Here is a 44,255-nt window from a genome sequence, read left to right on the forward strand (position 1 = left end):
AGTTACAGTAATTGCTGTAAATCCAGGTTCATTATTAAATACACGAATGGTTGCCGAAGCTTATGGACAACATTGGTCTCCAGCAACTAAAGGTTCTGATATATTATATGATTTAGCTGTTTCTGATGAATATAAAGATGAAACAGGAAAATATTTTGATAATGATAAAGGGAGTTCTAAAGGAGTATTTGGTCCAGCACATCAAGATGCCTATAATCAAGATAAAATATTAGCATTGATTCATAAAACAGAAGAAATAATAAACTTAATCATATAAAATGAATTTAACAGAAGTATTAAACTGGCGTTACACAACAAAAGAGTTTGACCCAACTAAAAAAATTTCGGAAGAAGATTTTGAACAATTAAAAACGTTACTTCAAATGAGTCCTTCGAGTACTAATTTACAGCCTTGGCATTTCATTATTGCAAAAACAGAAGAAGGAAAAAAACGTTTTACTAAAGGTACACAAGGTTTTTATATTTTTAATGAACCAAAAGTACTAAACGCATCGCACGTTGTAGCATTTTGCTCTCGTACTTCAGTAGATGAAACTTATATGCGTCATTTAGCGGATAAAGAAGATGAAGATGGTCGTTACCATAAGCCAGAGTTTAAGGAGCAAACATATGGAGCAAGAAATATTTTTGCAGATATTCATCGCTATGATACCAAAGATTTTCAACATTGGATGGAAAAACAAGTCTATCTAAATATTGGTGGTTTCTTATTGGGTGCTGCAACTTTAGGCATTGACGCAACACCAATGGAAGGTTTTGATTTAAAGGCTTTTGATGAAGAATTCGACTTGCGTAAGAAAGGATTTACAGCAGTAACTATCGTTTCATTGGGGTACCGTAAAGATTCTGATTTTAATGCAAAATTACCAAAATCGCGCTTGTCACAAGATGAAATTTTGACGATTGTATAAAGTTTTTGAGCCCCCAGAAAACTTTGATTAAACTAGGACATAGCGTTAAGAATTAGTTTAGTAATTAAGAATTGAACGCTATCAATTTTTAATTAACTTAATAATTTCTTTATATGAGGCACCAATTGGAATTTCCATACCGCCTAGTAAGACAACGTCCTTTGAGGATAAAGCAGCAATTTTCTTGGTATTAATAATATAAGAACGATGTACCCTCAAAAAAGAAGAAGGTAGCCTTAGCACAAAAGCACTTATTTTATCTTTTGTAATTATGATGTCGTTTGCAGTATGTATTCTTATATAGTCCTTAATACTATCAATAAACAGAATGTTGTTAAACTCTATTCTAATCATCCTTTTGTTTGAATTAACAAAGATGTGATCTAATGTGTTATCCATTTCTAATAATGTCCGAGAGATGGGTTGGGTTGCTGCTTTTAATGCCTTGTATTTATTGATAGATTTATAAAATCGAATAAAGGATATTGGCTTCAATAAATAATCAATGATATCTAATTCATAACCTTCCAAAGCATATTCTCTGTAGGCTGTTGTTAATATGATTTTTGGTTCTATAATCGTATTTTTTATAAAATCGATACCTGTAACTTCAGGCATTTGGATATCTAAAAACAATAAGTCAATACTAGAATTTTGAAGAAAATGTCCCGCAGATATGGGATCATCAAATGTTGATACAAGTTGAAGATCTGGTACTTTCATTATGTACTTTTCAAGTACTTTAATGGCTAGTGGCTCATCATCTACGACCATACATTTTATTTCCATATTACTTTAAATTTATATTTAATACTACCTGAAAATCATTGTCTGTTTTGGTGCTTTTCAGGTCATACTTATTTTTATAGTTTAACTCCAATTGTCTTTGCGAATTGGAAAATCCAATTCCAGAATGTGATTCATTTTCTGTATCGCCTTCTTTTTTCGCAGGCAGCGTATTAAAAACTTTAAAGCAAAGTTGATCTTGGTTTGTAGATAATTCAATTTGAATTGTCGATTTCTTGCGATTATTACTTGCACCGTGTTTAAAAGCGTTTTCTACAAAGGATATCAGTATTAAGGGAGCTATCATTATGTTGGGGTTATGAAGATGATGTGTAAAGTTCAATGTTAACTTATTGCCATAACGTAGCGATTCTAAATCTATGTAATCCTGTATTAAGACAATTTCATTTTTTAATGGAACTTCAGGATCTTTGCACTGATAGAGCATATAATCTAGCATGCCTGACAGTTTTAAAACAACTTCGGGTGCTTTTTCAGATTGTTCTAATGTTAATGAATACAAATTATTTAGCGTATTGAACAAAAAATGGGGATTTGTTTGTGCTTTTAAAAACTTAAGTTCAGTATTCGCTTTTTCTTTTTGTAAAACTTCAAATTGATGACGTTCTTCAAAACGGTCCTTAAATGCCTTGGTCATAAGCATTAAAAAAACGAATACATAAACTGATGGAAAATAAACGACAGCCAAATGAAATGGGTCTGTTACTATTTCTGTCAAACTTTTATACTCGAAGTATTTAGGAACAAAAAGTTTGGTCAAGTGCATACTTAAAAGCTTTGAGAAAACTAAAAACACATATACAGATATCAAAAAAGAGAACCCAAATTTGAAGTATTTCTTTTTAAATAAAAGTTTTGGAACCTGATAATAGACTAAAAAATAACTTGCTAATAATTGGGCAGGTAAAAAACTTAAACCACTGATTACAGTCTTTTTAACACTACCTTCATTTAATGCAGCCAATATGGGTAAACTTATAAACAATAAAAACCAAAATATGAGGTGCGAAACGACTCTGTTCTGAATGATCCAATCGATCAAGTTTTTTCTTTTGACCATAGTCCATAAATATATAAAATATGAACCTAGCATCTCTTTAAAAAAGACGAATCTTGATAATCTATTGCCCAAATCCCACTTTCTACGGATTAAGGATATTTTCTGTTACTAATAGGTTTATATCTGCTATAAAATATCGTTCATCTATTTTACAATTTTTTATGTATTCTATTCGATACGTTTGTGTAGGATATTAAATCAATTACTATGTTAAAATAAGAATATATGAAATACATAAAAGCTATATGCTTTTTTTTCACTTTCTTTTTTGTCCAGATTACTTCTTGTCAGAAAAGTGAAAAATCTGAATTAACATCCTATACAATTGGGTATTCCTCAAAAGAATCAGGTGATGGAGAAATTTATCTAACTGATATTGAAGCTACATCAAAAATTAGAGTCACCAACCGTCCAGGGAACGATGGCTATATAGCTTGGTCTCCTGATGGAGAACGTATCGCTTCTTATGCGTATCATGATGGAAGAAAAACTTGGTCTATTCATACCATGAATATTGATGGTACAAATAGGAAGCGGTTAACCCACGCAAAAAACAAATGGGATAGTTCACCTACATGGTCTCGTGATGGAAAAAAAATTGCTTTTGCTAGAGGTTATAAAGGCACTGAAGGAGTATGGCAGGAAGAAATTTGGATAATGAATTCAGACGGTAGTGAACAGGCTCAAGTAAAACCGCTGAATGGAGGAGGACCTTATTTTACTGTAAATGGAAGAATACTCTTTCACTCCAAAACGAACTCAAGTGAAATTTGCTTAGCAAATATTGATGGCAGTAATATTATTCAATTAACAAATAATAATGCCGAGGACTGGCATCCTGAGGTGTCTCCAGATGGCAAGCAAATAGCTTTTATGTCTAATAGAGATGGAAATCACGAAATTTATGTGATGAGTATAGATGGATCCAATCAAAAACGATTAACTTTTAATGATGTTCGTGACTCTATACCAACATGGTCACCAGATGGCTTTCAAATAATGTACACATCGCATGACGTGGATGGGAATGCCCATATTTATATTATGAATAAAGATGGTTCTTCAGTAAAAAAAATCATAAATAATGCCTCAGGCGCTGTATGGTTAAAAATACGTAAATAAGAGTGGTTGAGTAAGGTTATATGATGTAAGGTTTTAAAAACAAAAGTAAAAACACTATGAAAAACAAAACAGAACTACTAGTTTTAATGCTGATTATAATAACAAATAGTAGCTTTGCCCAACAAAGTGATAGCCTCGCACCGGAGGCTACAGCCGCAGAAGCCACACTTTCATTCAGGGATATTCCTGATCTCGAAGAAGCCTTTATCGATACAGCGCCAACTGATAGAAAAGATGGTATATCGGTTGGCAATTTGGTAGTTAATGGCAGCAATCGAAATTCAATCATTCAATTCTCTCGGGATATTTTTGGTGATAAGCATGGTAATTACGACGGCTTGCTTATTTCGCACAAAAACAAACTGGTTTTTGAATCCTATTACAGAAAAGGACGTATCAATCTTCCCCATTTTCAAGCCTCAGTGACCAAGGCTTACATATCTTTAGCCATCGGGCGAGCAATTCAATTGGGATATCTCAAAATGGATGATTTAAACAAACCCATCACTAATTTCTTAAAGGATGTAGCAATTAAAAAACTGCAGGTTGGAATAGAAAACATCACGCTTCATCATTTAATGAGTATGCGTTCAGGGGTTCGTGTGAATGCTGACACGCTTGAATCAATAGTAGCAAATGGTTCTAATACCGCTCAGAAATTTTTGCAACATAGTGCAGTTATTTCATCCGAGACACAAACATTTAAATATCAAGGAATAGATCCAAGAATTACATGGCTGGTTCTTGATAGTGTTGTACCTCGATCTGCCGAAGATTTTATTAAGAATGAGGTCCTAGCAAAAATTGGGATCACTGTTTACGGCTGGAAGAATAATGTCGAGGGCTCAAGCATGACTTCACGCGATATGCTCAAGTTGGGAACGCTGGTCATCAATAAAGGAAAATGGAATGATGAGCAACTTATTTCGGCAGAATTTTTAGCTAATGCCACCAGTAAAATCACTAAACCTACTGAAGATTGGATACCTGATAGCTTTTCTTATGGCTATTTTTGGTATCAAACTGATATGACAGTTGGAGATAAAAGCTATAATGTCAAATTTGCTTGGGGTGGTGGTGGACAATATATTATCACCGTTGATGAACTTGACTTAATTGTTGTAATCACGGGGCATGATCGTGAAGATAAAATAATAACTCAGATTTCAAAAAACATCCTACCTGAGTTTGTTAAATAAGGAACAACTATGAAAAAAACATGTTTTATTTTAATACTCGTATGGGTACTATTATTACAAGCCTGTAATACTAAAAAACAAAACCAAAGGGATAGTCATTCATCAACTATAGAGAGTTCCTATCTTGGTCAAAAACCACCTGGTTTAACGCCTGAACCATTTGCTCCCGGAATTGTTACTACAGAGCATTGGCAATATGGCGGTGTATTCACACCAGACCTAAAAGAATTTTATTTTATCAGAGAAGTTGGAGAGGTTGAGAAAGATAAAAAAATGGAATTTGTTGTTATTCAAAATAAAAATAATCAATGGCAGGAGTCAGTGATATCGCCTAGAGTGGGACAACCCTTTATCGCTCCTGATGGTAAGACCATGCATTTGGGCAGAAGATATAAAAAACGCACAGAGACTGGAGACTGGTCAGAAATAAAAAAACTAGGTTCTCCTTTTGAGGAGATAAAGATCATGCGTCTTACGGTCTCATTAAAAGGGACCTATGCTTTTGATGAGATAGGTATGCCAGACGGAGATGGTGTTATTCGCTATTCGCGATTAATAGACGGAAAACGTGAAGAACCGAGGCCATTTGGCAAAGAGATCAACACTGGAAGAATGAATGCTCACCCTTTTATCGCTCCTGATGAATCCTATTTGATATGGGATGGTAGAAGAGACAGTGGATATGGTAATTCTGATCTCTACATTAGTTTTAAACAGCCAGATGGTTCATGGGGTGAAGCTATTAACTTGGGAGACAAAGTAAATACTGAAGCTTGGGAAGCAGGCGCCAGCGTAACACCAGATGGTAAATATATTTTCTTTAATAGGAATATGGGTAAGCATACGGAATCAGACAAATATGACGATGTAGATATCTTCTGGGTAGATGCCCGGATTATTGAAACACTAAGGCCAAAAAAATAATCCACCGTATCAACTCGATCAATAATTATAAAGATTCTTAATTTTTAATATCTATATAACATATTGGATTTGCACGATGCGTCCTCTAAGCTGTCACATTGATCATCTTCACACCGTGAGCTGTCCAAATATATAACTGATAGATAGAAAAGTAAGAATGTGGAATGGGATAGATTCGAAAGTTAATCTCTTTCACAAAGTAATCCATTAATATATTTACAATAGAAAGAATTTATCCATATTATATTACTCAAAACAAGTCTTCTCTTCAATTTTTGATTGATTAATTTTTCTTATATTTAAGTACTCCAATCGTCGTTGTAAAATCCCCAAAGTTGCGAAATTTATTAAGGTATACTGGTGATAGTAAATCACATAATACTTTATGCATATTTAAAATACAAATATTATAAGATTTTATGAGCAATAGGGAGATAAAGCAGCTGACTTCGTGGAAAAAAGTAGCAGATTTACATCGAACTCTTCTCCGTAATGAAAAAGTCTATATTATCAAATCATAAAAACTGTGATGATTTTACCCTTTAAAGGGTATGTTTCCGTGTTGTTTTTTTGGTTTTATTGGACAATCTTAAAGGATAAAAGATTAAGACTTACTTTGTTGTTAAGTACTATGATATTAAACGAGTTAAATAATAATTTAATTATTGTAAAATGTATTTAAGCCAATTTATCGATACTATTCAACCTAGAAATGTAGTAATCCCAACATTTTCTATGCTCAGTACAAAAACGAGCCATCGTTTTCAAAACTTTTTTAATAATGAATCGAGAACAGCTTCTAATCTAGCTACTGTATTATGGCATATTATTAGTTATTGCCCAAAATACACATCAATACTAGTAAACTCCAGAAATTATAAAAGAAATCCATTTCCTAAAAAAGAACAATATATCATTAATAATAAAGGCAAGTACAACCTTTTGGTGTTTGACAGTAAATTTAAACAAGAAACACCGCTACTTATTCCTGTAGAATTGACTAGAAATGAAGCGAAACAAGGTTATATCAAATGGAAAAAAGCCACACAAAAAATAGTAAAGAGTACAAATTTAAAAACAAGAAGTACTTCAGAAATTTATGGACGACTTGCTAACCAGGTTGATGAGAACTTTGCTTATGATATGCTTAAAAACTATCCCTTGGATATTATTATTGCATCCAAAGAAAGTCAGCTAAATCTAACTGCTGGATATACGTCATCCAGTCCAATGGGAATAAGCTTAACTGCTAACGGAAAGCAAACGTCTACAGCTGGAGCCATAGCCACAGATGTTAATGGCGATTTGGGAGTAACGGTTAGTTATCACAGTATTGAAGACAGTCAAGGTCAAATCCCCATTGGTAAAAACATATGGGTGGATGGGAAAAAAGCGACTATTACTTCGGTAGATATTATTAGTGATAGTTGTTTCGCTACCTACAATAATCAAAACATACAAATTCCTAATGTGATTATTGGATTAAAAGGCCCTTTATCTGGTCAATCCCCAAGACAATATGATTCAGTAGATTTTTATGGATTGAAATCGGGGTCTAAAAATAGTATAGTTCAGGGTTGGTCCATGGAAATTCCATTTGTACAACCTTATACTCAATTAAAAGTAATAACAGACCCGGATACCAATCCTGGAGATTCAGGAGCAGCTCTTATTGATAGTGATGATCATATCATAGGGTTTGCTTTTTATCGTACAGGCGTAGGTGCACGAGTACGATACTCTACCTGGATATGGGCTGATTCTGTTTTTAAGGCACACAATATTATCTAATTTAAAAATAGTACTAATTATGAGTTTTTGGAACAATTTGTTTAAAAAGAGAGCGGAAGATTGGTTTTATTGCCACGTTCCCCCTGATCAAACCCCAAATGACATTACTATTAAAGAGTTACAACCTGATGTAGACTATCTCAATGTTTTTCTTAAAAAGATGCGAGTCGTAAGCGTAAGAAAAGGACTTTCTAAGTTTTATGGAGCTGTACATTCGTATTGTAACCTATACCATCCAAGTGGTGTCAATGCTGAATTTAATGTAGTGACTACAGCAAGTAAACTTATGGAATTGGATGCCAAAAACATTGATAGAGTAGTATCGATGGATCAACGTATGGTAGGGCCAACAGCGTACAAAGGAGGAGATTTTGATATGGAAATAGGATTGTTTTCTATCAAATCAGCGGATTTAGCTAAACCATACTTAGGATTGTTACAAGAAGCTTCAACTATGGCTGGTGTATCTTTTATTGGAACAGCTTTACCCTATGCAGGTATTATTAAAAAAGGAGTAGACTTAATTACAGGTAGTCAGGCTGATACAATATTAGAAATTGGACTTTCAAAAACCTTTGCTACGATCAAAACAGGATATTATGTTGTTATGCGTATCGATAAGGATAAAGTAAATCAAAAAGATATATTTATTGATAAAGATTCGAGGTTGGTCGATAGGAATGGAAAGGCAATAAAGGATTATCCATATATAGTAATTCAGATATCAGGAACAAATGAAAAAGATGACTGGGCCAGAATACCAGAATTACAAGAAGCTTATAAAAAGCTAATGGATGACGTGCGAAAATTAGATTTCACCTCTTCAGAAGACTCTTTAACTGTCTTTAGACGGACAGTTTTGACTTCTAATGATTTAAATTTTAACGATGCTAAGCGTATCGTTAAGCAGGTACAGGATAAGGTGAAAGAAATTTTGGATACAACTCAGGTTGCGCATAATACTTCTGCAGAGCTACCTTCTTTAGAGAGTTATAATATATATGCATAAATATATGAAATGTTATTATATCTGACATTATATTAATACGCCTTTACATCCAATTTACCTATGTCAGTACTCCAGCTAGTCCGATAGTAAATAGCACAAGACATTAACTATTTGTCACGTTTACTGTAATAAACTATAAAGAATAATAGTTAAAATATATAATCAATAACTCTCAAAGCAAGAGTAGAGAGTTATTGATTGATTACTTCATATTTTTAATAATTGAATTGAATCTAATTTTGCTTTAGCAGCTTCATACGTTTTTTTCAAGCTTTCACTGTTTTCAAAGTACTTCCCATAGGTCTTTGCCTTTTCAATAGACTCCATTGTTTTTTCGTAAAGACCATTTTTGTAATAAGCTATGTGCTCGTATTCTGCAAAATAAATATCATTTTTAGTTTTTGCGCCATGTTTTTTGGCCAATTCTAGATATGCTAATGCCTTTTTATATTGTTTCTTTTGATAATACATAACCGATATAAATTCATATCCTTTTGGTAAATTAGGAATTAATTCTGTACTCTTTTGGTAACATTCTAAAGCTTTATCATATTCATCATTATAATAATATGCCATCCCTAAAGACCAAATAGCAGCCGCGCTATCAGGATACATATCTACTACTTTTTGAAAATATTTTTGAGCTTTTAGGTAATCTTCTTCTACCAAAAGTGAATACTCTGCTTGTATAAGATCTCGTTCAGATTTTAATGTAGATTTTTTAGAAAGATTGTAGGCTTTAGTAACCAGTTTTTTATATTCTTCTGGATCCTGTACATAAAAACCGCTCATTAAAACACCACTTGGGTAGTTAGGATCTAATTCAATAATTCTAGTTGATTTTTTTTGATACTCTTGTTTATTACCATAAAAATAAAAGTTTAATTCTAGGTCATTTAAGAGTTGATGTACTTCTGGAACTTTAGAATCTACTGCTAATGTAAATCCATAGGTATTTAAATCTGAAGGAGCATATTTTTTCACGAATTCATCTTCTATTTCACGTTCTGTTTTTTGTGCTTGACAAGAGCATAGGCTAATGACTAATAATATCGTGCTTAATTGTTTTAACATAATTATTTTTTTAATTAATTTATGTCAAAAATAGATGCATCATACATAGCATTTTTAAAAAATAGAGAATGGTGGATTAAGTAATGATAAAAACGGAAAAAGGGTATAGCAATTGCTTAGATTAAGACATTTTTAGTACTGAAGAGACCTTCTTAATATAACTTGATCCTACTGGGATCTCTAAGTCTTCTATTTCTACATCTTTTTGAGTATAAGCAGTTACTTTGTTTATAGCTATAATATAAGAACGATGTGTGCGAATAAATAGATGTGAAGGAAGCTGTTTTTCTACTTTGCCAATATTACCTTTTACTACGATTCTTTGATCTTTGGTATGAATCCTAACATAATCTTTCAAGCTTTCAATATATAGAACATCATCAAATACAATTTTAATATGTTTCTTATTTACATTAACATAGAAAAATGTGCTACTTTCTTTTTGGTACTTTACTGATTGGTTTGCTACTTGAGTTCTTTCATAATAGCGATCAACAGCTTTTACAAATCGATCAAAAGAAATAGGCTTTAATATATAATCTACAATGTCTAAATCATATCCCTCTATAGCATATTCTCTATAAGCCGTTGTAATAATTACTTTTGGAGGGTTTTGGAGGGTTTTTAGAAAATCTAATCCTTTTAAAACGGGCATTTCGATATCTAAAAAGAGTAAATCTATTTCCTCTTTTTTTAGTACTTCGAAAGCTTCAACAGCACTGTAACAACTAGCTATAACATCTAAATCATTAAGCGATTTTATATGATTTTTCAGTAAATCTATTGCAGGAGATTCATCATCAACTAATAAGCATCGTACCATATTAATGTATGTTTAAAGTTAGTTTTAAACTAAAAGACATATCAGATTCTTCAATTTTAAAGGTATGTTGCTTGGGGTATATTAAATCTAATTGTCGTTGAATATTGGTAAGACCAATTCCGTTTTTATAAGTTTCTGTCTGATTACTGAATTTAGTATTTGATTTTGTATTCCAAACACTAAATTCTATATGAGTGTCTAACTGCAATAACTCTATTTTTATTTTTGGTTTTTCTACACTATCCCTAACGCCATGTTTAAAAGCATTTTCTACTATAGATAACAGCAATAATGGTGTGATTGATAATGCATTTTTAGAAAGCTTTTTTTCAAATTTCACTTGTAATCGTTTACCATATTTAATTTGCTCTAAAGCTATATAATTATCTATAGTATGTACCTCTTCTGTTAAAAGAACTGATTGATGTTGACTTTTGTATAGAATATAATCTAATATTTCAGATAGTTGTAATACCATATCTGGTGCTTTAGGAGATTTGGCTATCACATAAGAATATAAATTATTTAATGTATTAAATAAAAAATGTGGGTTTAGCTGTGCCTTTAGATATTTAAGTTCGGTAGCTATTTTTTCTTTTTCTAACTGAAGTATTTTCTCCCTTTCTAATTCTTGCTCTTTATTAGTTTTTAAAAAAAACATAATCAACGCCGGAAAATGAAACGAAAACATATAAAAAGGAAAATCTACAAAGCTAATTAATGGGTAAGGGCCTTCAGAACAATACTTATCCAAATGATAATATCCTATTAACCGAAATAAAAATACGGATAGTATGATCATAAAAACCATAGACCCTCCAAAGGCAAGATATTTTTTTTTCTTTAGATAATACGGAACCTGCCAATTATTAAAAGCGTAAGCAGCCAAGATTAATAAAGGGAACTTAAATAATGTTGTTTCTAAAGATTGTTCGAACAACTCAGAACTACTAGAGGCAAAGACATAAAAGAGAAAAATTATAATCCAAAAAACGATGTGCATTTGGATAATTTTTTTATTAAAATTCATATTTTGAAATATAGATAAATTATAATTTTAATACTTATAAAGTATATGTTTATTTACCCTAAGTCTACGAAGAGTAGATAACTGTATAAAAACACAAAAATAAGAAGGTATTCACTATACTTAGTCAGTTATTACCATTTCGTCTATTTCATGAAATAAGGCAACTGTTGTTTTTTATATTGGCAATTCTTATAAAAATTAAACCTACTATGTTAAGATTAAAAATAATAATTGCAACGATGTTTATTGCTGGAATATTGTCTAGTTGTTCATCTATAAAAAGATTAAACGACACACCAATTGGCTTAATAAATAACGTCTCTTACAAAGACTCATCATTTGATAATCCAAACGCATCTAATGGATTTTTGGTAGAATATGAAAATCGCACCTATGGAGTTACCGCTAAACATATTCTCATCATGGCAAAAACAGACAAGATGAAGTTTGTTGATTTTGAAGGAGAATTAAAACAATGGCGAATGCATCCTAAAAATGACAGTAAGAACTATGTTATTTTAGATAAACTCTTAAGTACAAATAAAAAAGATTCACTTACCTGGAGTTATTTGGATACCAATTGGGACACTTTTAATGATTGGTTAGTATTTTCAGTTAAAGAAAATAAAACAAAGTATAAGCCTTTGAAATTTAGAAAAGAGCCACTTAAAAAAGACGAAAATGTGTATGTAATTGGCTGGTCATATAAAGACAGTATTGGCCCACAGCGTGTATATACCTATAAGTTTAATGAGATAGCGGGTAATTACTATAATTTAAAGCAGATAGAAGGGCCTAAAAGTTTAGGAGGATTAAGTGGTTCGCCTGTAGTAGATAAAAAAGGAAGAGTAGTGGCTTTAGTAAGTTCTGGTTGGGAAGATGAAAAAACTAAAGAGGTTTTTATACAAGCTACCAGTATGAAAAATACCTTTGAATTTATTTCTCAATTAGATTGATCATAAACCTTCAATAACGACAAATCTATATCAAAAAGATTAATGAAAAGAATATTGGTTATTATAATCATACAAGTTTTGTTTTCAAATTTAGCAATTGGGCAATCAGAGATGACTATTAATTTAGATAAAGGTCAAGTACTTGATGTGCTACTCAGAATCAATGCTGATAATGTTTCTGAGAAAACGGAAAATAGGTTTTTTGAAAAACTCGTGCCAAGAGCTTTTGAATTAGGTTATCATGGGATTCCTTATGAAATACATATTGACTATCCAGCTTTACAAGGAAATCATACACCAGATCACATATTGTTTGGGCGTTGGGATTCGTTAAAAAACAGAGAAGAGGCTATGGAAAAGTTAGTAAAGGAATTTCCAGATTTTCATGAGTTAAGAAGGGAAATCTGGACTAGTTTATATGCTGTATTTTTTAAAGTGCCAAGAGATCTGTCCTTCTCATTTCAAAAAGGAAAATATTATGTCATTACATTTTATTGGAGCGATGAAAAGAAAACGTTTAAGAAATTCGAGAATAATTGGCTAGGCCTCATACAGAAATATAAAGGCAAAACAATATTGGACTTATATGATGGCATATCGCCAATAACCAATTACTATTCGCCAGATTATATGAATATATCACAATGGAATAATGAAGAAAAGTATAGAGAATTTTATCGAGAGAGTCTTAAAGTGAACAATCCCGGAATTAAAAATGTACATCAGTTTGGGTTATTACCAAAGTTCAAAAAATGAATATGTGACTTTCTGGATATTGTCACATGTACTATAATCCTCCTTCATTTCATTTCGGCGGACACGTGTACTTGCCAGCCAGCCAGTCTTGAGGCTTAATCCTGAGTCTATCGAAGTGTCCAAGTATTGCCAAAGGTATAGGAGGGAAACATAATGTGTATGTAATGGGAAAGCAACTAAATATTCCTTCTAATCAAGTGTTTCATAACCAATCTTAATTCAAAATTTTATTCTTGAAGATTAGATCAAAGCCACTTTGCTTTTAGATCTTTGTACTTGGTTCTTCCGATAGGGATGGAAAGGTAATAAAGGATTATCCATATATAGTAATTCAGATATCAGGAACAAATGAAAAAGATAATTGGGCCAGAAGACTAGAATTACAAGAAACTTATAAAAAGCTAATGGATGAGATGCGAAAATTAGATTTCACCTCTTCAGAAGACTCTCTAACTGTCTTTAGGCGGACAGTGTTGACTTCTAATAATTTAAATTTTAACGATGCCAAGCGTATCGTTAAGCAGGTACCAGGATGCCTGTCCTGAACTGTCACACTGAGTTTATCGAATTGCAGAATGGTTTAGAGTGTAAATACAGTTCGTCGATTATTTAATACAGTCTACCTATTATTGTTATACACACGGCTATTAATTTTGAGTCTTAATTCCTTTTATAATTATTTTACTCAAAATTTAAATCGAATAATAATGAGAATTAACTATATGCTATTTTTATTTATATGTTTAAGCTTTTCTTGTGATGCTCAAAAAAATGGAGTTAATAATTCTAAAAATCTAGTTATACAGTTCATCAACGGTAATTGGTTTAATGGACAGACTTTTGAAAAGAAAACCGTTTGGCTAAAAAAAAGCTTAATCAATTATACAAACAAAGAAGAAGTAGATACAATTATTGATTTATCAGCTAAATATGTAATATCTCCATTTGCCGAAGCTCATAACCATAATCTTGAAAGTGATTACAAATTAGATGAAAGAATCAATTCATATTTAGACAATGGTATTTTTTATGTAAAACTTTTATCGTCAATTAAAAAAAGAATTACTCCTTTAATGCATCATTATAACAAATTCGATGGTTTAGACATTAGTATGGCACATGCACCTTTAACAGCTACAGATGGACATCCAATTGCCCTTCGAAAAAAGTTTCTTGAATATGGTCGTTTTGAAGGGCTCTTTAATTCTATTGAAGAAATTGAATATCACGGATATGTTATTATAGATGATTTAGAGGACTTAAATAAAAAATGGGATAAAATTTTATCTTTTTCCCCTAATTTTATAAAAATAAATTTATTGTATTCGGAAGAGTATGAGAAGCGAAAAAACGACACTACTTTTTTTGGTAAAAAAGGATTGAATCCAAAATTAATTCCAAAAATAGTTAAAAAAGCACACGCATCTAATTTAAGGGTTAGTGCCCATGTGGCTACAGCATATGATTTTCATGTAGCTGTTAATTCAAATGTTGACGAGATTGCACACTTGCCTGAAATTCATAATGGAAAACTTATTGATATCGAAGATGCTATTTTAGCTAAAAAAAACGATATTACTGTAGTAACGACCGTATCGCTTGTTAAAAAAAATAAGGAAAAAGAAAACTATAAAGAATTGTTAGAGAATGTATGCTCCAATTTGAAATTATTAAAAAGAGTAGGTGTGAAATTAGCTATAGGTTCTGATATATATAATGATAATTCAACTCAAGAGTTTAATTTCTTATATCAATTAAACATTTTTTCTAATCAAGAGTTGCTAAAAATGTGGACAGAAAATGCAGCCAATACGATTTTCCCAAATCGTAAAATCGGAAAGCTTGAAGAAGGCTTTGAAGGCAGTTTTTTAGTATTAGACAAAAACCCTTTAATCGATATTTTAGATATTAATAAAAGTATAGTTCTTAAAGTTAAAGACGGTTTCATCTTAGAGTAAGATTACTTTTATTCTTATCTTAATCAAATGAATTTTAATTTCAGTAAAATTTCCAAACATATAATATTTTGGGTGTTATATCTTCTTTTATGGAGCGTACACGACCTTAACTATAATATTAATATATTGGAAAATTTAAAGACAAATGCCATACCTTTTTTGTCTTATGGAGCTTTAGTATATATCAATCTATATATTTTAATTCCGATATTTTTGTTAAAAAAAAGAATTGCAAGTTATATTCTGTTATTGATTTTAAGTATAGTCGGTATTACTTTAATTACGTCATATTATCTTTCTTTTTACTTTGAAAACATTAGTATATCAACATCAGATTTTTTTGTATCCATAAGAGGAAAAATAGCAATTATTACTGAAGTAATTATATCATTATGCTTATCTATGGTTTTATTTTTGATTGACGAATGGTATAAAAAAGAGCAGTTAATCAAAGACTTAGAACAAAGGCAGTTTGCATCAGAACTAAGCCTTACAAATAATCAAATAAATCCACACTTGCTTTTCAACTCCCTCAACAGTATTTATGTAATGTTAGATGAAAAAGTTAATATAGAAAATGGTCAAAGCCATATTTTCATAAAGTCGGATGGAATGGTGATCAAAGTCTTTATAGATGATATAACTTTTATAGAAACTGCTAACGATTATATTTATATCAACACAACCAATAAAGATAGATATTTAACTTTAGTTTCATTAAAGAACATAGAAAATGAGTTACCGAAGGAAAAATTCATGAGAGTACATCGATATTATCTAATTGGTATACATCATGTTAATAAACTAGAAGGTAATTTAATACACATAGGGAAAACCAAAATTAAAATTAGTAGAACGCTACGCAATCAAGTATATAAATCTATTATTGGCACTAAACTTATAGAACGTTAAAAGAAGTATTTAGGAATCAGTAATTATATAAAATATGCGGTATCCGCCGTTTTACTATATAAACATATTTGTATTATCGTGTACTTGTGTTATAAGTTGTCCTGAGCGTGTAGAAGGATCAATTTACTTTAGTTAAAAGCGAAAGTTGTTGTTACAGATTCTTGAAAAAATTTATTCTACAACTGTAATCGAATACACTTTGCCCGAAACTAACATGTCCTGAAACCTGTTGAAAGGAATAGGAGAGAAGTGGGAGTGTTTATGGAAAGGGAAAGCAACTAAATATTCCTTCTAATCAAGTGTTTCATAACTAATTTTAATTCAAAATTTTATTCTTGAAGATTAGATCAAAACCACTTTGCTTTTAGATCTTTGTACTTGGTTCTTCCGATAGGGATACGTTCTCCATTTTTAAGCTCAGCTATATATTTGCTTCCAGATTCTACAATAATTTCCTTTACCTCAGACATCTTCAGCAAATATGATTTGTGAATGCGTTCAAAAGAAAACGCTAACAACTGTTCTAATTTTTCAAGAGATTTATCATGTAACTCTTTTTTTCCATCTTTTAGAAAGAGCTCTGTATAGACTCCTGCACCTTTAATATAAAGTACATCTTCAATGGGTATTAACTGAATTCTGTGCCTTTTTTTTATGGCCAAAAATTTGGTTTCATTTGCAACTATTTTTTCATTTGTTAAGGTCTTATGTAAAGCTTTCTCCAACCGATCTCTATTAAAGGGTTTAGGTACAAAATCTAATACTCCATATTCAAAAGCAGTAATTGCTTGATCCTTGTTGGCAGAAATAATTATTGTATGAAACGATTCGGAAACTGCTGTCGTAAGCAAGTCAAAACCACTATCACCGTTAAGGTTTAAATCCAGTAACATAAGGTCCAATGAACTATTCTCAATAAATCGTAATGCCTCCGGAAGCGTGTTAATATGTTTTAGCGATTGTAATGTATTGCCAAAAATTTCTCGAGTCATTCGTTCAATTCTTTTGGCGATCCTTGATTCGTCTTCAACGATTAAAATGTTCATCTCTTTAGGAGTATATTTTTATAGTATTTTTCCAACCGTGACTTGTAGGTTCAGAAGTAAAATCCCATTGTTTTTGATAACTTTCTGTTAGTCGAGCTTTGATATATTTAAATCCAGTGCCATCATCTTTATCATTCTTTGTTTCTGTTAGTACATTAGCAAAAGTTAAAAATGTATAATATTTATAATCGGTATTCGATTCAAAAATCAACTTGAACTTAATACTGTTATCTTCTTGAGGCAAACTGTGTGTAATTCCGTTTTCCAATAATGTATGAAGAATTCCAGGAGGCACTTTTTCCTTAAGGTTTATACCTTCGTCTTGCCAAGAATAATTGATTTCTTTCCGGTATTCCATAATCTTAAGATGTGAACGGCAAAGCGCTATTTCTTGTGAAATAGGAATCAATGTTTTATTTTCAATTTGATTAAAAAGATCAAATTCTTTAGCTAAAGCTTCTATAAACAAAACACCTTTCTTAGGCGATTCTTCTATCCAATCTATCAATGAAGTTAAGGTATTCATTAGAAAATGAGGTTGGATATTTTTTTTGAGTAACGCTAGTCGCAAACGTGTGGATTGCACCAAAGAAGTTTCATAAGCAAGTCGTTGTTCTTTGATTCTGAGAGAAAGCAAATAAAACATTCCCAAAAGAATAAGGCTAAAACCTACAAAAAGACTTATGTTAAAAGGAGTGACAAAATTTATAAGTAAGGATAGGAGTAATGTCATTAATACGAGGTTAGCTCCTTTAATTTTTTTATAAGCCCCAAAGACCACAATACCAAAAGAAAACACCCACATACTTAAAGCCATGTTACGGGTTGTGAAATCAATAAAATTATGTTTGATAAAGAAAATAAACAATTGAACTCCAGCATAAATAAGTAAGAAAATTTTTCGTTTAGGAAAAGGAAATTGCATAGAGAAATAGAGCGGAATTAAAAAAGAGATTCCAAACATCAAGACACCTATGGTTTCTAAACGAATATGGTGATATGCATAATGGATAGAGGCATAGGTTGTAATAAATTCTGCCAGATTTAAGATAAAAAAGAGAAAGCAACTAATACTAAAAATAAGCATAGGATACTCTTTTTTATTTCCTAGAAATAGAAAAAGGAAATAGATAGAGGCTATTAGAAATGCACCAGCAAAAATGTGCATATAGGAAGTTTCTATAAGTCGATTGGTTAAGAGATCATCATAATTAGCTATATCTACTCGCATACCAGAATGATCTGGAAAATAATAAAGACTCGATCGTATGGCCAAAAGATGTTCACCTTCTTCAGTCAAATGAGAAGGAATGATAAAAGTAGCCAACATTTTACCTTCAGGACCAAACATTGCTTCCTGTCCAGGATTCCCATTTTTTCCAATCAAAACCCCATCCCAAAAGACTTCATACTCTCCATAAACATAGGGTCTAATAGCATATGGGTGCAAGGGTTCTGGTGCTTTTAAAATATCAATTGGAGTTCTGGACCAGTATACCCGACCAGATTCCACTATAGGTTTCCTTTGACTCCAGTCTTCATCGTTCCAGTCTTTAACAGCCCACTCCTCTTGATCACCTATTTTGGCTACTGTATTATATTCCTTGAAAACAGGAGATTCAGAACAAGCAGTCATCAATAACAGAGTAGATACAAATAGAAAATAGGTGTACGGTCTTACATTCATTTTGATGAAGTTTATTAATGTAAAGTAACTATAATAAAATATCTTCTTAGAGTTGTTCATTAATACATAGAGCAGTTGAGATAATATGGATTGGATTCATAAGAGAAAAATACATCCTTTACAATATAAAAAACTATGAAAACAAATTTAAAAAAATGAAAAGGATATATTTTATTTTAGTTCTTGTAGTAACGCTGTTTTTAAATGCTTGCAGTACTAAAAATCAGAAGTCAAAAGACACTAATTCACCCACTATAGAAACTGCCTATTTTGGAGAAAAACCACCCAGCTTAATTCCAGTAGCCTTTGCTCCTGAAATTGTTTCTCCAGAAGGGCTTTTTGAAGGTGGTACGTTTTCGCCAGATATGAAGGAATACTATTTCTCTAGGAAAAATGGAAAATATGAAAAACGCACATTTTTTGTTATTCGATATGAAAATAATCGTTGGGGAAACGAATCTGAGACTGATATAAAATGGCCGAAATTCTCTGATGATGGTAAAATGATATACGGAGGAAAGGAGTATAGAGAACGAACCGATATAGGTTGGTCGGAACCCAAAAATCAAGGAGAATTCTTAAAAGACCAGGCACATGGTATCTCGCTTTCATCTAAAGGAACCTATTATTTTGGTTTTAATGAAAAGGAAGGCAGGGGATATGGCTCTATCCGTTATTCACGCCTCATAGACGGCAAACGTGAAAATCCAGTAAAAATGAGCAAGGAGATTAACACAGGAAGATGGATTGCCCACCCCTTCATTGCTCCAGATGAATCTTATTTGATGTGGGATGCTGAAAGAGATGGGGGACATGGTGATAGCGATTGTTATATTAGTTTCAGGCAGAAAGATGGTTCATGGGGAGCAGCAATTAACATGGGAAAGATGATAAATACATCATCAAGTGAAAGTAGCCCAAGAGTGACACACGATGGAAAATATCTATTTTTTTCGAGGGGAGAGTGGAAGGTTAGAGAAGATGAAAGTACGTATTGGGTAGGAACTTCATATTGGGTAGATGCTCAGATTATTGAAACCCTTAGACCTCAAGAATAACCATATAACAAGCGTATCAATACAGATAAGTTATCTGGTTCCTACTTCTCATTACTATAAAAATAATACAGTTTTTTTTAAAAAACTTCGAAGTCTAGAATATGAAATATGTAAAAATTTTATCTGTTTTTTTAACTTTACTATCTGTCAATGTTTATTGCCAGAATAGTGAAAAATCTAAATCACCTTCCTATACAATTGCTTATTCTTCAAATGAATCAGGCAATCCAGAAATTTATCTAACCAATACTGAAGGTAAATCAAAAATTAAAATTACAAATCATGCAGGTGGTAATGGCTATTCAGCTTGGTCTCCTGATGGAAAACAGATCGCTTTTTATGCAAAGTATAATGAAAAGAAGACATGGTCCATACATACTATGAATAGTGATGGGGCGAATAGAAAGAGATTAACCCAAGCAAAAGATAAATGGGATAGTGCACCTGCATGGTCTCCTGATGGGAGCAAAATTGCTTTTGCGAGACAATATAAAAATACAGATAAAATTACACAGACAGAAATTTGGATTATGAATTCGGATGGTAGCGAACAGACTCAAATAAAATCAATAAGTGGTGGCGGTCCTTGTTTTACATCGGATGGTAGACTAGTTTTTCACTCGGAATTCAAAGATAAAAAAAGTGAGATAAGCATCTCAGATGTTGATGGAACCAACATCATTCAATTGACACATACTGAAGCTGAAGAATGGCACCCTGAAGTTTCACCAGATGGAAAGCGAATAGCTTTTATGTCTAATAGAGATGGAAATTATGAAATTTATGTGATGGATATAGATGGCTCTAATCAAAAACGATTAACATTTAATAATGTTCGTGATTCAACACCATCGTGGTCTCCCGACGGTTCTCAACTAATTTTTTATTCAAAAACGGATAATGGTGGTGACATCTATATTATGAATAGTGATGGCTCTTCAGTAAAAAAAAATATATCTAATGGGGGACAAGCTGCTTGGTTAAAAACGACTAAATAAACAGCAACAAAGAGCAGATAAAACATTAAGAATTATTCATCAAAGCAAATGGAGTACATTCTTACTTTATCAAAATTGTTACCAAACATTTATAAATAATAAAAACTATGAAAAACAAAACTGGACTACTGCTTTTAATTCTTTTTATACTATCACATAGTAGTTTCACCCAACAAAGTAATAAACTCGCTCCAGAAGTTACAGCCGTCGAAGCCAAACTCGCATTTAGGGATATTCCTTATCTAAAAGAAGTCTTTATCGATGCAGCACCAATTGATAGAAAAGATGGTATCCCGGTTGGTAAATTAGGCATCGATGGCGGCAATAAAGACATGATTCTTACCCTGGCTCAGGAAGTTTCCGATAAAAAACACAGTCCATACGACAGCTTTCTTATTGTCCACAAGGACACACTCTTATTTGAGTCATACTATAGACGTGGCCGTGTTAATCTTCCTCATTATAATTCATCTAAAGCTTACCTAAGTATGGCAATTGGTCGAGCTATTCAGCTGGGTTATTTGACTATGGCTGATTTAGACAAACCAGTAATAAGCTTTCTTAAGAAACTCGATCCAACAAAATTTGTTAAAGGGGTAGAAAAGATTACGCTACATCAAGCCTTGACTCTGCAATCAGGTTTACGTATCGATAGTGAAAAAATAAAGGAGTGGAATAAAAACCCTGAACAAATGAAAGGTCAAAAACAAGTTCAGAAATATTTGGAGCATAGCTCACCTATTACTGCAGATTCTCAGAGTTTTAAATACCAGACTCCTGATACGCAACTGATGATGCAAGTACTTGATGCAATTGTTCCTGGCACTGCAAAAGGCTTTATTAAAAATGAGCTTCTAACAAAAATAGATATCACTAACTATCGTTGGGATGATGATGTTAGTGGTTTGCCCAAAGTCATGTATGGTGTATATATAACATCTAGAGATATGCTCAAATGGGGAATGCTAGTGAAGAATAAAGGCAGGTGGAAAGGCGAGCAACTCATTCCGGAAGCATATATTGCTAAAGCAACAAATCGAATAGTCTATATAAAAGACGAATCTGAAGATTCCTTTGCCAGCAAAAATGGTACAAATACTGGTTACGGTTATTTTTGGTGGCAAATTGATATGAAAGTTGGTAACAAAAATTACTTCTGTACATCAGCTACTGGAGGAGGTGGGCCGTATATTATGTTTATCGAAGAACTTGATCTTATTGTTGTAGCTACTGGTCATGGTGGAGATGTAAAACCGTATCAATTAACGGCAGAAAGAATATTACCAGCTTTTATTAACTAATCACAAATAGCATTAAAATTTAAGCAATGAGAAAAACATATTTTATTTTTATGCTTGTAGGGGTACTATTTCTATCTGCATGCAGTTCTAAAAAACATGACGCAAAAACTAGTGATTTATCAACTATGACTATTGAAATACCCTATCTCGGCCAGAAACCACCGGGCTTAACGCCTGAAGTTTTTGCTCCCGGTATGGTTTCGACAAAGCATCGCGATCTTAGTGCTTTCTTGACACCCGACATGAAAGAATTTTATTTTACTAGAAAAGATACCGAAACGGGAAAGTGGTTCTTAATTGTTTATAAATTAGAAAACAATCAATGGCAAAAATCTGTGGTTGGTCCAAGAGTAGGTCGTCCAATCATTGCTCCGAACGGTAAGATCATGCATCTAGGCAGTAAATATATGGAGCGTACGCAGTCTGGATGGTCAGACATAAAAAGTCTTGGTGCTCCTTTCGAGGAGATACGGATCATGCGCCTTACAGCTTCCACTGAGGGAACCTATGTTTTTGATGAGATAGGCATTCCAGATGGAGATGGCGTTATTCGCTATTCGCGATTAATAGACGGGAAACGTGAAGAACCAAAGCCATTTACTAAAGAGATTAATATGGGAAAATGGAACGCTCATCCTTTTATTTCACCAGATGAATCCTACATAATCTGGGATGGTGAAAGAGATAGTGGATATGGCGATTCCGATTTGTATATCAGTTTTCGAAATCAAGATGATTCATGGGGAACTGCCATTAATATGGGGGACAAAATAAATAGTAGTTCTTGGGAATCTGGAGGATACGTAAGTCCAGATGGTAAGTATTTTTTCTTTAACAAGGGACATGGAGATGGGGATATATTTTGGGTGGATGCACAAGTTATTGAGAATCTCAGACCCAAATAATAATCGATATATAGAAATATGAATACAAAAAGAACATATGAATTATTACTTTAAGTAAATATCTTTAATTATTTAAAATAAAGGATATTGTAAAACAAAAAAATATAGAATATGAGAGTCACCAAGTTATTATTGATATATGTTATATCATTTAACACTGTTTTTGCTCAAGAAAATATTGAAAACAATGATTCATATACTGCCGAAAAGTCCTATTTAGAATTACCTAAGATAGAGGTGATCCCAATAAAGGAAACTAAGACTAATAGGCAATATGAGCTTTATATAAAACTGCCTGAAGGATATTCAGAAAATAACGACATTCAGTATCCAGTGATTTACTATACTGATGCGATGTGGCATGTCGAAACAGTATCAGGTGCTACAGAATATATAATGGAAAATACAATTTTGGTTGGAATTTCTTGGCAGAAGGATATACTAGAAGATTTAAAGAAAGAGAGGGGAGCTCATGTGAGTAGGTTCCGAGATTACTCAGTTAAAAAATCAACTAACGCAGAACGTCAAGCTAAATATCAATTTGGGCAGGCTAGTAATCATCTAGATTTTATTCGCAACGATGTAATAAAATATATAGAAAACAATTACCGAACTAATCCTGATAATCGTACTTATTTCGGTTATTCATTAGGTGGCGAATTTGGCGCATACATACTCCTTTCACAACCAGACACCTTCAAAAACTATATTCTTGGTAGTCCGTCGTTTGGAGGGGATATTCCTTATTTTTCTGAACTTGGATCTAACACATTACTAAAACGTAGTGGTTTGAATGCCAATGTTTTTATTACTTATGGCAGATTAGAGAAAGAGTTAGGTGAACATGTAGAGGAATTTATTACGATACTAAAAAATAGAAACGATAAGAGTTTATCCTTACTACCAGTAGTGATTGAGGGTAGCCATCAGACAGCATTTCCTATGACCGGAGTACGCGGTGTTACTTGGTTAGCTAGTCTGATTAAAGATGGTGTTGAAAACAATAAGAACTAAAAACCATGAAACAAGCTTATTTTATTACAATACTTGTATTATGTCTAATTTTAAATGCTTGTAATACTAAAAAATAAGCAGGCAACAGCTCTAAATAAAATAAATAATCCTAGGGATCTACCTCTAGGATTATTTACTTAATTATGTGCTTTTTTCAGTTTAGTCATCAATATATGGAGCTCCAGAAGCTTTCAACATGGCTTCTAATTTGCCCATGGAGTTTTGAATTGTTTTTAAATTATTTTCCGCTTTAGTAAGCATGGTATTGATAATTTGCATTTGCGCTTTGTTAGTTTCTGTTGGGCCATAGGTAGATCGCTCTAGACTTAAATAAATTGTGAACATCTTATCATTAACTGAAGGCGGATTCTTTTCTCCTATTTCTGCTTTGGCCTGATTACCGTAGTAATCTGATTTTAAAGTATTGATTTGATCTCTTATACTCTCTAATTGTTTTAAACCAGTTTCTGGGTTGGCCGTACTATGCATTAGTGCTTTGTGCAATGCTTTAATCTTTTTCTCAGCTTTAGCTATAGACTTATCAATGGCACTTGCAGTTATCGAAGCGGCTTCATAACCACGCCAAAAAGCAGATGTGACTTCTGGTGTTGCTCCCGGTAGCGTATTTTTATAGAGCGGTTTTACATCGAAATTTACTGGACCATCGAGTTTTTTTATAGTTCCGTTATGTGACAAGTACAAGGTTACACTATAAGTGCCTGGCGCAGCTAATAAACCTCTTGATTCATCCTCATTAGAACTCTTCAGGTCGTTTAGACCTATAGGATTATAATTAGGATATCTCAAATCCCAAGCTATTCTGTTAATTCCAGACTTTGCTTCTTTAAAGATGTTACGTATCACTTCACCAGCCTGATTCTTTATTACAAAGACAAGTTGAGGCTTTTGTTCTAACTTTTCGTCTTCTAAGACCTTCCATCCCGGAAAAGGAATGTTCTGATTTTTAATATTCTTTTCTTTTGTTTTACGTTGCTCTTTTTGCAATACGGGGGCTTCTTTAAGGTAATAGGTGAGTAGTGCACCAAAGTCCGGATTAGGTGCTACAAAATGCGAATCACCTTGACTTCCCTTATTAGCTCCAAAACTGAGTTGAGAACGCTGTATATACCACCAAGCATCACGAACTGGAAATAACTTGGCTTCCGCATTTAAATCTGTTTGGGTGATGCTTCTTAAGGCCGAATAATCATCTAGAATATAAAATCCACGACCAAAAGACGCTGCAACCAAATCATTTTCACGTTTTTGTATAGCTAAATCTCTAAACGAAATTGTTGGGACATTACCTTTTAAAGCGGTCCATTGCTTTCCTCCATCAACTGAAAAGAATAAGCCGAATTCGGTGCCTATAAATAAGAGATTAGGCGTCACATGATCTTGCACTAATCGCCACACCAAATGATTATCCGGAATGGTTTTAGTTAAAGATTCCCAAGTTTGTCCTTTGTTAGTGCTTTTATATAAATAAGGTTTAAAATCTCCATATTTATGATTATCTAAAGCTACATAAACAGTATTAGCATCATGTAAATCAGCTTTGATATCATTAACAAAAGCAGTTGATGGTACGCCAGGTAATTGATTTACTTTTATTTGTCTCCAATTTGCACCTCCATTTTCAGTAATATTAATCAATCCATCATCAGTACCTGCATAGAGAAGACCTTCTTGTTTAGGAGATTCAGCAAGTGACGTAACTGTATTGTAATTAGACATGGCATACACATCCCAAGCATTGTCCCAAGATTGCTGTCTACCCATAATTGGTAAGGTAATACGCTCTTCATCTTTTGTTAAATCTTCAGATATAGCGGTCCAAGAATCGCCTCGATTTTCTGATTTCCAAACACGTTGGGATGCAAAATAGATAGTAGACGGTTTGTGCGGGCTCACAAGTATAGGAGCATCCCAATTAAAACGTTGAATTGCATCACCTTCGGCAGGTTGTGGCTGTATGTCCACGGCTTCACCAGTTTTCATATCTAAACGCGAAAGCGTCCCTTCTTGACGTTCAGCATATACAATATTTGGATTTCCCGGTTCAGTAGCTGGTTGATGCCCATCCCAATTAAGAATCACGCGCCAATCACTATTTTGTATGCCATGAAGATTATCCGTACGTGATGGACCTCCTTCGGTACTATTATCTTGAGTGCCTCCATAGATATTATAAAAAGGTTCGGCATCATCTACTGCCAGTTTATAAAACTGAGTTACGGGTAAGTTCTCTATGTATTTCCAAGATTTGGTTAAGTCAAAGGATTCATATAAACCACCATCGGTACCAACAAGCAGGTAATTAGGGTCATTTTTCTTAAACGCTATGGCATGATTATCACCATGTTTGTTTTTTCTATTCATTCTGTAAAAGGTTTTTCCACCATCTTCAGAAATTTGCATGGTATTATCCATGAGATATAAACGATCTTTTTGATGTGGCGAAGCATATAATTCTTGATAATAATGCGGACCCGTTCCACCACTAATAGTATTTGATTGTTTAGACCAAGAGCTTCCACCGTCTTCGGAGCGATATAGAGCACCTGTTCTCCGGTCTAACTCAATCGCTGCATACAACACATTTGGATTATGTGGAGAAATCGCCAAACCTGTTTTACCCATGGACGTTTTTGGCAAACCATTGGTTAATTGCTCCCAAGTATCACCACCATCACTACTTCTGTATAATGCTGTACCAGGACCATTACCAATATAGGCAGCAACGGTTCTGTGACGTTGCCAGGTCGCCGCATACATACGGTCTGGATTTCTAGGGTCATATACTAATTCCGTAACACCTGTCCATGTGTCATCACCAAGTGTTTTTGTCCAGGTCTTGCCTCGATCTTTACTTTTGTACAAGCCACGCTGACCACCTTCACTCCAAAGAGGTCCTTGTGCCGTCACCCAAACAATATTACTGTTATCAGGATGAACTTTTACACGAGAAATATGTTGCGTTTCTTTAAGCCCCATATTTGTCCATGTTTGCCCACCATCATCACTGCGATAAACACCATCTCCAAAACCGACATGGCGTCCACCAACATCTTCGCCTGTACCCACCCAAATGGTTTCTGGATGGTTAGGATCTATTGTAACAGTTCCGATAGAGTAGGAGGTCTCCTTATCAAATATAGGTGTCCAAGTAGTCCCAGAATTAATGGTTTTCCATACACCACCAGAGCCTACGGCAACATACCAAATGTTTTCATTATTTGGATGAATAGCGATATCCGCGATTCGTCCGCTCATAAACGCTGGACCAATGCTTCTTAATTTAAGCCCATCAAAAGGATTTTCTGTAAAGACTTTCTCTTGTGCTGAAGTCGAAAATACCATTAAAAAGGTAAGCATGAGTGTGCAAAAAATGTGTGAAAGTGTCTTCATTCTTTAAAGTAGTTCGTTAGATTATAAATTTAAAGAAAATCTGATTCATATTGTTTCCTTAAAGACAATATGAACACTATTACAACAAAAGTTTAACGATCTAGGTTCTGAGTATTTTAAGCAGAGAAATGTTTCTTGGATATTTTAAAAAGCTGCGGTTCGTGTATTTGTGAATACATGATTTCATAAAATTTTACTCTATATACCTATGAATAAGTAAGTTGTATCAAGTTTTCGATGATAAGACAAAATACTATATGCAAACCATAATCTAGACTAAACACAACTAAGTTGCTTTAACAGGGATTAATATTATATTTACCACTCAAATAAAAATCCTTAATAAAATAGAAGACTAGAATTACATTCTATACCTTCAAAATAAACGAAATCATTTTAATAAGTATTATAAGAAAATGTCAATAGCAAGAATAGGTATAATAACAGTAAGTGACAGATGCCATAAAGGCGTTTACGAAGACATCAGTGGAAAAGCTATAATTGATACATTGCATGACTATTTGGTTTCTGAGTGGAAAAGCGTTTATAAAGTAGTCCCAGATGAACAAGAGGATATTGAAAAAACAATTATCGATATGGTCGATAATGAAAAATGTTGCTTGGTTGTTACAACAGGAGGGACCGGTCCAGCCGAAAGAGATGTTACACCCGAAGCCACAGAAGTCGTATGTGAACGTATGATGCCTGGTTTTGGTGAATTGATGAGAGCTGAATCTTTGAAATTTGTACCTACTGCTATTCTATCACGCCAAACTGCTGGACTTAGAAAAAACAGTTTAATTATTAATCTACCAGGAAAACCAAAATCAATTAGAAAATGTTTAGATGCCGTTTTCCCCGCAGTACCTTATTGTATAGACCTTATGAATGGCCCATATTTAGTATGTAATAACGAAATTATTAAACCATTTAGACCAAATAGTAAGTAAATTCTATTGGTATTATTTACATAACCTAATGATGTTAAAGAAAATATGGAAGCGATTATAACCGTTGTTGGATTTTTGGGTGCTGGTAAAACAACATTGCTGAAACATTTGATAGAAAATTTTTCTACTAATGGATGGAATCCTTTTGTTATTCTTAATGATTACGAAAATGCAAATATGGATGTTCAACAATTTGCTAAACAAATTGAATTAAAAAACATTAAACCTTTAAGCGGTAGTTGTATCTGTTGTAGTGGTATAGATGAACTCAGAAACATTGTAAATAGAATTCCTGAAAGAGTACAGGGAGTTACGTTGATTGAGGCTAACGGAACATCGGATGCATGCTCACTAATGGAATTTTTAGCTGTCGGTATGAATGATAGATTTTTACCACCTATTCAGGTTTCTGTAATAGACGTTAAAAATTGGCAAAAACGAGGTGAACATAATGAACTAGAAGCTAATCAAATTCAGGTTTCTTCATTATTGGTTTTAACGCATCTCGAAAAGGTAAATGAAAATAGAAAACATCAGGTGATTGATGAATTAAAAAAGCTGAACCCAATAGCCAAAATAGTAACTATGGAAAGTTTGGATGCTTTATTACTTCCTAAATTATTACCCTCTGAAAATACGGCGCAAAAGTTCGAACATCAAAAAGCACATTGGTCTTCGTGTTCTATCGATTTACCTGTTTTACCTAGTGAAAAATGTATACTCGATATTTGTCAAGCACTTCCTAAAAGTATTCTCAGAGTAAAAGGTTGTACTAAAATAGGGAATGCAAAAGCATATACTTTTTTTGAACGCACTCCTGATGGTAATGTATTTATACGTCCATTTAATGGTGTTCCGATAACTGATTCTAAACTGTTGACTATTGGACCTGGTAGTGAACCTTCTTTACTTCAAAAAACACTTAGAACCATTCTCTTAATAGATGATGAAGTCAATTATAACAACGATAAGTAAATTATACGATTAATTGTACTTTTTAGTTATCGAAGAGATAGGAGCGTAGGGGAATATGAATCAAATGGTTATTTATTAAAGTTTAAAAGAAGTAAATATTCTGTTTTTCGTAATTCTATCTATATTTATGATATGCGTCTGTAATTTCTCTTCAGCACTGCCAAATTTAGTATACAATTTGATTTTTAAAAACTTAGGTTCTTTTATGTTGGGAGTATAATCATCGGGAAGTTTAATATTTAAATACCATACTCCCTCTTCTGCATTTGCGATGATATACTCGTCCGATGTATACCTATTTGTGAGCTCATGATTTATAATTTTTTCATCTTTTTCCATCGTATGACTTAAAACAACATATTCTTTTCTCGGATTAATGTATTGCATTTCAAATTCTACAACAGGATGAGACCATTCTGTAACAACTCTTAAATCATATTTAGGCAACATAAAAAACTTTTGATCAATATTTTTTATCCTCCATTTTTGATTACGCTTGGATAACAAGTGTTTGAAATCATTTTCTATTTGATTTTGTAATCCACTAAATGATTCTATTGCTTTAACCTTGTTCTTAGCAATCTTTTTAAATAAATCAACAGATTGCTGATATTGTTTCTCATTAGAATAATTATTGGCTAAATCCAGATATATCTGTGACTGCAATGGGGAAACATCAATAATTCTTTGATACACTTTTTGCGCACGATCAAATAACTCCCTTTTTTCAAGATTGAAAGCCAACACTTTAAGAACAGAAGTGTTATTAGGAAATAATTCTATTAGATTAGAAAGAATCTGTATTCCCTTATCTTTCTGATTGTTATCAAAAAAATAATCAGAACATTCTACAAAAAAAGTGACATTATCCTTGTTAAACTCTTGTATATTAAGATACATTTCATAAGCTTTATTATAGTCTGATTCTTTTTTAAATAAAGTTATGAAATCAGATTCTGGACCATCAGATACAAGAAGTGGAGATTTAAACATTTTAACCGGAATTTTTTCGTCTTTTGATTGTTTTTCTTCAATCCTACCAGATAATTTTTTTCCTCCTTTAGTAGTAATCAATATGATTCCATTAACTCCTACAGAACCATACAGATTAGTGGCAGCCAATCCTTTTAAGACTTTGATGCTTTCAACATTATTTGATTCTATAAAATCAAAATCACCACCTATAGGTGTACCGTCCATAAATATTACAGGTTGACTTGATCCTAGAAAGGTTTTTCGTGTACGTATCAAAACATCATTTAGACTACTTTGATTCCAAAGTTTTACACCAGTAAACTTACCAGCCATGGATTGCCCTAAGTCAATTTGATCATCTATCTCAACCGTCTGAACTGCATATCCTAAAGATTTTTCATCCACTTTCCTCATTCCTACATCAACCATTTTTCGCTCTTTTCGAACTTTGGATTTGACAATTGCTGCTTCTAAACTAGTTACCTTATCAGTCATTTTGATGTCGATAAAATTGTCTTCGGGATCTATCTGCGCAATGAGTTTTTCTTTATTAGTACTACTGAACACCAGAACATCACCGGGCTCTACCACAATTTTATAATTACCACTTTGATCCGTAATTGTACCTCTATTTTTACCTTGTACTAGAACATTGATATCTGGCAAAACATCTATACCATCCGTAACCGTACCTTCTATATACTTTTTTTGTGAATCTGTGTTTTTATTAGTGATAAACTCTAAGCGAATCATTTTTTTATTTTCTGTAATAACTTTTACACCAGAATTTGTATCTAGCTCCTGAAGGTTAATATGATATCCTAAACTATAAAAGGAAGTTTCGTAAAGAAATTTTTTATTAATTTTTGGAGTGTTACTTATTGTAAATATTTTAGGGCTGTAAAGGTTTTTTTTGAATTTACCGAAATACCCCTGGCCATCAGTAAAAAAAAGTAAGAAGTCCGCTGTTATCTTTGTATTTATTAAACCAAGATCCAAGGCGCCATCATAATTTACATCGCTAAGTTTTTGTTTTAGCAAGCTCCAATCCGAGGATTTGATCTCTATGTTTTCATCAGTTAGTAATTTCGAGTTTACTATTACTAACTTTACCTTGGTATTTGGATATTCCTTAAAAAAAACATCCAAAAACTCAAGCTCCTTGGAGATGCTTTTGCTTTTTTGAGAAAGCGATGCATCCCAATAAATAGCTACGTTTTTAGAATCCTCAGTAGGTAGATTTTTTGCAGTTAGATTGGCACTAAATAAAAGTGTAACAATAATAATTATATATTTTCCCATAAGATTAAATGTACAAAAAAAGATAGAATCATTTTGTGAATATGCTTTTGACCATATTTATATAATGTACTTGCGTTATATATTACCCTGCAATTTTTTTTAAAAGCTTTCTTACCAAAAACCTCTTAAAAAAGATAATACAACACTTATCTCAGAAAAGCATAATACACCATAAATCAAGTATAACTACGCTATTTTACTTAGGTATTCTTTGGTAGATTTATTCCGAATTATAATATCATCTTTTTACAGTATTACACGAATATAACTTAGTTGGAAATAAACATCCTAATATCATATAAAGTGGAGTCCGAAAACCATACAAAAAAACGGGGCGTATTCTGAAAAGCCAAAAGAGTAAGAGTAATTAATTTAAAAATTATGTCAAAAAATAAAACTAACGCAATCGAAAGAATTTTAAGCGGAGAAGTTATAGCCACTGCTAATGTGGGAGTAAGTCCTGCAGCCATGGCAGTAACATCCGATTCTGCTAGTCTGTATGTCACGAATAGTAATAACTACGGTATAGGAGGTAGTGATACTTTGACTCTTATTGACTTAAACAGCATGATGTCCGCAAAAACAATTGCCCATGAATCATTCAATCAGCCTTATACTGTTACCTTATCAAAAGATGAAAAGAAGGCATATGTGACCAATTCTAACAGTACAACAATTAGTATTATCGATACGAAATCAAATGAAGTTATTGATGTTATGGATGGATTTAATGGACCCTCAGGGATGGTTATTTCTCCTAACGGTAAAAAGGCTTATGTAAATAATTATGGAGCAATAAGTACCAGGCCTTCTGGTGAGGGCAATACCGTCTCTGTAGTTGATTTAGAAAACGAAACAATTATTGAGCGCATACGACTTAATGAATATGGAGAATTTCCGGCAGCTCCTTCAGCAATTGCCATAACTCCAAAAGGAGACTTTGTTTATACTGCTAATTATGTAACCGGAGATCCTAATTCAGGTACGGTATCCAAGATTTCTACGAAAACAAATAAGGTGGTAGATAGAATCACAGGATTCTTTGGCCCATTTTCAATAACAATTGATGCTGAAGGGAAACATGCGTACTTAACTAATTTTGGAAGTAATAATTTTGCTCCATATGGTACAACGGTTGGTGTTTTAAATCTCAAAAACCATAAGATTACTAAGATTAATACCGGAGGAATTCAACCAGCTGGTTTTGCGATTACTACAGATGGAAAGTATGGATTCGTATCTAATTATAACACGTTATATAGATCAGGAGCACCAGATTTTACTGGATTAACAGCCGGACAAGGTACTGTAAACATTATTGATTTAAAAGCAAATGCATTAGTCGCTATGACGATTAATGTAGGTCAATCTCCGGGATCTATACTAGTTACTCCAGATGGTGAGCATGCCATTGTATCCAATTATGTCGGTAATACGGTGAGTATTATTCGTGTGTATCAAGACAACTAATATAACCCAAAACTGTATAAGCGGTCTCATGCGAATACCGCTTATACAGATATTAAAAATCTTTGTAAAATATTAATGGGACATTCTCCTTCATTTCATTTCGGCTGACAGACTTATTATGCGAACTGACGCGTTCACTGAGCTGTTACACATAGCCTGCCGAATTGTTGTCGAAGAGATAGGAGAGTAGGGAAATGTAATGTATTTGGAACGGTTTTAATACTCAAAATTCACAGAAAGAATATCCTTTTGATAAGTTACCAAAATATTCTTCCTGTGAAGTGTACTTTATGTTAGAGTTTAAAAGAAGTAAATATTCTGTTTTTCGTAATTCTATCTGTATTTATGATATGCGTCTGTAATTTCTCTTCAGCACTGCCAAATTTAGTATACAATTTGATTTTTAAAAACTTAGGTTCTTTTATGTTGGGAGTATAATCATCGGGAAGTTTAATATTTAAATACCATTCTCCCTTTTCTGCATTTGCGATGATATACTCGTCTGATGTATACTTATTGACGAGTTCATGATTTATAGTTTTCTCATCTTTTTCCATTGTATGACTTAAAACAACATATTGTTTTTTCGGATTAATGTACTGCATTTCAAATTCTACAACAGGATGAGACCATTCTGTAACGACCCTTAAATCATATTTAGGCAACATAAAAAACTTTTGGTCAATATTTTTTAACCTCCATTTTTGATTACGCTTAGATAACAAGTGTTTGAAATCATTTTCTATTTGATTTTGTAATCCACTAAATGATTCTATTGCTTTAACCTTGTTCTTAGCAATCTTTTTAAATAAATCAACAGATTGCTGATATTGTTTCTCATTAGAATAATTATTGGCTAAATCCAGATATATCTGTGACTGCAATGGGGAAACATCAATAATTCTTTGATACACTTTTTGCGCACGATCAAATAACTCCCTTTTTTCAAGATTGAAAGCCAACACTTTAAGAACAGAAGTGTTATTAGGAAATAATTCTATTAGATTAGAAAGAATCTGTATTCCCATATCTTTCTGATTGTTATCAAAAAAATAATCAGAACATTCTACAAAAAAAGTGACATTATCCTTGTTAAACTCTTGTATATTAAGATACATTTCATAAGCTTTATTATAGTCTGATTCTTTTTTAAATAAAGTTATGAAATCAGATTCCGGACCATCAGATACAAGAAGTGGAGATGTAAACATTTTAATCGGAATTTTTTCGTCTTTTGCTTGTTTTTCTTCAATCCTACCAGATAATGGTTTTCCCCCTTTAGTAGTAATCAATATTACACCATTAACCCCAAAAGTACCGTACAAATTAGTAGCTGCATATCCTTTTAACACTTTTACACTTTCAACATTATATGAATCAAGCAAATCGGCTCCGTTTAATACATCAGGATTATCAAAACCGGAAAGATTACCAGCAGTAGGTATACCATCTATATATATTGTAGGTTGATTTGATCCTAAAAACGTAGTTCGTGTCCGTATCATTATATCATTCATACTATTTCGACTATTAAGTTGTACTCCTGCGAACTTACCAGCTATTGCTTTTCCCAGGTTAATTTGATCATCTATCTCAACCGTCTGAACTGCATATCCTACGGATTTTTCATCCACTTTCCTCATTCCTACATCAACCATTATTCGCTCTTTTTGGGCTTTGGATTTGACAATTGCTGCTTCTAAACTAGTCACCTTATCAGTCATTTTGATATCGATAAAATTATCTTCAGGATCTACCTCTGCAATGACTTTTTCTTTATTAGTACTACTAAATACCAGAACATCACCAGGTTCTACCGCAATTTTATAATTACCATTTTTATCTGTAATTGTGCCTCTATTTTTACCTTGTACCAGAACATTTATATTAGGCAAAACATCTATATCATCTTTAACGATGCCTTCTATATATTTTTTTTGTGAATCTGTATTTTTATTAGTGACAAACTCTAAGCGAATCATTTTTTTATTTTCTGTAATAACTTTTACACCAGAATTCGCATCTAGCTCCTGAAGGTTAATATGATATCCTAAACTATAAAATGAAGTTTCGTAAAGAAATTTTTTATTAATTTTTGGAGTGCTACTTATTGTAAATATTCTAGGGCTATAGAGGTTTTTTTTGAATTTACCAAAGTAACCCTGGCCATCAGTAAAAAAAAGTAAGAAGTCTGCTGTTATCTTTGTATTTATTAAACCAAGATCCAAGGCGCCATCATAATTTACATCGCTAAGTTTTTGTTTTAGCGAACTCCAATCCGAGGATTTGATCTCTATCTTCTCATCAGTTAGTAATTTCGAGTTTACTATTATCAACTTTATCTTGGTATTTGGGTATTCCTTAAAAAAAACATCCAAAAACTCAAGCTCATTGGAGATATTTTTACTTTTTTGCGAAAGAGATGCATCCCAATAAATAGCTACGTTTTTAGAATCCTCAGTAGGTAGGTTTTTTGCAGTTATATTGGTACTACATAAAAGTGTAACAATAATGATTATATATTTTCCCATAATGTTAAAGTACAAAAAATGGCCGAATCAATATTTATAAAAAAAAGAAAAATACTCCTGTCAGTTGGATTTTTTCTTTTCCAAAAGTTTCTTTATGATGTGTCAGAATCATCATACGATAATAAAAAAACAACCTTCTAAAAACTAGAAGGTTGTTTGTTGTAATAGTTTGATTTGTTCTAAGAATAAGCTCTTAGTTTATTACCAGTTTTAAAGTGCGTTTGGTACCAGAACGATCTAAAATTCTCATCAAATATAATCCAGGTTTAATTCCAGAAATATCGATGGTCATATTGGTTGTACTCGTTGGTACCCTTAACGATTTTAGTTTCTTTCCATTAAGGTCAGAAATCGTAATAATACTATTCTTTAAATCTGTTGTGTTTTGTACTGAAACACTTGTAGTTGCAGGATTCGGGAATATTTCAAAAGATGTGTTTTCGATATTATTTTCTCTATTTACTACAGTTTCACAAGTAGGCGCTGTTGTAGAATTACTAAAATAAATGGAGTAATCCTTGGCGACCAGTACAAAGTTTCTTTTATCAATCGTTACATAATAATCTCCATCCAAACCAGGAATGTTCGTACCGTTTAAAGAAATTTGAGGATTCGTCTCATTGAAGTTCTGTGTAGCATTTGAAAAATCAATATACCACGGTGCTGTATTTAAATTAAATGAAAATTGATATAAACCATTATTAGCTAAACTCCAATTTAGTGTAAATAAGGTGATACTGTCCATATTTGGACCACCAGTTCCTAGTACGTAAATATAATCATAAGAAGTATTTATACTGACTAAAGCAGTTTCCATTGGTGCACCAAAAGTACAATCATCTGCAGGTGGATCAATAATAATATCATCCGTAACGGTAATCATTACCGAAGCAGTATCAGTTCCACCATTTCCATCACTAACGGTAACAGTAGCGGTATAGTTTCCTGTTGTATATGTATGTGTTGAAATAGCTCCCGTTCCAGAAGTTCCATCACCATAATCAATGCTATAGGTAAGTGTATCGTTATCTGCGTCGGTAGATCCAGAAGCATCCAAAACAACTTCTAGAGGAGTAACTCCAGCGGTTGGAGTAGCAGTGAGGACAGCCACAGGAGCGGTATTTACCGGGTCTGTATCACCAGCACATAGCGGAGCTATATCTGAATTACTACAATAAATTGTAAAATCTCCTGTAGTAGAAACTAGTACCAGATTATCTCCGTCCACGGTTACATAATAGCTTCCATCTAATCCAACAAAGCTAGAACCGGCAATGGTGATTTGTGATGCAGCAGCATTAAAGTTTTGTGTAGATACGTCAATTAAATCATTATACCAGTCTGGAATACCATTGTTAGTACTTAACGAAAATTGGTATAAACCGTTATTTCCTAAATCCCAGTTGATAGAGCAGTTGGTGATATTATCTAAATTAGGACCACGATCACCAAATACATAAATATTGGAATATGAATTATTTACAGAAGGTAATGGGGTAGCTCTTGGCGTATCAAAAGGACAAATTATTTCTTCACATGCTGTATCTACTACTAAGTCAATAGTTTGTACAAAGCCGCTGCTAAAAACGCCATCACTAACTGTTAAGGTAACTATAGCGCTATCTTGATTGGTATAGCTATGTGAAACATTAACACCCTCAGCAGTCGTGCCATCTCCAAAATCCCAGGAATAGGTCAAAGCATCTCCATTTGGATCAAAAGAACTACTGGCATCAAATTCGACATCTGGGCCTCCACATCGGCCATTATCATTTGTGAACAATGCTACAGGAGGTTTTGGTTCTGTTGTTTGGCCAAAATCAACATCACTAGTAGCGTAAAAAGCTTCTTCAGTAAGAGATCGTTGCCAAATACTATAAATAACGTGTTTGCCAGTTCTTGGAGGAAGTATAACATCTATATTGTCAATTGCGGATGCTTCTCGTGGTTCTGTTTCCACAAGAAGTTCAAGACTATCCCAAGTTAAAGGTTGATCTGGAGTCCAACTCTCTTTCGTAATGTATACTCTATAATATAATGTTTGATGCGGAGCTGTATTGGTCCAGGTTACAGTAAATGGACCAGGAGTAACCGGTGTAGTTATCCAATCATCGCGTACTTGATCGAGTCCACCGTATTTATCAGGTCTTCCTGCACTTGCTAGATTACCATCTGGGATAATTTCTCGATGCATACCATTGGCATCCATACGTGCAACTTCATTCCAATCATATAAAGCTTGAGTACCATATAAAGCAACGGCATCAATGCAAGCAGGTGAATCTGGGCTCTCAGGGTTCTCCTGAAAACAAATCCAAACTCTGCTTGGAGGACTTGTTACAGTACCATGCGAAAAAATGGTTTGAAGACTAGGAAAAATGAAAGCAACACATATCAATAGTGGAACTGACAATTTTCTTAAGTAAGATGTAATCTGACCTAAGATTGAGGTTTTAGAGTCTGTATTTTTCATGTTGTTATTGAATTGTTATTAATGAATTACTTTTCAAAAAAACAGGGTGGTTCAATAACAATTATGAAATTAGTATTTATTATCCTTGTTGTCAATGAATTAACATTTTTTAAGTTAATATTTAACATACATAAAGAATATGAAGTGTTGCCAAAAGATCACTTTACTTTGGGACGTATAATGAAAAGGATCTGCTAGCCCTTTAGAAGTAGGAGTGAGGCTGTGCAAAAACTATTCTTCTTTTTAGATTTTAATAAAAAACTGTGGTTTTTAGTTGAAGAGTTGAAGCACTAGTATTAAACATACAATATTTTGTTTCAGGTTTAAAATGGGTATTTCTACGTGTACATAAAATAACAGCAAATTTTTAGCTTTAACAAAAATATTCTTAACAGATAATTTCCCTTTTTTTTAGATAATAACAACCTAAAACTTTAACTAATGCAGAACGATACATTTACAGTAGCTGATTATTTATTAACTCGCTTAAAACAATTGGATGTTACAGAATTATTTCAAATTCCCGGAGATTACGTTAAAAACTTCACACAAGCTTTAGAAAAATTTAATGGTATTGAAACTATTGGAACTTCTAACGAATTAGACGCTTCTTATGCCGCAGATGCCTATGGAAGAACCAGAGGACTGTCTGCTGTTTCATTACAATATGGTGTCAGTACTTTTAGTGCATTAAATGCTGTTGCTGGTGCTTATGTAGAATCCAGTCCAATGGTGGTTATAAGTGCCACACCTGGTTCTAATGACCGACAAATTGGAAATATGTATAATGTTTTATACCATCACTCGACAGGTAACCTAAAAGCGGATCAAGAGATTTATAATCACGTTACAGTGGCTTCAGATACCTTAAGTACTTCAGTGGGCGCTGCAAAGAAAATTGATAAATTATTAGTTGCTGCAATTACACATAAAAAACCTGTTTATATCGCAGCTTATAGTGAAGTGTGGGGGGAGCCTTGTAAACGCCCTTCGAAAAAGAAGTTACAGCCTAAAGTTAAAAAGAGTAAACAAGATGCACTGTTAAATGCTGTAGATCAAGCTTGGACACAATTAACAGCTGCAAAACACCCCATGATTTTTGCGGGTGTGGAGGTTTTAAGACATGGCTTACCAGGTTTACTTCAAAAAATAATAGATGCAAGCGGATTTGTATACACAACCACATCGCTGGGTAAAACGGTACTGGATGAAAAAGGAGATCATTTTATTGGTACATACTCAGACGCAGCCTCTATAAACAATGTAACAAATTATGTGAAAACATCTGACTGTTTTTTAACCTTGGGAACCCTCATTACAGATGATTATTTATGGTTTGTTGAAAATAAATTTTCTGATATGGTGATGGCAACAACAACAGAAATCAGGGCTGGATATTATACATATAATGACGTTACCATGAAAGATTTTATGGAAGCCTTATTAGAGCGTTTTGAAAACAGTACATCCTATCCATTAAAAAACAAAGCACCTAAGCAACCCAAATATCCTGAACCCTGGAGTTCATCGTCAGACCCAAAATACAATGACAAACCAGATGTTATTACCTATAATCGCTTTTTTCAACACACTGTTAAGCATATAGAAGACAACAAGCTGTGGGATGACATTAATCTAACATTTGGTGTGAGTTCTGCAATGTATGTTGCCACCAATATTTACGGAATGAAACAAAACAGCTTTATAAGTTCTGCTGCCTGGCAATGTATTGGTTATGAAACGGGTGCTGCTTTAGGAGCACAATTGGGAAGTAAAAAACAATCCTGGACAATCGCTGGTGATGGTGGCTTTATGATGATTTGCCAATCGCTTTCAACCTTGGCAAAATACGATGTAAACAGTGTCATTTTTGTAATGAGCAATCAAGTGTATGCTATAGAACAAGTTTTTGTAGATGTAGATGCTTTTTGCCCGAATGGTACATTCGATGAGTTTGACAACCTGGCAAAATGGGATTATATGGCCTTAGCCAAAGCTTATGGAGCTAATGGGTATCAAGCTAGTACCATAAAGGAATTAAATACTGTATTAAAAACACTTAAAACTACAAAAACGAAGAAACCCACTTTGGTGGAAATTATAATTCCTGAAAAAGATTTAGCAGGACAAATGAAAAATCTAACCCCTCAAGTAATGAACTGTAACAACTAAAATATAACAAATGGAAAACAAGACATACTCAATTTTTGGAGCCGGAGCAGCTGGTTTATATACAGCCTGGAGATTACTTAAAGGAAAACCATCTAATTCAAAAGATACATCGAAAAATTTAAAAGAAGGAGATACGCTGGAATTATATGATTGGGGTAAATATGAATTTTCGAAAGAAGATAAAGGAACCCGAGCAGCAGGTGCCAGAGTTTGTACCTGGCATTATAAAGACGATCCAGACGCTTCTTATTTGGAACTAGGGGGTATGCGTTATTCTGCTTGGGATTATAAAAAAACAAAGAACAACCCAAATCCCAACGATGGTAATAATCCGGGACATCGATTAGTAACCAAAACCATTAATGAAATTGGTTTGGAAAAGTACTCTGTACCTTTTAACGAAGCTAGTGACCCGCTTTTATCTTTAAGAGCAAAAAGCATGTATACCTCAGATATTGATGCGAGCAATCCTGCGCCGTATAATGTAAATAATTATGGAGCAGACTCAGGACCAGACGACGGTTTTACTAAAATCGAAAGCGTTGGGATTGACGTTTCTGAAGATGCATTACCACCTACAAGAAATGAATGGTGTACATTTTATGAGGAAGGAAAAATAACAAAAGATTTAGGCGACGAATCTATCTTTGAAAAAGGACAAAAACTAAAAGATATTGGGTATTGGAATTTAGCCTATGATGTTTTAGGACAAGAAGGCTTCGGTTATTTAGCAGATGGTAATGGGTATTCTTCAAATGTAGTAAATAGTAACTCTGCACAATCGTTTGAAGTTAATAATGAATTTACACCAGGAACGCTATATAAAACATTGACCATTGGGTATTCTGGTATTTTTTCTACGCTTTTTCAAGAAATTGTAAAACTTGCGGAAGAGACAGGCATCTGTTTTGAGTACTATCCAAATACTAGACTACGTTCTATTTTAGAAAATAAAAATGTCATTCATTATACCACAGCAAGTAGAAAAGAACCTACTAAAGAATTGGATTCAAAAACGTGTGATGCTGCATTTTTAGCAATGGGAAGGTATGCTATAGATTTAGTAGCACAAGCTACCCGTTATATGAACAAAAAACGAGGAGATTTTGATGTTTTAAATGATGATAAAGTACAATTGTATTTAGAATCTGTTTTAATGCAACCTTCCTATAAAATTGGGATGTTCTTTGATACTCCCTGGTGGAGAGATGACATTCCGTCACCTCCAAAATATCCGGCAAAACTAAACAGTTACTTTTTAACTCAAGAAGGTATTAAAGCACTTAAGAAGGATAAATTTCCTGCTAAATATTTAAAAGCAATAGAAAAAGCGGCTTCAGAAGCTGCCAAGGCAAAGTTAACCGCAGAAAGTGAGAATAAAGCCTATGATAATTCAGTGACATCACTTATAGATGTCACCTATGATACCGAAGCTTCTTTTTTAAATGCAGCAGAAACTATAGTCGAAGCAAATTTCAGTTATAAAGAAACACAACAAATTACAGGTGTAGCGCATTTAGATACGATTGGCCCTAGTGCTACAGATATGCCTATTAGACAAGTGGTTTATTTTGGAGACAATGCACGTGATAAAAAAGGGAAGAAAGTTTACGGAATTTTAGCCAGTTATGACGATATACAGTACACCACTTTCTGGAAAGCCTTAGAAATTGGTCCCAATAGAGAACGTAAAATAGCAGAGTCTCAAGATACCCAACCCTTAGAAGGGCCACGTAAAGCGCCTGCAATCATGGTAAAAATGTTACGCAAGCAACTGGCAAGCTTACATTTTGGTTCTCAAGCAAGTTATACAGCGGTTCCAGAACCTTTAGAAACCAAATATATGGATTGGTCTTTACCACCATTTAATGCAGGATATCATGCGTATTTCTCTCATTACAATATTGGAGATGTACAGCAAAAGATACGAAAGCCATCATCCTTAGTAAAAGGTAAAGACTGTAATCTCTTTATTATTGGATCCACGTATTCTAATGATCAGGCTTGGGTAGAAGGTGCTTTTTGTACAGCAGAATCTGTTTTAAACGATTTCTTCAATATAGAAAAACTAATAGACGATTCAGCCTATCCATTTATTTGTCCGGAGTAAACATAACATCAGAAAAGTATTAATCTTATAAAGTAAATTATTATGAAAAAACCACAACAATCTTCGGTAAGACCTTACAAAGAATGGGAGGAAGGGCTCCCCAAAGGGAAGAACAATGGGGCACAATTCGGTATTTTGTCGAAACTTCATGGCACTTGGGTAAACTGGAAAGACGGTCCGACAGGATTGCATACAACACCTATGCCTTCACCTGGTTCATCATCAGAGACCATTTTTGGAGTATTCCACTTTAAATCTCAGGAGTACAGAGAGCAGCTCAAGTTCACTCAAGTTAATGCACCTGTCCGTAACCGTGCAGGATCTAATGAACAGTTTAATGGAGCTGTTAAATATGAAACTGCAATTATAGACAACGATAACGATCTTCAGCACTTTGAAGACGGAATGTACTTATGGCTGGGCGATCACCAGATGCCTTGGAGTGAAGAAAGTCCGTACCAAAACCCTGCTACAATGTTTAAGCATACAGCAGATGCTGAATCTGTGAAAACGGATGGCGCGGAACCTGTATTTGGACCGGGAGAATTAGGACCTCAATTTGTTCCTCCATATCAAATTTCTCGTTCTGGTGTGATTCCTCATGGTACGACCATCCACTTAACAGGGAATATCACCGAGTCTGGAGAAGGAAAGGCTCCTCATATTGCTGACCTATGGGAACAACAATTTTTATCTGTATCACCCAGTATGGGAATCAATCCTGAGAAAGACTTAATCCCTGGATCTCTTGAGAAGCCAAAATGGACAAAACTCCCTCGTGAAGAACAAAATCCTGACGGAGGTATAGGTAACAGTGGTGTAAACAGTGGACGTGCTTACTTTGAAAAAATCTTTAACTATGATCAGTTTGGTGCGAAGTTCCCATATACAGTACAACCCAACCTGAAGTTGAGTGATGCTAACGAAGGACTAGAGTTTAAAAAGTACGATATGATCGAGTTGGACTCGTTCCATAACACCGGTGTTCAAGGTGCCACTATAAACAACGTGATGATTGAGCGCTACTGCAGGGTTGCCAGAATGCGCTACCGCATGTGGATCGAAGAGGTCTATGATGAAGATTTTGGAGGTGTGATCGAACAGCTACAGTACGAGCAAATCGTGGACTTTGAGTTCCAGTTTGGATCAAACGGAGGAACAACACTATGGCCTCATATCCAGGTGAACACCTTACGTCGCGAGAAAGACATTCCTGCAGACAGACGCTTACCATCTATCAAGCTACCAACGGAGGTTCATGATGAGGAAGTACTTAAAAAATCTAATGCTGCTAGCATTTGTCCAGTGATGCGACACACTCGTCATTAAAAGTAAATCTTGCGACACCCAGAAGCTTCGGAATAGTATAATTTCACCACAGGTGACTGGCTCAATAACACTGTATTTAGGTGTTATTGAGCCTATAAAAAGAGCTATTTGGTCAAAAACTAAACCACTCTGCACTTAAAGTGCAGAGGTTTGGTTTTTCTAGGGACTAAAGTCCCTATGCCTTATTCCAATATG

33 protein-coding genes (1 of these 33 only partly in view) are annotated in these 44,255 nt (G+C 33.6%); 22 read left to right on the forward strand and 11 right to left on the reverse strand.

Features of this window, described 5'->3' with window-relative positions; genetic code table 11:
• Positions 1-277, forward strand: the final stretch of a protein-coding gene (locus Q0910_RS13490) for an SDR family NAD(P)-dependent oxidoreductase (RefSeq protein WP_299217408.1). Its footprint begins 536 nt before the window's first position; 277 of the gene's 813 nt are visible here — the last part of the coding sequence; its start codon lies off the left edge, out of view; it ends in the stop codon at positions 275-277.
• A gap of 1 nt (position 278) precedes the next feature.
• A complete protein-coding gene (gene nfsB, locus Q0910_RS13495; protein WP_299217411.1) occupies positions 279-932 on the forward strand; it encodes an oxygen-insensitive NAD(P)H nitroreductase in 654 nt (217 codons plus the stop codon).
• Positions 933-1,013: 81 nt separating this feature from the next.
• On the opposite strand, the gene Q0910_RS13500 is transcribed toward nfsB, so the two are convergent.
• On the reverse strand, positions 1,014-1,721 hold the full coding sequence (locus Q0910_RS13500) for a LytTR family DNA-binding domain-containing protein (RefSeq protein WP_299217415.1): 708 nt from the start codon (positions 1,719-1,721) through the stop codon (positions 1,014-1,016).
• A 1-nt stretch (position 1,722) separates the two neighbouring features.
• Positions 1,723-2,799: a sensor histidine kinase gene (locus Q0910_RS13505; RefSeq protein ID WP_299217419.1), complete on the reverse strand. Its 1,077-nt coding sequence runs from the start codon at positions 2,797-2,799 to the stop codon at positions 1,723-1,725.
• A 225-nt stretch (positions 2,800-3,024) separates the two neighbouring features.
• Between Q0910_RS13505 and Q0910_RS13510 the strand changes: the two genes are divergently transcribed.
• The 5 genes from Q0910_RS13510 (at position 3,025) to Q0910_RS13530 (ending at position 8,844) form a co-directional block, all read left to right on the forward strand.
• On the forward strand, positions 3,025-3,921 hold the full coding sequence (locus Q0910_RS13510) for a DUF5050 domain-containing protein (protein ID WP_299217422.1): 897 nt from the start codon (positions 3,025-3,027) through the stop codon (positions 3,919-3,921).
• A gap of 56 nt (positions 3,922-3,977) precedes the next feature.
• Entirely contained in the window at positions 3,978-5,120 is a 1,143-nt protein-coding gene (locus tag Q0910_RS13515; protein ID WP_299217425.1) for a serine hydrolase, read from the forward strand.
• A gap of 9 nt (positions 5,121-5,129) precedes the next feature.
• Positions 5,130-6,044 (forward strand): hypothetical protein, encoded by a 915-nt coding sequence (locus Q0910_RS13520; RefSeq protein ID WP_299217427.1) that lies wholly within the window; start codon positions 5,130-5,132, stop codon positions 6,042-6,044.
• Positions 6,045-6,716: 672 nt separating this feature from the next.
• Positions 6,717-7,835, forward strand: a complete 1,119-nt coding sequence (locus Q0910_RS13525; protein WP_299217429.1) for a hypothetical protein — start codon at positions 6,717-6,719, stop codon at positions 7,833-7,835.
• A 19-nt stretch (positions 7,836-7,854) separates the two neighbouring features.
• Positions 7,855-8,844 carry a hypothetical protein gene (locus Q0910_RS13530; protein WP_299217433.1) on the forward strand — a complete coding sequence of 330 codons (990 nt, stop codon included), beginning with the start codon at positions 7,855-7,857 and terminating at the stop codon, positions 8,842-8,844.
• A 207-nt stretch (positions 8,845-9,051) separates the two neighbouring features.
• Here the strand turns inward: Q0910_RS13530 and Q0910_RS13535 are convergent, their stop codons facing one another.
• From Q0910_RS13535 to Q0910_RS13545, 3 genes are all read right to left on the reverse strand, one after another.
• The gene (locus Q0910_RS13535; protein ID WP_299217436.1) at positions 9,052-9,918 is read right to left on the reverse strand and encodes a tetratricopeptide repeat protein; all 867 of its coding nucleotides are present in this window, start codon (positions 9,916-9,918) and stop codon (positions 9,052-9,054) included.
• Between the two features lie 121 nt (positions 9,919-10,039).
• Positions 10,040-10,741, reverse strand: a complete 702-nt coding sequence (locus Q0910_RS13540) for a LytTR family DNA-binding domain-containing protein (RefSeq protein WP_299217439.1) — start codon at positions 10,739-10,741, stop codon at positions 10,040-10,042.
• A gap of 1 nt (position 10,742) precedes the next feature.
• Positions 10,743-11,744, reverse strand: coding sequence for a histidine kinase (locus Q0910_RS13545; protein ID WP_299217442.1), 1,002 nt, complete (start codon positions 11,742-11,744; stop codon positions 10,743-10,745).
• Between the two features lie 236 nt (positions 11,745-11,980).
• On the opposite strand from Q0910_RS13545, the gene Q0910_RS13550 reads away from it, so the two are divergent.
• From Q0910_RS13550 to Q0910_RS13565, 4 genes are all read left to right on the forward strand, one after another.
• The gene (locus Q0910_RS13550; RefSeq protein ID WP_299217445.1) at positions 11,981-12,727 is read left to right on the forward strand and encodes a trypsin-like peptidase domain-containing protein; all 747 of its coding nucleotides are present in this window, start codon (positions 11,981-11,983) and stop codon (positions 12,725-12,727) included.
• Positions 12,728-12,769: 42 nt separating this feature from the next.
• Positions 12,770-13,483: a hypothetical protein gene (locus Q0910_RS13555; RefSeq protein WP_299217448.1), complete on the forward strand. Its 714-nt coding sequence runs from the start codon at positions 12,770-12,772 to the stop codon at positions 13,481-13,483.
• A gap of 707 nt (positions 13,484-14,190) precedes the next feature.
• The gene (locus Q0910_RS13560) at positions 14,191-15,441 is read left to right on the forward strand and encodes an amidohydrolase family protein (protein ID WP_299217451.1); all 1,251 of its coding nucleotides are present in this window, start codon (positions 14,191-14,193) and stop codon (positions 15,439-15,441) included.
• A 126-nt stretch (positions 15,442-15,567) separates the two neighbouring features.
• Entirely contained in the window at positions 15,568-16,353 is a 786-nt protein-coding gene (locus Q0910_RS13565; RefSeq protein ID WP_299217454.1) for a LytTR family transcriptional regulator DNA-binding domain-containing protein, read from the forward strand.
• A gap of 347 nt (positions 16,354-16,700) precedes the next feature.
• Here the strand turns inward: Q0910_RS13565 and Q0910_RS13570 are convergent, their stop codons facing one another.
• Positions 16,701-17,399, reverse strand: coding sequence for a LytTR family DNA-binding domain-containing protein (locus Q0910_RS13570; protein ID WP_299217458.1), 699 nt, complete (start codon positions 17,397-17,399; stop codon positions 16,701-16,703).
• Between the two features lie 4 nt (positions 17,400-17,403).
• Positions 17,404-19,086, reverse strand: a complete 1,683-nt coding sequence (locus Q0910_RS13575) for a sensor histidine kinase (protein WP_299217461.1) — start codon at positions 19,084-19,086, stop codon at positions 17,404-17,406.
• Between the two features lie 155 nt (positions 19,087-19,241).
• Here Q0910_RS13575 and Q0910_RS13580 point away from each other — a divergent pair, with 155 nt between their 5' ends.
• The 5 genes from Q0910_RS13580 (at position 19,242) to Q0910_RS13600 (ending at position 24,362) form a co-directional block, all read left to right on the forward strand.
• Entirely contained in the window at positions 19,242-20,144 is a 903-nt protein-coding gene (locus Q0910_RS13580) for a hypothetical protein (protein ID WP_299217464.1), read from the forward strand.
• 101 nt (positions 20,145-20,245) lie between these two features.
• The gene (locus Q0910_RS13585; protein ID WP_299217467.1) at positions 20,246-21,142 is read left to right on the forward strand and encodes a DUF5050 domain-containing protein; all 897 of its coding nucleotides are present in this window, start codon (positions 20,246-20,248) and stop codon (positions 21,140-21,142) included.
• A 107-nt stretch (positions 21,143-21,249) separates the two neighbouring features.
• The gene (locus Q0910_RS13590; protein ID WP_299217470.1) at positions 21,250-22,443 is read left to right on the forward strand and encodes a serine hydrolase; all 1,194 of its coding nucleotides are present in this window, start codon (positions 21,250-21,252) and stop codon (positions 22,441-22,443) included.
• 50 nt (positions 22,444-22,493) lie between these two features.
• Complete coding sequence (locus Q0910_RS13595; protein ID WP_299217473.1) at positions 22,494-23,348, forward strand: hypothetical protein; 855 nt, start codon at positions 22,494-22,496, stop codon at positions 23,346-23,348.
• A 111-nt stretch (positions 23,349-23,459) separates the two neighbouring features.
• A complete protein-coding gene (locus tag Q0910_RS13600) occupies positions 23,460-24,362 on the forward strand; it encodes an alpha/beta hydrolase-fold protein (protein ID WP_299217477.1) in 903 nt (300 codons plus the stop codon).
• Positions 24,363-24,521: 159 nt separating this feature from the next.
• Here Q0910_RS13600 and Q0910_RS13605 read toward each other — a convergent pair whose 3' ends face one another.
• Complete coding sequence (locus Q0910_RS13605) at positions 24,522-27,773, reverse strand: glycosyl hydrolase (protein ID WP_299217480.1); 3,252 nt, start codon at positions 27,771-27,773, stop codon at positions 24,522-24,524.
• A gap of 416 nt (positions 27,774-28,189) precedes the next feature.
• Between Q0910_RS13605 and mog the strand changes: the two genes are divergently transcribed.
• Together mog and Q0910_RS13615 are read left to right on the forward strand one after the other, a co-directional pair.
• Positions 28,190-28,723, forward strand: coding sequence for a molybdopterin adenylyltransferase (gene mog / locus Q0910_RS13610; protein ID WP_299217483.1), 534 nt, complete (start codon positions 28,190-28,192; stop codon positions 28,721-28,723).
• 45 nt (positions 28,724-28,768) lie between these two features.
• Positions 28,769-29,698 (forward strand): GTP-binding protein, encoded by a 930-nt coding sequence (locus tag Q0910_RS13615; protein WP_299217485.1) that lies wholly within the window; start codon positions 28,769-28,771, stop codon positions 29,696-29,698.
• Positions 29,699-29,773: 75 nt separating this feature from the next.
• On the opposite strand, the gene Q0910_RS13620 is transcribed toward Q0910_RS13615, so the two are convergent.
• Positions 29,774-31,975 (reverse strand): carboxypeptidase-like regulatory domain-containing protein, encoded by a 2,202-nt coding sequence (locus Q0910_RS13620; protein ID WP_299217488.1) that lies wholly within the window; start codon positions 31,973-31,975, stop codon positions 29,774-29,776.
• Between the two features lie 381 nt (positions 31,976-32,356).
• Between Q0910_RS13620 and Q0910_RS13625 the strand changes: the two genes are divergently transcribed.
• A complete protein-coding gene (locus Q0910_RS13625; protein ID WP_299217495.1) occupies positions 32,357-33,445 on the forward strand; it encodes a hypothetical protein in 1,089 nt (362 codons plus the stop codon).
• A gap of 293 nt (positions 33,446-33,738) precedes the next feature.
• On the opposite strand, the gene Q0910_RS13630 is transcribed toward Q0910_RS13625, so the two are convergent.
• On the reverse strand, positions 33,739-35,976 hold the full coding sequence (locus Q0910_RS13630) for a carboxypeptidase-like regulatory domain-containing protein (RefSeq protein WP_299217500.1): 2,238 nt from the start codon (positions 35,974-35,976) through the stop codon (positions 33,739-33,741).
• 193 nt (positions 35,977-36,169) lie between these two features.
• Positions 36,170-38,449, reverse strand: coding sequence for a lytic polysaccharide monooxygenase (locus Q0910_RS13635; protein WP_299217507.1), 2,280 nt, complete (start codon positions 38,447-38,449; stop codon positions 36,170-36,172).
• 441 nt (positions 38,450-38,890) lie between these two features.
• On the opposite strand from Q0910_RS13635, the gene Q0910_RS13640 reads away from it, so the two are divergent.
• Genes Q0910_RS13640 through Q0910_RS13650 form a run of 3 tightly spaced genes read left to right on the forward strand, consistent with a single transcriptional unit; the run spans position 38,891 to position 44,060 of the window.
• Positions 38,891-40,621, forward strand: a complete 1,731-nt coding sequence (locus Q0910_RS13640; RefSeq protein WP_299217514.1) for a thiamine pyrophosphate-dependent enzyme — start codon at positions 38,891-38,893, stop codon at positions 40,619-40,621.
• Positions 40,622-40,631: 10 nt separating this feature from the next.
• Entirely contained in the window at positions 40,632-42,731 is a 2,100-nt protein-coding gene (locus Q0910_RS13645; protein WP_299217521.1) for a hypothetical protein, read from the forward strand.
• 42 nt (positions 42,732-42,773) lie between these two features.
• The gene (locus Q0910_RS13650) at positions 42,774-44,060 is read left to right on the forward strand and encodes a peroxidase, FMP-type (protein WP_299217528.1); all 1,287 of its coding nucleotides are present in this window, start codon (positions 42,774-42,776) and stop codon (positions 44,058-44,060) included.
• Positions 44,061-44,255: the final 195 nt, after the last annotated feature.

The organism is uncultured Aquimarina sp., assembly GCF_947495315.1.
Classification (GTDB): domain Bacteria; phylum Bacteroidota; class Bacteroidia; order Flavobacteriales; family Flavobacteriaceae; genus Aquimarina.

Bases quoted from the DNA above. Each gene is read 5' to 3' on its own strand.
- nfsB (WP_299217411.1), top strand. From the start codon at position 279: ATGAATTTAACAGAAGTATTAAACTGGCGTTACACAACAAAAGAGTTT.
- Q0910_RS13500 (WP_299217415.1), bottom strand. From the start codon at position 1,721: ATGGAAATAAAATGTATGGTCGTAGATGATGAGCCACTAGCCATTAAA.
- Q0910_RS13505 (WP_299217419.1), bottom strand. From the start codon at position 2,799: ATGGTCAAAAGAAAAAACTTGATCGATTGGATCATTCAGAACAGAGTC.
- Q0910_RS13510 (WP_299217422.1), top strand. From the start codon at position 3,025: ATGAAATACATAAAAGCTATATGCTTTTTTTTCACTTTCTTTTTTGTC.
- Q0910_RS13515 (WP_299217425.1), top strand. From the start codon at position 3,978: ATGAAAAACAAAACAGAACTACTAGTTTTAATGCTGATTATAATAACA.
- Q0910_RS13520 (WP_299217427.1), top strand. From the start codon at position 5,130: ATGAAAAAAACATGTTTTATTTTAATACTCGTATGGGTACTATTATTA.
- Q0910_RS13525 (WP_299217429.1), top strand. From the start codon at position 6,717: ATGTATTTAAGCCAATTTATCGATACTATTCAACCTAGAAATGTAGTA.
- Q0910_RS13530 (WP_299217433.1), top strand. From the start codon at position 7,855: ATGAGTTTTTGGAACAATTTGTTTAAAAAGAGAGCGGAAGATTGGTTT.
- Q0910_RS13535 (WP_299217436.1), bottom strand. From the start codon at position 9,918: ATGTTAAAACAATTAAGCACGATATTATTAGTCATTAGCCTATGCTCT.
- Q0910_RS13540 (WP_299217439.1), bottom strand. From the start codon at position 10,741: ATGGTACGATGCTTATTAGTTGATGATGAATCTCCTGCAATAGATTTA.
- Q0910_RS13545 (WP_299217442.1), bottom strand. From the start codon at position 11,744: ATGCACATCGTTTTTTGGATTATAATTTTTCTCTTTTATGTCTTTGCC.
- Q0910_RS13550 (WP_299217445.1), top strand. From the start codon at position 11,981: ATGTTAAGATTAAAAATAATAATTGCAACGATGTTTATTGCTGGAATA.
- Q0910_RS13555 (WP_299217448.1), top strand. From the start codon at position 12,770: ATGAAAAGAATATTGGTTATTATAATCATACAAGTTTTGTTTTCAAAT.
- Q0910_RS13560 (WP_299217451.1), top strand. From the start codon at position 14,191: ATGAGAATTAACTATATGCTATTTTTATTTATATGTTTAAGCTTTTCT.
- Q0910_RS13570 (WP_299217458.1), bottom strand. From the start codon at position 17,399: ATGAACATTTTAATCGTTGAAGACGAATCAAGGATCGCCAAAAGAATT.
- Q0910_RS13575 (WP_299217461.1), bottom strand. From the start codon at position 19,086: ATGAATGTAAGACCGTACACCTATTTTCTATTTGTATCTACTCTGTTA.
- Q0910_RS13580 (WP_299217464.1), top strand. From the start codon at position 19,242: ATGAAAAGGATATATTTTATTTTAGTTCTTGTAGTAACGCTGTTTTTA.
- Q0910_RS13585 (WP_299217467.1), top strand. From the start codon at position 20,246: ATGAAATATGTAAAAATTTTATCTGTTTTTTTAACTTTACTATCTGTC.
- Q0910_RS13590 (WP_299217470.1), top strand. From the start codon at position 21,250: ATGAAAAACAAAACTGGACTACTGCTTTTAATTCTTTTTATACTATCA.
- Q0910_RS13595 (WP_299217473.1), top strand. From the start codon at position 22,494: ATGCTTGTAGGGGTACTATTTCTATCTGCATGCAGTTCTAAAAAACAT.
- Q0910_RS13600 (WP_299217477.1), top strand. From the start codon at position 23,460: ATGAGAGTCACCAAGTTATTATTGATATATGTTATATCATTTAACACT.
- Q0910_RS13605 (WP_299217480.1), bottom strand. From the start codon at position 27,773: ATGAAGACACTTTCACACATTTTTTGCACACTCATGCTTACCTTTTTA.
- mog (WP_299217483.1), top strand. From the start codon at position 28,190: ATGTCAATAGCAAGAATAGGTATAATAACAGTAAGTGACAGATGCCAT.
- Q0910_RS13615 (WP_299217485.1), top strand. From the start codon at position 28,769: ATGGAAGCGATTATAACCGTTGTTGGATTTTTGGGTGCTGGTAAAACA.
- Q0910_RS13620 (WP_299217488.1), bottom strand. From the start codon at position 31,975: ATGGGAAAATATATAATTATTATTGTTACACTTTTATTTAGTGCCAAT.
- Q0910_RS13625 (WP_299217495.1), top strand. From the start codon at position 32,357: ATGTCAAAAAATAAAACTAACGCAATCGAAAGAATTTTAAGCGGAGAA.
- Q0910_RS13630 (WP_299217500.1), bottom strand. From the start codon at position 35,976: ATGGGAAAATATATAATCATTATTGTTACACTTTTATGTAGTACCAAT.
- Q0910_RS13635 (WP_299217507.1), bottom strand. From the start codon at position 38,449: ATGAAAAATACAGACTCTAAAACCTCAATCTTAGGTCAGATTACATCT.
- Q0910_RS13640 (WP_299217514.1), top strand. From the start codon at position 38,891: ATGCAGAACGATACATTTACAGTAGCTGATTATTTATTAACTCGCTTA.
- Q0910_RS13645 (WP_299217521.1), top strand. From the start codon at position 40,632: ATGGAAAACAAGACATACTCAATTTTTGGAGCCGGAGCAGCTGGTTTA.
- Q0910_RS13650 (WP_299217528.1), top strand. From the start codon at position 42,774: ATGAAAAAACCACAACAATCTTCGGTAAGACCTTACAAAGAATGGGAG.